At 36.7% G+C, this 57,671-nt stretch carries 45 protein-coding genes and 1 tRNA gene (1 of these 46 cut by a window edge); 30 read left to right on the top strand and 16 right to left on the bottom strand.

The features are described 5' to 3' along the window. Positions 1–85 precede the first annotated feature (85 nt). Positions 86–832 (bottom strand): hypothetical protein, encoded by a 747-nt coding sequence (locus BELBA_RS02395; RefSeq protein ID WP_014771158.1) that lies wholly within the window; start codon positions 830–832, stop codon positions 86–88. Between the two features lie 373 nt (positions 833–1,205). Further along, positions 1,206–1,278, bottom strand: a tRNA-Met gene (locus tag BELBA_RS02390). 469 nt (positions 1,279–1,747) lie between these two features. On the opposite strand from BELBA_RS02390, the gene BELBA_RS02385 reads away from it, so the two are divergent. The 3 genes from BELBA_RS02385 (at position 1,748) to BELBA_RS02375 (ending at position 5,657) form a co-directional block, all read left to right on the top strand. Continuing rightward, the gene (locus BELBA_RS02385; RefSeq protein ID WP_014771157.1) at positions 1,748–2,479 is read left to right on the top strand and encodes a LytR/AlgR family response regulator transcription factor; all 732 of its coding nucleotides are present in this window, start codon (positions 1,748–1,750) and stop codon (positions 2,477–2,479) included. A 226-nt stretch (positions 2,480–2,705) separates the two neighbouring features. Beyond that, positions 2,706–3,128, top strand: a complete 423-nt coding sequence (locus tag BELBA_RS02380) for an energy transducer TonB (protein ID WP_014771156.1) — start codon at positions 2,706–2,708, stop codon at positions 3,126–3,128. Positions 3,129–3,443: 315 nt separating this feature from the next. Beyond that, on the top strand, positions 3,444–5,657 hold the full coding sequence (locus BELBA_RS02375) for a histidine kinase dimerization/phosphoacceptor domain -containing protein (RefSeq protein ID WP_041779193.1): 2,214 nt from the start codon (positions 3,444–3,446) through the stop codon (positions 5,655–5,657). 85 nt (positions 5,658–5,742) lie between these two features. Here the strand turns inward: BELBA_RS02375 and BELBA_RS02370 are convergent, their stop codons facing one another. From BELBA_RS02370 to BELBA_RS02355, 4 genes are all read right to left on the bottom strand, one after another. Then, entirely contained in the window at positions 5,743–6,201 is a 459-nt protein-coding gene (locus BELBA_RS02370) for a hypothetical protein (RefSeq protein WP_014771154.1), read from the bottom strand. After that, on the bottom strand, positions 6,198–7,127 hold the full coding sequence (locus BELBA_RS02365) for a calcium/sodium antiporter (protein WP_014771153.1): 930 nt from the start codon (positions 7,125–7,127) through the stop codon (positions 6,198–6,200). The genes BELBA_RS02370 and BELBA_RS02365 overlap by 4 nt, the downstream gene beginning before the upstream one ends. A 7-nt stretch (positions 7,128–7,134) precedes the next feature. Further along, on the bottom strand, positions 7,135–7,785 hold the full coding sequence (upp, locus tag BELBA_RS02360) for a uracil phosphoribosyltransferase (RefSeq protein ID WP_041779192.1): 651 nt from the start codon (positions 7,783–7,785) through the stop codon (positions 7,135–7,137). A 69-nt stretch (positions 7,786–7,854) separates the two neighbouring features. Next, on the bottom strand, positions 7,855–9,150 hold the full coding sequence (locus tag BELBA_RS02355) for an OmpA family protein (protein ID WP_041779481.1): 1,296 nt from the start codon (positions 9,148–9,150) through the stop codon (positions 7,855–7,857). A gap of 172 nt (positions 9,151–9,322) precedes the next feature. Here BELBA_RS02355 and BELBA_RS02350 point away from each other — a divergent pair, with 172 nt between their 5' ends. The 9 genes from BELBA_RS02350 (at position 9,323) to BELBA_RS02310 (ending at position 17,734) form a co-directional block, all read left to right on the top strand. Beyond that, complete coding sequence (locus BELBA_RS02350) at positions 9,323–10,231, top strand: M20/M25/M40 family metallo-hydrolase (RefSeq protein ID WP_014771150.1); 909 nt, start codon at positions 9,323–9,325, stop codon at positions 10,229–10,231. Positions 10,232–10,479: 248 nt separating this feature from the next. Continuing rightward, a complete protein-coding gene (gene hpt / locus BELBA_RS02345) occupies positions 10,480–11,007 on the top strand; it encodes a hypoxanthine phosphoribosyltransferase (protein WP_014771149.1) in 528 nt (175 codons plus the stop codon). A gap of 58 nt (positions 11,008–11,065) precedes the next feature. After that, a complete protein-coding gene (locus BELBA_RS02340) occupies positions 11,066–11,638 on the top strand; it encodes an adenylate kinase (RefSeq protein WP_014771148.1) in 573 nt (190 codons plus the stop codon). An 86-nt stretch (positions 11,639–11,724) separates the two neighbouring features. Further along, the gene (gene obgE, locus BELBA_RS02335; protein WP_014771147.1) at positions 11,725–12,717 is read left to right on the top strand and encodes a GTPase ObgE; all 993 of its coding nucleotides are present in this window, start codon (positions 11,725–11,727) and stop codon (positions 12,715–12,717) included. Between the two features lie 123 nt (positions 12,718–12,840). Continuing rightward, a complete protein-coding gene (locus BELBA_RS02330) occupies positions 12,841–13,401 on the top strand; it encodes a nucleotide exchange factor GrpE (protein WP_014771146.1) in 561 nt (186 codons plus the stop codon). A 5-nt stretch (positions 13,402–13,406) separates the two neighbouring features. Then, positions 13,407–14,522, top strand: a complete 1,116-nt coding sequence (gene dnaJ / locus BELBA_RS02325) for a molecular chaperone DnaJ (protein ID WP_014771145.1) — start codon at positions 13,407–13,409, stop codon at positions 14,520–14,522. 207 nt (positions 14,523–14,729) lie between these two features. Beyond that, positions 14,730–15,488 carry a DUF4097 family beta strand repeat-containing protein gene (locus tag BELBA_RS02320; RefSeq protein WP_245531120.1) on the top strand — a complete coding sequence of 253 codons (759 nt, stop codon included), beginning with the start codon at positions 14,730–14,732 and terminating at the stop codon, positions 15,486–15,488. Positions 15,489–15,531: 43 nt separating this feature from the next. Then, positions 15,532–16,434 carry an ABC transporter ATP-binding protein gene (locus tag BELBA_RS02315; protein ID WP_014771143.1) on the top strand — a complete coding sequence of 301 codons (903 nt, stop codon included), beginning with the start codon at positions 15,532–15,534 and terminating at the stop codon, positions 16,432–16,434. Next, complete coding sequence (locus tag BELBA_RS02310) at positions 16,427–17,734, top strand: ABC transporter permease (RefSeq protein ID WP_014771142.1); 1,308 nt, start codon at positions 16,427–16,429, stop codon at positions 17,732–17,734. The genes BELBA_RS02315 and BELBA_RS02310 overlap by 8 nt, the downstream gene beginning before the upstream one ends. Before the next feature lie 59 nt (positions 17,735–17,793). On the opposite strand, the gene BELBA_RS02305 is transcribed toward BELBA_RS02310, so the two are convergent. Next, positions 17,794–18,264: a Dps family protein gene (locus tag BELBA_RS02305; protein ID WP_014771141.1), complete on the bottom strand. Its 471-nt coding sequence runs from the start codon at positions 18,262–18,264 to the stop codon at positions 17,794–17,796. Positions 18,265–18,409: 145 nt separating this feature from the next. Between BELBA_RS02305 and BELBA_RS02300 the strand changes: the two genes are divergently transcribed. Further along, a complete protein-coding gene (locus BELBA_RS02300; RefSeq protein ID WP_014771140.1) occupies positions 18,410–19,642 on the top strand; it encodes a sensor histidine kinase in 1,233 nt (410 codons plus the stop codon). A gap of 274 nt (positions 19,643–19,916) precedes the next feature. Here the strand turns inward: BELBA_RS02300 and BELBA_RS02295 are convergent, their stop codons facing one another. Continuing rightward, a complete protein-coding gene (locus BELBA_RS02295; protein WP_014771139.1) occupies positions 19,917–22,550 on the bottom strand; it encodes a DUF5686 and carboxypeptidase regulatory-like domain-containing protein in 2,634 nt (877 codons plus the stop codon). A gap of 505 nt (positions 22,551–23,055) precedes the next feature. On the opposite strand from BELBA_RS02295, the gene BELBA_RS02290 reads away from it, so the two are divergent. From BELBA_RS02290 to dnaN, 17 genes are all read left to right on the top strand, one after another. Continuing rightward, positions 23,056–26,055 carry a SusC/RagA family TonB-linked outer membrane protein gene (locus BELBA_RS02290; RefSeq protein WP_014771138.1) on the top strand — a complete coding sequence of 1,000 codons (3,000 nt, stop codon included), beginning with the start codon at positions 23,056–23,058 and terminating at the stop codon, positions 26,053–26,055. An 18-nt stretch (positions 26,056–26,073) separates the two neighbouring features. Continuing rightward, positions 26,074–27,573 (top strand): RagB/SusD family nutrient uptake outer membrane protein, encoded by a 1,500-nt coding sequence (locus BELBA_RS02285; RefSeq protein WP_014771137.1) that lies wholly within the window; start codon positions 26,074–26,076, stop codon positions 27,571–27,573. A gap of 117 nt (positions 27,574–27,690) precedes the next feature. Next, positions 27,691–28,302, top strand: coding sequence for an FG-GAP repeat domain-containing protein (locus BELBA_RS02280; RefSeq protein WP_014771136.1), 612 nt, complete (start codon positions 27,691–27,693; stop codon positions 28,300–28,302). 23 nt (positions 28,303–28,325) lie between these two features. Next, on the top strand, positions 28,326–28,895 hold the full coding sequence (locus tag BELBA_RS02275; protein WP_014771135.1) for a hypothetical protein: 570 nt from the start codon (positions 28,326–28,328) through the stop codon (positions 28,893–28,895). Next, positions 28,892–32,209 carry a VCBS repeat-containing protein gene (locus tag BELBA_RS02270; RefSeq protein ID WP_014771134.1) on the top strand — a complete coding sequence of 1,106 codons (3,318 nt, stop codon included), beginning with the start codon at positions 28,892–28,894 and terminating at the stop codon, positions 32,207–32,209. The genes BELBA_RS02275 and BELBA_RS02270 overlap by 4 nt, the downstream gene beginning before the upstream one ends. Before the next feature lie 70 nt (positions 32,210–32,279). Next, positions 32,280–35,549, top strand: a complete 3,270-nt coding sequence (locus BELBA_RS02265) for a VCBS repeat-containing protein (protein ID WP_014771133.1) — start codon at positions 32,280–32,282, stop codon at positions 35,547–35,549. 77 nt (positions 35,550–35,626) lie between these two features. Then, positions 35,627–36,970, top strand: coding sequence for a vanadium-dependent haloperoxidase (locus BELBA_RS02260; RefSeq protein ID WP_014771132.1), 1,344 nt, complete (start codon positions 35,627–35,629; stop codon positions 36,968–36,970). A gap of 227 nt (positions 36,971–37,197) precedes the next feature. Then, the gene (gene rsmG, locus BELBA_RS02255; protein ID WP_014771131.1) at positions 37,198–37,830 is read left to right on the top strand and encodes a 16S rRNA (guanine(527)-N(7))-methyltransferase RsmG; all 633 of its coding nucleotides are present in this window, start codon (positions 37,198–37,200) and stop codon (positions 37,828–37,830) included. Between the two features lie 125 nt (positions 37,831–37,955). Next, positions 37,956–38,780, top strand: a complete 825-nt coding sequence (locus BELBA_RS02250) for a purine-nucleoside phosphorylase (protein ID WP_014771130.1) — start codon at positions 37,956–37,958, stop codon at positions 38,778–38,780. A 168-nt stretch (positions 38,781–38,948) separates the two neighbouring features. Continuing rightward, positions 38,949–39,143, top strand: coding sequence for a hypothetical protein (locus tag BELBA_RS02245; protein ID WP_014771129.1), 195 nt, complete (start codon positions 38,949–38,951; stop codon positions 39,141–39,143). Positions 39,144–39,225: 82 nt separating this feature from the next. After that, on the top strand, positions 39,226–40,383 hold the full coding sequence (locus BELBA_RS02240) for a DUF4221 family protein (RefSeq protein ID WP_014771128.1): 1,158 nt from the start codon (positions 39,226–39,228) through the stop codon (positions 40,381–40,383). Beyond that, complete coding sequence (locus tag BELBA_RS02235; protein ID WP_014771127.1) at positions 40,349–40,777, top strand: hypothetical protein; 429 nt, start codon at positions 40,349–40,351, stop codon at positions 40,775–40,777. Before BELBA_RS02240 ends, BELBA_RS02235 begins: the two co-directional genes overlap by 35 nt. Then, on the top strand, positions 40,774–41,757 hold the full coding sequence (locus BELBA_RS02230; RefSeq protein ID WP_014771126.1) for a hypothetical protein: 984 nt from the start codon (positions 40,774–40,776) through the stop codon (positions 41,755–41,757). Before BELBA_RS02235 ends, BELBA_RS02230 begins: the two co-directional genes overlap by 4 nt. Positions 41,758–41,863: 106 nt before the next feature. After that, a complete protein-coding gene (gene gldA, locus BELBA_RS02225) occupies positions 41,864–42,775 on the top strand; it encodes a gliding motility-associated ABC transporter ATP-binding subunit GldA (RefSeq protein WP_014771125.1) in 912 nt (303 codons plus the stop codon). A gap of 4 nt (positions 42,776–42,779) precedes the next feature. Then, a complete protein-coding gene (gene gldF / locus BELBA_RS02220) occupies positions 42,780–43,502 on the top strand; it encodes a gliding motility-associated ABC transporter permease subunit GldF (RefSeq protein WP_014771124.1) in 723 nt (240 codons plus the stop codon). Then, entirely contained in the window at positions 43,499–45,193 is a 1,695-nt protein-coding gene (gene gldG, locus BELBA_RS02215; protein ID WP_014771123.1) for a gliding motility-associated ABC transporter substrate-binding protein GldG, read from the top strand. The genes gldF and gldG overlap by 4 nt, the downstream gene beginning before the upstream one ends. A gap of 590 nt (positions 45,194–45,783) precedes the next feature. Beyond that, positions 45,784–46,908, top strand: coding sequence for a DNA polymerase III subunit beta (gene dnaN, locus BELBA_RS02210; RefSeq protein ID WP_014771122.1), 1,125 nt, complete (start codon positions 45,784–45,786; stop codon positions 46,906–46,908). A 107-nt stretch (positions 46,909–47,015) separates the two neighbouring features. Here the strand turns inward: dnaN and BELBA_RS02205 are convergent, their stop codons facing one another. The 8 genes from BELBA_RS02205 to BELBA_RS02170 all read right to left on the bottom strand — a co-directional run. Further along, positions 47,016–48,212: an ATP-binding protein gene (locus BELBA_RS02205; RefSeq protein WP_014771121.1), complete on the bottom strand. Its 1,197-nt coding sequence runs from the start codon at positions 48,210–48,212 to the stop codon at positions 47,016–47,018. A 372-nt stretch (positions 48,213–48,584) separates the two neighbouring features. Next, positions 48,585–50,465 (bottom strand): alpha-amylase family protein, encoded by a 1,881-nt coding sequence (locus BELBA_RS02200; RefSeq protein ID WP_014771120.1) that lies wholly within the window; start codon positions 50,463–50,465, stop codon positions 48,585–48,587. Positions 50,466–50,645: 180 nt separating this feature from the next. Next, positions 50,646–51,932, bottom strand: coding sequence for a M20/M25/M40 family metallo-hydrolase (locus BELBA_RS02195; RefSeq protein ID WP_014771119.1), 1,287 nt, complete (start codon positions 51,930–51,932; stop codon positions 50,646–50,648). Between the two features lie 15 nt (positions 51,933–51,947). Next, complete coding sequence (locus tag BELBA_RS02190) at positions 51,948–52,868, bottom strand: IS1595 family transposase (protein WP_014771118.1); 921 nt, start codon at positions 52,866–52,868, stop codon at positions 51,948–51,950. A gap of 111 nt (positions 52,869–52,979) precedes the next feature. Then, positions 52,980–53,627, bottom strand: a complete 648-nt coding sequence (locus BELBA_RS02185; RefSeq protein ID WP_014771117.1) for a hypothetical protein — start codon at positions 53,625–53,627, stop codon at positions 52,980–52,982. Between the two features lie 131 nt (positions 53,628–53,758). Next, the gene (murA, locus tag BELBA_RS02180; RefSeq protein ID WP_014771116.1) at positions 53,759–55,066 is read right to left on the bottom strand and encodes a UDP-N-acetylglucosamine 1-carboxyvinyltransferase; all 1,308 of its coding nucleotides are present in this window, start codon (positions 55,064–55,066) and stop codon (positions 53,759–53,761) included. Further along, on the bottom strand, positions 55,067–55,738 hold the full coding sequence (locus tag BELBA_RS02175; protein ID WP_041779480.1) for a DUF4290 domain-containing protein: 672 nt from the start codon (positions 55,736–55,738) through the stop codon (positions 55,067–55,069). It abuts the gene before it with no gap. 95 nt (positions 55,739–55,833) lie between these two features. Continuing rightward, a protein-coding gene (locus BELBA_RS02170) for an ATP-dependent helicase (RefSeq protein ID WP_041779190.1) crosses the window boundary here: on the bottom strand, positions 55,834–57,671 show its 3' portion. The gene runs 418 nt beyond the window's last position; 1,838 of the gene's 2,256 nt are visible here — the last part of the coding sequence; its start codon lies beyond the right edge, outside the window; the stop codon is at positions 55,834–55,836.

Genomic DNA, 57,671 nt, shown 5'->3' with positions numbered 1-57,671 from the left:
TAACTACCTCCCAAATCCCTTAAGTCTAAATTCGTTCAATTCGCTAAATTCGTGGTCTTCCTTTTTTCCTTTAACCTTGTGTCATTCATCTTTTCAATACCTCTAAAACCCCCACAGCTCTTTTCCCCGCTAACTCATTCATCTTTCCATTAACCTCCTGCAAAAAGACAATCCCCATCACAAGAAACAATACCTCTTCTTCTTGCAACGCACTGCCCAAATCCATTTCTTTAATCCCATTTAAATCAAGAGAATCATCTAAATCAAGAATATTCTCCTGATATTCCTGATAACCTACTTTTTCATTGACTTCATGAAGCCTACACCATAGTAGATCCACCCTGTAATGTGTAGCCCCGCCAGGAATAGCCTTTTTCTTAACACCTCCAATTCTACTAAAGTTAATTCGAACCACCTGACCTTGATGGTCAACAGTAGGCATATTTGCGATAAGACTTTTCAAAGAAGTAGCTTCAAAATCGAATCCTTTCATTAAATCTAAATCTCCAAATCGCAACCTTCTACAGCCATATACACTGACAGGGTCGGATTGAACTACCTTATGCATTTTTGAAGTCAACCTTCCATGTAAACCATCATGTCTGCCTGGATTCAGAAGACCTACACATGACCGGGATAGTTTTGCTGCGAATTTCGAGGCATGACCAAATTCAGAACTTACCCTTCTAGAGTTCTCAAATTCTGGGCCTTCCTTTAATCTTTTCTTTTTGGGGCTTCCTTTTGACCTGGAATAAAACTTTCCATTTCTCTTGTAAAAGATAACATTTCCCATTGTTCCTTCTAGCGTTAATGATCCTGTTTGCTTAGCCATAATTTCTTAGTGTTTGATCGGACTCTAAGATAATGATAATTAGTGACTTATCCTATTCAAACACGTATTAACTCCGTATCATATCCATATCAATACCATATCAGACACGTATCAAACATAAAGCAGACTATAGCCAAACTAGACATAAAGTCTGTTTAAAGCTATTTTAAAGGTATTTTTGATAGAATTTTAAGTAAATAATTAAGCTTAATTGTACTAGATTAACAATATTTTAATGGTTTGATTTTCAACAAAAAAAGGTTTTAATAAATGGAAAAATAAGGAGCCTTTAAAGGTCTAAAATGGTTTCAAACATTTCTCTTTTCAAAAAAGTGTAAACAAAAAAACCAAGCATTTCTGCTTGGCTTCATAGTAGCGGGAACAGGACTCGAACCTGTGACCTTCGGGTTATGAGCCCGACGAGCTACCAACTGCTCCATCCCGCGATATATCTTATAGACTTAATAAATCAATCTTTTTTATGACCTCGAACTTGTATCTGCTACTGCGGATATTAGACCGAAGAACTACCAACAGCTTTAACCTGTGATATGTTTTTTGACTTATTTATCGCTTTTTCTTGTTTCAATCAGCCTTCTGCTTATATTGTGGTACAAAAGTAGAAGTATTTTTGATGCTATGCAAGTATTGGAGGATAATATTCAATATTTTTTTAAACAAATAGCGCTCAGGTTCATTTAATATCTAATGTCTTCAAAGCTTAAATTTTAATTTAGCAAACGAATTCTTTGGGTTTAAAAAATTAAAATGTTAGGTTAGAGGATTCCTTTTTCATAAAGGATGTGGGATTAATTTAATAAAAAAAACCAAGGATTTTCTTTGGTTTTTTTTGTATTACCTATTTAACTTACATGCATTCTTTTATTTTTCTAACTATAAACTATTGAAAAGACTTTGAATAAATTGAAAATTCTTATCGTTGAAGATGAACTTGTTATTGCTGAAGATCTGAAAGATATTTTAGAAGATCTTGGATATGAGGTTTGTGGTATTGCAATCAGCGCGAGAGAAGCATTGGCTATGATAGACGAGTTTGCACCCGACTTGGCACTTTTAGACATTCAAATAAAAGGAGGTAAGGATGGAATAGAACTAGCAGCAGAAATCAATGAAAACTTCCACCTTCCATTCATAATCGTATCATCTTATTCGGATAGACAGACTCTCAACAGAGCAAAAGAAGTCCATCCTTTAGGATATTTAGTAAAACCATATAATGAAAAGGACATCTTAGCCGCTATTGAAATGGCAATGGCAAACTATGCCAAAGAGCAATCAAAGAAAAATGAAGATAAATCAGAAGAGTTTGTGCTCAAAGACAGCCTTTTTATAAGAACAAACGGGATGTTAGTCAAACTTAAACTCTCCGATATTATTTATTTTGAGGCAGATGCTAACTATACCCAAGTTTATACCAAAGACAAGAAATTTGTAATTCGCTCTATCTTAAAGGAATTGGAAGCTAAATTAGATCCAAATAGGTTTGCTAGAGTACACAAATCGTATTTGATCAACCTTGAAGAAATTCAAGGAATCCAAGCTGAAGCTGTTCATATAGCAGGAAAGGAAATCCCAATTAGTAGAAACCAATACAGTTGGCTACTACATCAAATCAAATTGCTCTAAATAACCCAAATCCTTTAATCTACTTAATCTTCCATTTTTCCAAGTCAACATACCAATTCCCATTTACCCAATCAACTAATCTTTAGCCTTAGGTCTCTTTCTTAGTTTTACATTTTTTTACACTTCTTCCTCATTTACTGCAGCTTGCTCCCTTTTATTCATTAGGATATAGACATTCTTCATAGATTCAACTATAAATTTTTACAAAACCAAAACCAAAGCAATCATGAAAAAGACACTTTCAATCTTCGCATTTACGTTTTTGATTATTCTTACAGTAGCAGCTCAAGAAACTAGGCTGATAGCGAATAATTCAAATAATGAAAAAAAAGAAGTTCTACTTAGAGAAATGGAACTCCCTGAGTTCATAGGAGGTCAAGAAGCAATGGCAACTTTTATTCAACAACAAATCATCTATCCTGATTTGGCATTCAGACAAGGAGTTGAAGGAGTTGTCTTGGTTAATTTTAGAATATCAGAAAAAGGTGAAATTTTAAAACCCTATATCGCCCAAAGTGTCCATCCTGATTTGGATAATGAAGCCTTGAGACTGATCAAAGAAATGCCAAAATGGTCCCCTGCTCTGCAGAATGGGGTGCCAAAAGAAGTGGCTTATCAGCTTCCAATTCGATTTGAGCTAAATAATTAATGACTGTCATTTGGATCAATTCGGCTTGCTGAAAAAGTCTCAGATATGCCTGATTCAAAGAGACCACTTGAAGATATATGTTTAATCAATTACTAACTGCCTTTTATTTTGAAAGGCAGTTTTTTATGGATCTAGATATGCTAAAAAAAGGAATAGGAATTAGCAATAATGAAAAATGAACATGTTAAACCCTAATAAGATTGTTAGAATTTACAGAAATATCTTTAAGATATTTCTGTAAATTTACTTTTAATAACTATTTTAATATCAGTTAATTGCATAAAATTTAATTTGAGAACTCTTACTTTTGAATCAATGAAAAATAAATTTACCTTTTCACTTTTCATCTTCTTATTAAGCCCACTTATTTCATTTCCCCAAAAATCTCAATGGCTTACAGATTCATTAGGTTATTATCAAAAGAAGTATCAAGAATCATTCAAGTTGCAAGACATTGAAAAGATAAAAGACATTACATTCATTATAGAGAGCAAGGGAATAGATAGCCTTGACCCCGAATTCTTTAAGTTTTTTAATCAAGCAATTGAAAACCCAGAAACAAAACAGTTTCCTGGTGTTTTAGCGACACTTTATAAAGGAATTGGAACATTAGAGTTTTATAGAGGTGAAATCAATGTAGCTAAAGAGGCCTTTAGAAATGCAAAAACCTATTATCTAAAAGACAGCGCTTTTCGTAGCGCTGCTGGCATGGCTATGAATTTGGGAGTAATGCAAGAGCGTTCAGGACAATATGATTCTGCGATCATGAATTACTATGAAACTATCCCGATTTTTGAATCACTGGCTGATGCCAAGTCACTTAGTAATGTTTACGAAAACATAGGATTAGTTTACTATCAGCAGTCGCAATTTGATACGACCATATTTTATTACAATAAAACTGATTCTTTACTAAGAAGTTATCTAGATTCCATGGATTTACGTTGGGTGGGTTTTTACATGAATAAAAATTCGGTGCTCAGCAAAATAAATAGACAAGATGAAGGCTTAGAATTGCTTTTAAAGGCATTTCGAATTGCAGAAAGTAATAAAAACGACTATTATATCAGTAGATTGAGTTCAAACATGTCAGATATTTATGAACTGAAAGGAGAGACTGATAAGCAATATCAAGCTTTATTGAGAAGTAAAAACTTCTTTCAAGATAGAGCTAATCAATATGAAATTGCGATGCTTGATTATAAATTCGGTAAGTATCATTATCATAATACAAGTATGGACTCAGCTGAATACTTTTCTCAAAAAGCGCTTCAATATTTTAAATCAAAGGACTTAGGGGAGGAGACAGGAATGGTTCTAAATCAAATGGGGAACATCGCTTTTACTCAAGAAGATTACAAAAAGGCAGTCGATTATTACGAACAAACCGCAAAGTATATCAAAAATGAAAATACGGAATCTTATGCAGGTTTTCTATTCAATATTGGATATGCATTAAACAAAGAAAAAGCCTACTCAAAAGCTTTAGAGTATATCAATAAATCACTAGAAATAAGAAAAAATCTAAAGAATCTCACAGACTTAAGGGATGCTTATCAAGGACTTGCTGAAACTTACCAAGGTATGGGGGATTTTAAGCGAGCCTACGACAATCTCGCCCTTTTTCATAATTACAGCGACTCCGTTTTCAATGAAGTGAAAAATCAACAGTTAGCAGAATTAGAGACTAAATACGAGACAGAGAAGAAAGATCAAGCAATAGCTGTCCTCGAAAATGAAAGGGAACTACAAGAATTAAGAGGGCAAAAACAGCAAGCCCAAATTTACCTGAGTATTGCAGGGCTAATAATATTCTTAGCAATGGCAGGATTGTTTTTCGTCCAAGCTAAAACAAGGAAGAATCTCAATAAAACGCTTTCAGCTAAAAATAAAGAAATAGCCAAACAAAATGATGAAAGAGAACTTTTGTTGAAAGAGATTCACCATCGAGTGAAAAATAATCTTCAAATCATTTCTAGTCTTCTAAGCATGCAGACTCGAGGTCTAGCAGATGACAAAGTCAAAGATGCCATGAAGGAAAGTCAAAGTAGAGTAAAAACAATGGCTTTAATTCATGAAAAACTCTATCAATATGAAAATTTATCTAAAATCAACATGCAGGAATACATGCTGCAACTAAGTGATTTTCTCACCCAAACATATAGATCGGAAAAACAAATTGAAGTACATATTGAGGCAGAAGAAATCAATTTAGATATGGATATGGCTGTACCTGTAGGTTTGATTACAAATGAATTACTATCCAACTCTCTAAAATATGCCTTCGAACATCTTGAAGTTGGTGATATTTATATCAAGTTCAGCCAGACCGAACCAGGTGCTTATAGGCTTTTGGTGGAAGATTCTGGAAAAGGTCTTGATGAAAACCTTGATATAGATAAAACCAGATCTCTTGGACTGAAACTTGTACGTACCTTGACGAGACAGATTAATGGGAAATTGAAAATCACCTCCAACCCAGGAGCTTCTTTTGAAATCCATTTCCAAGAGGAAGTATTAGCAGCCTAATTCGTTCTTAGCTTTAGAGTGAAACAAGTCTTGTAAAATTTTCCCAATAGAAAACACTTTTCTAGGCACTTCTAGAGGTTCAAAATCATCCAATAAGCTTATCTACAATAGGAATAGATAAAATTTGATTAATAGATGCTCCCAAAATGATAGCCCAAAAAACCCCACTTAAAAACATATAAGTAAAGACTACTTTTTTTTCCACTCGAAAAGCACTCATAATAATCGTTCCTCCAATAGGAGTCAAGAGCATAGGGGTAATGGCAGCGATGCCAATCGGACCAAATTTTTGCCATACTTTGACAATTCTCCTATTCTTTTTGGAAAACTTATTACGCTTCTTACTTACTTTAAACGACCAATTAGTCTTGATCCAATCTCCTAAATAGCTGATCAAGAATACAGATGTCATCATCCCCGCAACAGATACTATCGTAATTTCAAAAATAGAATAACCTGCAGCAGAACCTAAAATAGGGCCTGCTACAAATTTAAAAAGACAGGTGACATAGATAGCTAGAAATTTAAGCAAATAGTCAATCATAAAATGGAATAAAGGTAAATAGCATACAATAAAACCAATAAACCACCTTCCCAACGGGAAACATTTAACCTTAATCTTAAAATAGGGAACAAAATTACTGTAATAGCCAGCATCCAAATAAAATCTTGGCTTAAAAACTGTTCAGTTACTGCGATAGGTTGAACTAGTGCTGTAATTCCAATAATCCCCAACACATTCATAATATTACTTCCTAATATGTTTCCAATCGCTATATCTGTTTTCTTATTGATCGCAGCAATGACTGATGTTGTCAACTCAGGAAGACTCGTGCCTATTGCAATGACGGTAACTCCTATAATCCGCTCACTTACACCAAATACCCTTGAAATTTCCACCGCGCTATCTACAAACATATCAGAACCAAAATATAGTCCAGCAACCCCCAACACAATTAAACCTGCAGCTTTCCAGGTAGATTCCTTTTTTAATGATTCGGCCTCTTCTTCTGTAAGTTCAGGCTCTGTGCCTTTTAGTTTTTTGAAAATATACAAGTTTACCAATACCAATAAAATCACAAATATCAAGCCCTCTACCCTAGAAATGACATTGTTGTAGGAGAGGATAAAAAATAAGGATGAAGATATTAAAGTAAATAAATAATCTAACTTCAATACATTGATATGCAAAACTATTGGGAATAAGATAGCACTTATCCCCAGAACTAAAGAGATGTTAGCAATATTCGAACCCACTACATTCCCTACAGCTATGTCACTTGTGCCTTTCAAAGCGGCATTGACACTTACTAAGAGTTCTGGCGCAGATGTACCAAAAGCTACTACTGTCAAACCAATTAGTCCTGCACTTAATCCCAACTTAGCTGCGATTGATGATGCACCATCGACAAGTAATTTCCCCCCAAGAAGAAGTATTCCTAGACCTATAATTAATATTAAATAAACCATTTTTGAATTAAAGTTTTTCTCCGAATGCTAAATCACCTGCGTCTCCGAGACCTGGGATAATGTAAGATTTTGAGTTAAGTTTTTCATCTAAAGCACAAGTCCATATCTTGAAAGGTATTGACATTGATTCTTTGATATAATTTATACCTTCTGGTGCGGCAATTATGGAAGCTAGATGGATCATTTTTGGTGTTCCATTTTGTAATAATGCCTCAACACTTTTAATGAAAGATTTCCCGGTTGCCAACATCGGATCTATTAGGATAAGTTCTTTTCCATCCAATGCAGGAGTTGCGAGATAATCAAGATCAATATTTACTTCATGAAGACTTGAAGTTTCTTTCGCTCTATAAGCACCGATAAACCCTGAAGAAGCATGGTCAAAAAAATTGGAGAAACCTTGATAAAAAGGCAATGCAGCTCTCAATATACTGATTAAAATTGGGTGATTCTGTATTGTATTGACCTTTGTATTTTGTAAGGGAGTTCGGATTTCTGATTCTTCAAACTCTAAGGTTTTCGAAATCTCGTAGGCCATAATCTCACCAAGTCGTTCTAAATTTTTTCTAAATCTTAGCCGGTCTTGATGGATTGATACGTCTCTGATTTCTGATAGAAAGTTGTTTGCTATACTATTATTTTCACTTAAGATAAACATGACATAAGTAATTAGGTACAAAAAAAACCCGATCCGCAAAGATCGGGTTTTCATTTGATATATTATATCTTATTTAACTTCGAAGCTTGTTCTTCTAGCTAATTGTCTAGCGTCAGCAGATTGCTTATCTACACTAGTATCTTCACCATATCCTTTGTAAGATAATCTAGAAGCTTCAATACCAGCTGCTACCAATAAGTCATGAACATTTTTAGCTCTTCTTTCTGATAACTTAACATTGTAATCTTCAGGACCTAACTCATCAGCATATCCTTTGATTTCTACGTTAACTCCAGGATTTCTCTTCAAGAAGTTTGCAACATAATTTACAGAAGATGCAGAGTAACCAAGTGGTTTAGCACTGTCAAATGCAAAGTAAACGTTCACATAACCTTCATTAATTGCTTTCTTGAAGTAATCTACTTCTTTAACTTCTTCAACTGGACAACCATCGTTAGATGCTGGACCTGGAGCGAATGGACACTTGTCCAAATGATCAGGAATACCATCACCGTCAGAATCTAAAGTTCTACCATGAGAATCAACTCTAGCACCTGCTGGAGTATTTGGCTCTTTGTCAAGATAATCAGGTACACCGTCACCATCAGAATCCTTAAGCATATCTTTGATCTCACCGATCTGAGAAGCCAATTCTTCTTTAGTGGCATACTTGTCAGCAGCTACATACCAATCAGCATGTGTGTCTTTGCTGCCTAAGTAAAAGCTTAATCCTAGTGTACCAGTCCACCATACAGCATTGGCACCGTAGTAACCATTGTTTGTGGAGGAATTTGGCATTGTTCCAGGGTTGATATTGTTAGCCCCATCAAATGTTGTAGTTTGTCTACCATTGATGATAGTACTGATATCAGCATTTAATGCAACTCTTTCAGAAAGTTTCACTTGTCCAGTAAAACCAGCAATGAAATTGTAAACATTATCATTGAAGTCAGCATTGGCATTTTCTTGTGGATTCACTTGACCAATACCTGCTCCGAAGTGACCTAATAGGTTCACTCTTCTAGAGAATGTTTCCCAATTCATGATTCTGCCTAAGTTGGCAACACCCTGAAGATTCAATCTCCAGTAATTGGTAGAGAAAGATGGGCTATTTCCATTTGACTCACTAAATGAACCGAAACCATAATCTAGTTTCGTACCGAACTTGTCATTGAACATATATCGAACACCTAGGTCCGCATGTCCAATATTCAATGATGGAGACAAATAACCAGCTGACAATGGTGCCATTGGTTTGTTGAATCCTCCATTTACTTCAAGTGACCACTTGTTGTAGTCGTTCTGGGCGTTAGCTCCTAAAGCTAAGGCACCAGCCATTAATGTAGATAGTAGTAATTTTTTCATGGTAAAAAATTTTTTTTCAAAATTTTGAGTGTTTAATTGATTTGAATGCAAATTTATAAACTTTTAACTTAACACAAATGTATATTTTATTTTTAAATCTTTAAACTTTATTCCAATTCTTTTAGAATTTAGGCTATACATTCGCATAAATTCTGTCATAAATAATGCCAAAATGAAACTTTTAAAAGATTTATTAGAAATACAAAGTGTCTCAGGTAACGAATCTTCTATGCAGAAGTTTCTTTTAAACCTCATCTTACAACGCATGAATACCTGGAAGGTTTTGCCAAAAGTATATCATGGAGAAAATTTTCATGATTGTATATTACTCAAATTTGGTAATCCCCGTACTGCCGTGTTTGCGCATATTGATACAATAGGTTTTATGACTAGGTATGAAAACCAACTGATTTGTGTTGGTGGGCCTGAACTTGAAGACAATATATTATTATGTGGGGAGGATTCTCTTGGCCCTATACTTTGTAAATTAAAAAATATAGATGGTGAATTATTTCATGATTTTCCTAGAGCTATTGACCGAGGTACTTATTTGTCATTCGCCCAGAATGTTAGGATTGACGACAAATTTATTCAAGCTGCGTACCTTGATAATCGACTTGGAGTATATAATGCCTTAAAATTATGTGAAGACTTAGTAGATGGTTGGGTTGTATTTTCAACTTATGAAGAACATGGTGGAGGGAGTATGCCATATTTGCTAAAATTTATAATGGAAGATGCACCTGTCAAACAAGCGCTAGTTTCAGATATCACTTGGGTCACTGAAGGAGTAGGGCATGGGAAGGGAGTTGCAATCTCCATAAGGGATAAATATATTCCCAGAAGAAGTTTTGTAAACAAAATTATTGCCTTGGCAGAGCAAAGTGGTGTTACTTTCCAACTTGAGGTTGAGGATGCAGGTGGGAGTGATGGAAGAGAAATTCAATTTTCGCCTTATCCAATAGATTGGATTTTTATTGGTGCTCCTGAAGATCATGTGCATACACCGAATGAAAAAGTAGCGCTTTTTGATTTGGAATGTATGATCGAAATGTACAGATACTTATTGCCACACTTATAATATATACTTATCTGTTTTAATATTAGTAGTCACTTACAAAAAACTACAACCTTATATTTAGGCTACTATGGACGGATAGTTGTCGTCTTTTGACAATTATTCACAAAATCGTAAATGAAATTTTTAAATTCTAATATCATTCTTGTTAATCCTAATAATGTATTAGCAAAAATTATGAATGGATAGAAATCATTTTTTTTCTATATTTGTAACGCCCTTGATGATAAGGGCATTTTTATTTAGCTAAAATGATAAAAATAAAGGATAAAGAGTTTGTCCCTTTTATAAGTGCTGAAGAAATCGATATTCGATTGAAAGCTCTTGGTGCACAAATTTCTAAGGACTTTAAAAATGACAATCCCATTATTATAGGTGTATTGAATGGTGCATTTATGTTTTTATCTGATTTGGCTAAATATTTAGATATTCCCACTGAAATTTCTTTTATGAAAGTGGCCTCTTATGTTGGTACTGATTCCAAAGGGGAGGTGACTGATTTGATTGGGCTTGAATCAGACCTTCTGAATAGAAGAGTGATTGTTGTGGAAGATATCATTGACACAGGATTGAGTATGACTCATCTGCTCAAAACAATAAATACAAAAAACCCAAAAAGTGTATCTGTCGCGACATTGTTATACAAACCAGATGCATTAAGATACAATGTAGAGGTGGACTATATTGGTTTCGAAATAGAAAATAAATTTGTTGTTGGTTATGGCCTAGATTATGATGGTCAGGGAAGAAATATACCCTCAATTTACCAATTGAAATAAACGTCAATTAATTGATCAATTGACATCTTTAAATAAAATTAATTCCAAAAGATCTGTTATGCTTAATATAGTATTGTTTGGCCCTCCAGGAGCGGGTAAAGGAACCCAAAGCGAAAAGCTTATTGAAAAATACAACTTGACACACCTTTCTACGGGAGATTTATTTAGAAAGCATCTTGGAGAAGGTACTGATCTGGGAAAGCTAGCTCGTAAATATATGGACGAGGGTAGATTAGTGCCGGATGAAGTTGTAATCGGAATGGTAGAAGATAAAATCAAAGAAACTAAGAGTGGAAATGGCTTTATTTTCGATGGTTTTCCTAGGACAGTAGCTCAAGCAAGTGCTTTGGATAAGGTTTTGGAAGATCTAAGTCTGAAAATTTCAGGGATGATAGCACTAGATGTTCCAGAGGACATTCTGAAAGAAAGGATACGTGAAAGAGGAAAGACGTCAGGTAGAGTTGACGATCAAGACGAATCCAAAATAGAAACTCGTATTAAAGTGTATTTAGATGAGACCCTACCGGTCGCTGGGTATTATAAAGGCCAAGGTAAACTAACCAAGATCCATGGTGTAGGAACCATTGATGAAATATTTGATAACATAGCGAAAGTTGTTGATCAATATTAGTAATCAAATATTTATTACCTTTGCGGCATCAAATATTTTGGCTAAGCATATTTGCTTAGCCTTTTTTATTCCAAACAAGAAATAGAGTGGCAGATTCTAATTTTATAGATTATGTAAAATTCTGTTCCAGATCAGGAGCGGGAGGCGCAGGTTCGGTACATTTCCGTAGAGAAAAGCATGTGCCTAAAGGTGGGCCTGATGGAGGTGATGGAGGTCGTGGAGGTCACATTATATTAAGAGGAAGTTCTCAATTGTGGACATTACTTCACTTGAAGTATAAAAAGCATGTCATCGCAGAAGCTGGAAAAAATGGTGAGGGAGGGAGAAGAACAGGTAAAGATGGACAAGATATAATTTTAGAGGTTCCCCTGGGCACAGTAGCCAAAGATGCTGAAACCTTTGAACTTAGACATGAAATCACTGAAGACGGTCAAGAAGTAATCTTGACTCCTGGAGGTAGAGGTGGATTAGGTAACGATCATTTCAAAACAGCTACGAACCAAGCTCCACATTATGCCCAGCCTGGTGAAGAAGGTGTAGAAGAATGGATTATTTTGGAATTGAAATTACTGGCAGATATAGGCTTAGTAGGATTTCCAAATGCTGGAAAATCAACGCTACTTTCAAGCATATCAGCAGCAAGACCAGAAATTGGCGATTATCCGTTTACCACTTTAGTTCCTAATTTAGGAGTTATTCCTTATCGAGATGATAAATCCTTTGTGATGGCTGACATTCCGGGGATTATAGAAGGTGCTGCGGAAGGAAGGGGACTTGGGATTAGATTCTTGAGACATATCGAGAGAAACTCCATCTTGTTATTTATGATTCCTGCTGATGCAGAAAACATCAGCGAGCAGTATAGAATATTACTTGGGGAACTCGAAAAATATAACCCTGAGTTGCTTGATAAAAAGCGACTCTTGGCAATCACCAAAGCAGATATGCTTGATGATGAATTGATGAAAGAAATGGAAGCTGATGTCCCCAAAGATCTACCCTACATTTTTATATCTTCTGTAAGTAATTATAATTTAGATAAATTGAAAGACATGCTGTGGCAGGCAATCAACAACTAACCTATGTCAGATTGTCAGTTTTGTACCTATGGCAAACAAATTGATATTCTTCAAAAGTCTCAAGAAGATGACTGATAAGAAAAATAGGAGCGTCATAAAACAGTAAACGTGACAAATAAAGATATGAGCAAAGAAAATATAACTTCAGAAGCGGAAGAGTTGAACAAAGAGGAAGTTACTGCAAAAGAAGAAAATACAGATAACACAACTGAAGAAGTTGTCAATGAAGTATCTGAAGAAGAAAAGTTGAAAGCAGAAGTTCAGGAATTAAAGGATAAATACCTTAGACTTTATTCTGAGTTTGAAAATTATAGAAGAAGAACTTCTAAAGAGCGTTTAGATCTAATCAAAACAGCATCTCAAGATTTGATGACTGAAATTATTCCTGTTGTAGATGATTTTGAAAGAGCTTTCAAAGCAAGTGAAAATGAGGAAGATGCAACAAAAGTGAGAGATGGAAACCAACTTGTTTTCCAAAAATTCCAAAGAATTCTCGAAAACAAAGGGTTAAAACCGATGGAAGGATTGGTTGGGGAATCTTTCGATGCAGAAACTCAGGAAGCGATCACTCAAATTCCCGCTCCAAATGAGGAGTTGAAGGGCAAGGTAATAGATGTAGTAGAAAAAGGATATACCTTAGGTGACAAAGTTGTCAGATATGCCAAGGTTGTCATTGGAGCGTAATTGATATGGCGAAAAGAGACTATTATGAAATATTGGGAGTAGCAAAAAATGCATCCCCAGAAGAAATAAAGAAAGCATATAGAAAACTTGCTATCCAATACCATCCGGATAAAAATCCAGACAATCCTGAAGCTGAAGACAAGTTCAAAGAAGCAGCTGAGGCATATGAAGTATTGAGCAATCAAGAAAAGCGTCAGCGATATGATCAATATGGTCATCAAGGAGTAAGTGGAAACGGCGGATTTGGTGGTGGTGGTATGAATATGGATGACATATTCTCCCAATTTGGTGACATCTTCGGTGGCGGAGGTGGTGGCGGTTTCGAATCATTCTTTGGTGGTGGAGGAAGAGGTCGTCGAACCAAAAAAGGGACTAACTTAAGGGTGAAACTCAAATTGAACCTCAAGGAAGTTGCAAATGGCGTCGAAAAGAAAATCAAAGTAAAACGCCATGTCTTGGCAGATGGGGTGACCTTTACTTCTTGTAGCACTTGTCAAGGTACAGGACAAGTCAAAAAAGTAGTCAATACCATGCTCGGTCAAATGGTTTCTGCTAGCACTTGCCCTACTTGTGGTGGAAATGGACAAATTGTAGACAAAAAACCAGCTGAAGCAGATGCAAGGGGATTGATTCTCAAAGAAGAAGTTATTGCGATAAATATTCCAGGAGGTGTTGCAGACGGAATGCAACTCAGTATGTCTGGAAAAGGAAATGAAACCGCAGGTGGAGTTCCAGGAGATTTACTGATCGTCATAGAGGAGTTAGAAGATGATACCTTACAAAGAGATGGTAACAATGTGGTGTTCGATCTTTATGTAAGTTTCATAGATGCTGCACTTGGAGCGCAAGTAGAAGTGCCGACTATTGACGGAAAAGTAAAAATTAAACTTGATGCTGGCACTCAAAGTGGCAAGATGCTTAGACTGAAAGGAAAAGGCATTAAAGATATCAACGGCTACGGTAAAGGCGATCAGCTGATCCATGTAAATGTCTGGACTCCGAAGCAACTCAGTAAAGAAGAGAAACAAATACTTGAAGGACTAAAGGATTCGGATAATTTTAAACCTGATCCTGGGAATTCTGAAAAAAGTTTCTTTGATAAGATGAAAGAATTTTTCTAAAATAGAGGCTGGAAATATTTCCAGCCTTTTTTATTGCCCAATTATAACCTTTTCGGAATATCGCCGTAATTTATCCGTATGTTGAGAGGAGTGTGCTTAATCATATGTTTCGTTTTCAATAGCGAGATAGCCCTAAAAGCCCAAATAGACAAGGAATTCAAGATTGAAGAAAGAAAAGGATTCAATTTAGTACATGTTGATTTTAACGTGTATAAGGGGATTACTGAGCTCTATCGAGAACACGGTGACTCGCCTCTTCACATCACTTCCCACCTCTCAAAAGTAAATATTCTTCCAACTTTCTCACACAATATTAGAAATGGGGTTCTTTCTGCCAATCTTTTACATCGAAATGTGGAGTCAGAAACGTTAGGGAAAAGTCTTTCTTATAAATTGTTCTCAAGTGACTCTGAGGATTATGATCATAAATGGAATATAGGCTTGAGTTCAAACCACCTCTATGATTTAAATCTCTATTTCGGCATAGGCAAAGCCAACTTGGATTTTTCAAACCTCCCTATTTCTAATTGTAATATCAAATCTGCAAGTGCTGACATAAAATTGAATTACACAAAAAAAGCCCCCAATTCTGTAACCATGGACACCTTGATGGTTTCCATTAATATGGGGAATTTAGAAGTCTCAAATATCAATTATGCAAATGCTGAAAATATGATATTTGAAATCAACTATGGAACATTAGATTTATCATTTTCAGATAAATTGCTCCATGACGCAAAAGTATCAGCAGTAGTAGGCGCTGGTAAAGTAAATATTACCTTGCCCGATCAATCGCAGCCTTATAAATTGAAAATAAAATCAACTGCCATGTGTAGGACCTATCTTCCAAAATACCTGAAAGATATTGGTGACAAAACTTATGTCAGTAAAAGTTATAAAGCTGATGCACCAGATTTATTGGACCTTACCATAGATGTCTCGGTAGGGTCAGTGACAGTGAAGTAGATTTTTTAGCTTCGATTGACTACTTTCATCAAAAGTAAAAGCCTTGAACATACTAGAAATTACCAATCTCAAAAAAGTGTATGGAAACCATACGGCACTTCAGGATATCAATCTGACTATACCTCAAGGAACAATTTTTGGTCTTTTGGGACCGAACGGTGCTGGGAAGACATCACTTATTCGGATCATTAATCAAATTATTGATTGTGATAGTGGAGAAGTATTTTTCAAAGGTGAAAAGTTGCACCCAAAACATATAGCTAATATCGGTTATTTGCCAGAAGAAAGGGGGCTTTATAAAAAAATGGAAGTTTGGAATCAATTGATCTATTTTGCTAGACTCAAAGATATGCCTCTTGCAGAAGCAAAAACTAAAGTTGAATTCTGGTTGAAAAAGCTTGATATCCTTGCTTGGAAAAGGAAGAAAATCGAAGACCTTTCAAAGGGCATGGCGCAAAAAATCCAATTTATCGCAACAGTGATTCACGAGCCTGATTTATTGATTTTGGATGAACCATTTTCTGGCTTTGATCCCGTCAATGCTGAGTTGATCAAAAATGAAATTCTTGAATTAAATAAAAAAGGGATTACTGTAATACTTTCTACGCACAGAATGGAATCAGTAGAATTACTCTGTGATGACCTTGCAATGATTCATCAATCTAAGCTTGTCCTAAGTGGATCACTTCAAGAAGTTAAGAAAAAATTTAGGAAGAAAATATTCAAAGTGGTTTTGAAGCCTTTTGAGCCAAATACTCTTAAGGAGAATTGGAAAATGGTATCTAATGAAGGAGCATTTCAGCTCCATGTTCCTCTGCTCAATCAAAGTCCGAATGAACTGCTTTTAGAAATGATTTCACTAGGTGAAATTCAAGAATTTTCAGAAACCATTCCTACGATGGAAGAAATATTTATTCAACAAATCAAATTTCATTCTTATGAGTAAAGTTCTTCTTGTCGTACAACGAGAATATTTAGCTCGAGTAAAGAAAAAATCTTTTCTTCTAGCTACTATTCTTACTCCATTAATTTTCCCAACTATTATGGGTGTTTTTTTATGGATTGCTGTTGGGGAAGAAAAAGGAGAAGCTCTAAGAATAATTGAGGTTGTAGATGAAAATAACTTGTTTTTTTTAGAAAGTAGAGATCAGTATGCATTTTCCTTTTCAAATTCCTCTCCCGAAGAAGCCAAAATGCAAGTGCAATCTGGAGATCGATATGGATTTTTATATATCCCAAAAATTAATTTAGAAAAGCCCACTGGGATTGTTTATTATGGATCAAGTAATCCAAGTATGAGCTTTGTATCCTCTTTGGAGTCTGGGCTGAAAAGAAGGGTGGAAGAGCTTCGGATGCAAGAAGCAGGAATAGATCCAAAAGTTTTGGAAGCCTATCGTACTGTAGTCAATATTCAAGCAATCACTCTGGATAATTCAGGTGAAGAAAAATTAACCGATGCCACAGTAAATTATGGGATTGGCTTCTTCACAGGAATATTGATCTATATTTTCATTTTTGTATATGGAAATCAAATCATGCAAGGTGTAATAGAAGAAAAATCAAGTAGAATCATAGAGATTTTGGTGTCTTCTATCAAGCCGTTTGATTTAATGTTAGGGAAGATTATAGGAATTGGTGCAGTTGGTTTGACACAATTCTTAATCTGGATTGTTTTGATCTCAGGAATCTCAAGTGTGGTATTGGGTTATTTTGGTTTGCAAATGCCACAGCAGACGGCCATGGAAATGGCAAATCCTGAAATGATGGAATTAGTAAATGGGAATGATGATCTCTCAAGTATTTTGGCAGTCATTATGCAAATCAATTTCTCTAAAATCGCCTTGACTTTTGTTTTCTACTTTATAGGTGGGTACTTACTCTATGGGTCTTTCTTTGCTGCAATAGGTGCGGCTGTTGACTCCCCATCAGATGCACAGCAATTTGTCCTTCCCATCACAATTCCTTTATTGATTGCTTACTTTGGACTATTTGCATTCGTATTGGTGGATCCTGCTAGTAATATATCTTTTTGGCTTTCTATAGTTCCATTCACTTCTCCAATTGCCATGATGGGTAGAGCAAGTTATGGTGTTCCATTTTTTGATTTGGCTTTATCGATGTCCTTATTGATTCTTGGTTTCTTGATGACTACCTGGGTTGCTGCTAAAATTTATAAAATAGGCATCTTAATGCACGGGAGTAAAGTGACTTATAAGACACTTTGGAAATGGATAAGATTAGGTTAGTCATAAAAATAAAAAGCCCGACTTTCGTCAGGCTCTTTTGATTTTATCGATTGATAATTTTACTTGAGGTATGCTGAAAGCATCCAAACAGTTTTTTCTTTGGCAGTAATATATCCGCTCATCAAATCCACTGTGCCCTCATCGTTTTGTTCAGAGGCTGTCTCTAGTGCTTCTCTTTCAAGCTTCAGAAGTATGTTCAAATTGTCTCGAACAGTTTCTACCATTGCTTTTGAATCAGAAATTTCTTTAGCCTCTTTGATCTCAGAATGCTTGATATATTCTTCAAATGAAGACAAAGGTCTTTCTCCTAATGTTAAGATTCTTTCTGCAGTCTCGTCTATTCCAAGATTTGCGGAATTGTAGAGTTCCTCGAATTTAGCATGAAGCTCAAAAAAATTCGGACCAGATACATTCCAATGGAAGTTTCTTAAGTTTTGATAATACACTTCATAATTTGCCAAAAGACTATTTAATTTTTTGACTAAAACTTTACTGTCTTTTATTTCTAATCCTATATCGTTTGTGCTCATTTTATTATATTTTTGGTTTCTACTACTTATTCATCAAATATAACGCCATACTTAGTGGAATTTAATTTTGTCAGTATTGATAATATCTATCTCCCAAAAAGAGTTGTCTATATGGTTAAGCCCAATACAAATTGCTGATTAAAATATGAGGAATACCCTTCAGGAAATTGCCACTTTAGACTTTTATAAGAATAAAAATAAAATCAAGTGGTTGATTTTTATTTGTTCTGTAGTGATCAGTTTTGGATCCATTTATTATACCAACAACCTTGTTGAAGAACTCAAAGAACGTGAGAAAAGACAAATCGAACTTTTGGCACGCGCACTGGAATATGCATCAGTTTATACTGACAATTTGACCTTTATCAATCAGGAGATCATACAGCAAAACAACTCCATCCCTTTAATTATCATGGATGAGTTTGGAAATCCAGGTGAGTATAAAAATATTAACTTTGGAAAGAAAACCTCAGAAGAGGAAAAATTAGACATACTCAAGTCAGAATTGCTTCAAATGAAGGATGAATATGAGCCTATTCAAATGGAAAACGGCTCCTTTATTTTTTATAGAAATTCTGAGTTATTGACCTCACTTCGTTTTTATCCATATGTTCAGTTAGCCGTAATCATTGTTTTTGGGGTATTAGCTTATGCAGTATTCAATCAATCAAAAATCGCAGAACAAAACCAAGTTTGGGCTGGTCTGACCAAAGAAACAGCACATCAACTCGGGACGCCTATTGCATCATTGATGGCTTGGATTGACTATTTGAAAAACTCGCCGGTCTGGGAAGAGAACAAAGAAGTGATTCAGGAAATGGACAAAGATGTTGTCAAATTGAGAATGGTCACAGAGCGATTTAGCTCTATTGGAAGTAAACCTGTTATTCAATCCGAGAATGTCTTCGCAGTAGTCGATGATGCTATTGCTTATCTGAGACCAAGGATTTCAAGTAAAGTTGACATGACAGTCAATGGTTACGCAAAAGACGTAGAAGCAATGATCAATAAGCCATTATTCGAATGGGTAATTGAGAATATTTGTAAAAATGCAGTTGATGCGATGCGAGGTCAAGGAAAAATAGAAATCAATATCATCAAAGAAAGTGAACAGTATGTGCTTGTAGATATAAGCGATACTGGAAAAGGAATCGAAAAAAGGATGTTCAAACGTGTCTTTAACCCAGGATTTTCCACTAGAAAAAGAGGATGGGGGCTTGGGTTGACGCTAGCCAAAAGGATCATCGAAGGGTATCATCAAGGGAAAGTTTTTGTAAAACAATCCGAAGTAGGTAAAGGAACGACATTTAGAATTGTTCTCAAAGGAGTCAAAGAACAAATGGATGAAAATACAAAAGATGATTTTTTCAGTTTCTAGAAAAATAAAAAGGCTTCAAAGAAGCCCAGATAAAAGATAAAACAGCCAAAGACTGTCAAATCTTTCCATTTATTAAACCTTACAGCCTCCAATATAATGCGCTAACTTAAGATATCAAAATTTACGCAATTAAGATTGGCTCTAAGGAAAATTTACTGCAATCAATGTCTATCAATCAATTATTTTTTAATTCTTCAACCAAACTGATTAACTCGCTCCTAATCCACTAATTGACCCAATCACTGATAACTTAATAACCTAATCAACCAATATCTCAATTGATATTAATAAAACTAGCTACACCAAGCCTAACACCACCTCTTGAATAGTTTCCATTTTCGAAACCAGCTCCGATTTCAACTCTAAATATTCTAAACAAGTTATCCAATGAATATCCCACCTCCCAATAATGCGGAGAGTTGGCAGTCTTGAGGTAATTCAAGAAAACATTTTCTCTTACACCGGAAAAGCGTAGCATCGGTAGTTGAGTCAAAAGGAATTTTCTGAATTGATAATGGACAATTCCACTTACATAATTTGATTGAGCACTGTATTGATAGTAATCCATAAAGCGATAGTTTGACGCTACGCCCATATTTGCAAAAATGGTTCTATTGCCACCAAAGTGCTTGTAATCTTGAAAATAAACTCTATTGTTATTGAGGAAAGTACCTGCTCTCAAATTGAAATCAAGCTTACCACTTACTCCGAAATTAAAGAAATGCTCCAATCCAAATTCCGCCAGATCGAAATCTGCTTGATTCATTGTGCTTCCTGCTTTGATGCCTTTGGTATAAGCAAATTTTAGCAAAGGAGCGGAGGAGTAGATAGGGTTTTTTCGACCATTTCGAATGCTGTATTTGACCCCAGGTCTCCATTCCACACTGCTATTCCAAATCAATGCACGATGATTGTCGAATGCATAAGGTGATTCCTCTACATTTTCAGGGATATTACTTGTGTATTCCCTTCCAGGCCTGTTGTATATACTCCAATTGTTCGTGTTTTCTAGTGTACGTCTATTTGCATAAGTAAAGTTAGTTCTGTAGGTAAAAGCATCATTCACTCTATGAGCAAGATAGACCGTGACAAAATCCTGCTCAAAAAGCTTCATATAGTTTTGTCTAAACCAAATTGAGTACAAAGCATTGACCTGTTCGTTGATTGGGTTATCTGTATTATATTGGAAAATGTATGAGCCTCCTTTAAGTCCAAAAGTATACCCTGGTCTTCCTTTGGTTACGGATCTACGCAAATCCACTACTCCATACAGTCGCTCGCTGGAAAACCCATAGCGCACCTCTGGTTCAATGTTCCAAGAACGATTAAAATAACTGACACTGTCTGCCATTTTTGTACTTTTTTCTATTCTATAAAAAGCACCTATTCCCATTTTATAGCCTTCTACAGTATTAAATGAAATCTTGGTAAGGTTAGAATTAAATCCAGCTGACTTTCCATTTCCAAAGAAATATTTACCTCCTGTCAAGATTTCCTGAACTCTGAATTTTCTTTTTGCCTTTTGAATCGTGCTGTCATTGTCACTTTTTTTAGCAGCTTCGACAACAGCTACACTATCATCTCTTTGATACCCTTTCAATTCGGCATCGGTGAGTTTTACTGGTCGAATGCTGTCCCAATAACTCAAATCTCTCTTTTTAGCCAAGCTGTCTATTTTGTAGGTTCTTTCCGAAATGACTTCAGAATTTTCTCTTTCCTTCTCTGCTTCTTTTTCATATTCATTGATCAGTTTTCGGAAGTCTTTTCGTTTCATATTATCTGCTTGGGCAATTTGATCTAAAGCAGAAAGGTTTTTATTGAAAGTGCTGCTTCCCTCAGGTACTTCATCGATTTTTTCATCAATAATTTCTGTCTCCACAATCAAATCCGGATTCAGCTGAACTTTATAATCTCTCGTAGAAGCGAGGTATTTGTATTCCCCAGCAAAACCAAAAAATTTGCCACCAAAAGTATAAGTGTGAGTAGTCGGCATCCAGACATTTTCTGCTACTTCTGCATAAAGCTGTCTTGCATTGATATCAAATCCGAGTAATGAGGTTTTTAAATCTAAACTATGGATTGCCCATAAGTCTTCAATGATAAAAATAACGCCTTCAAATACACGCTCGCCTCGAGATCGTGGGGTAACTTTAATTTTATTGACTGTAACTCCATTTTCTATAAAGGAACCTTCAAACCTAAACCTATAATAGGCAAAAGCAGAAGGAGCCAAAGGAGATATCGCATCATTAATTTTCTCATTATAAAAACTCGTAGCCAAATAAGGAGCTGGTGAGGTTTGGTTATTGTCACCGTTTGTTCGAATACTAATTACGCGTTCTTCGATTTTATCGGGTTGTGAAAAAGTGATTTCAGAAACTGATTCTGTGGTATATGCTTCGTTGAGTTTCATGCCCTCTTTTTCCAATTGCTTTTTGATAAAAAATGGAGCATTGGTGAGTTGACCTGTACCTTTGAGATAGACCATCATGCTATATTCCTCTACTTGCAACCTATGGTACTTAGCTTTCGATATCGCTTTTCTCATAATTGTCAAAGCAGGATCTTCAGCCTTGCTATTGATAGTGACTTCTTGTAAAGCATAAGTTTGTTGCTTTAGCTCAAAATCTAGTTCAATCCATTCTTCTTTGACCTCAACAGTTCTCAATACAGCTTCATAACCTAAATACTGAACGATCACATCGTAAAACCCTGGTTTGAGCTTGTATTCGTAGGCCCCATTTTGATTGGTTGGCACTCCATCAGCAAGATTTCTAATATACACCGATGCATAAGCAAGAGGTTCGCCAAGATCGGAAAGTACTTTTCCTCTTATTCCTTGAGCCTTGAGTTCTGCTGCTCCAAAAAGGATAAAAAAGAAAAGCAATATTTTAAAAGTAGAAGTCATTATCATCAGTTTTTATGGATTGAAAAGTAAACTAAATACTTTAAACGACCTGAAATTCCGAGAAGTTTTGACAAATATTAACTAATGCCCCCTATTTTTCTCAAAACCGTTTTATTTCTCTTTTAACGTCTTTTATAATCGTTGATTTCCTAGTTAGAATATTACCAATATTTTATTTGGTGAATTAACACATCTAATTGTTTTGTGTCAATGAATTCACACTTTCATAAGTGAATCCATAAAAAAGGTATTGTTTTTTCACATTTCTAATAAAATCGAAAAATTTTAACTATTCGAAAAGTTCAATCGTTTTCGGTTGACGATATGGTAAGAATTCTTATTAAATATTACTGATTACAAAAAAATACCATAATTCTGTTAACACTCCTTATTTCAAAAGGCTCTATCTGTATATGTTAAAAATTGCAAAATTAAAATTAAACATCCAACTTGGAGGAGAAATTAACTATTAAACCAAACCGTTTTTTTCAAAACAACAAACCCTATGAGAAATTATTTACAAAAAATGAAGGTGTTTCTGATGGTTACTATGCTGCTTTTTGCTGCGGTAATCACAGCAAATGCACAGAGCAGGGAGGTTTCAGGTACAGTCCTGGATAAAACCATGGGTGAACCCCTTCCTGGAGTAACAGTTTTGGTCAAAGGTACGACCAGAGGAACAAACACAGACCTAGATGGAAAATTCACAATTCCACTTCAGTCGGGAGATCAAGTATTGGTTTTTTCTTTTGTAGGTTTTACTACGCAAGAAATCACTGTCGGTAATCAAAGTATCATCAATGTAGAGCTTGAAGAAGATATCACTTCCCTTCAAGAAGCTGTCGTGATTGGTTATGGTATTCAAGATAAAAAGGAAATTACCAGTTCGGTAGCGAGCGTTGGTGTGGAAGGCTTCAACAAAGGTAACTTCCCTAATCCACAAACTTTGCTTACAGGTAAAGTAGCTGGTTTGAATATTTCTGCTCCAGGAGGTTCACCTAATTCGCAGCCTACAGTAAGATTAAGAGGTATTTCATCATTTGGTGCAAATTCTTCCCCACTTGTGGTTTTGGACGGAGTAATTGGTGCATCAATCGATGCAGTCGATCCAAATGATATCGAAACAATAGATGTTTTGAAAGATGCATCTGCTGCCGCTATATATGGTACAAGAGGTGCTGCTGGTGTGATTTTGATCACAACAAAACAGGGAAGCACGAAAAAAGGTTTTTCAAATGTAACAATCAATACTTTTGGTACAGCGGAACAAGCTACAGGCTTAATCCCAGTTTTGTCTCCTGATGAATTTAGAGCGAGAAGACCTGCGACTGCAGATTTCGGTCAAAACACCAATTGGAGAGATCAAATTTTGAGAACTGCCCTGAACGGAACTACAAACGCGTCACTTTCAGGAGGTTTTGAAAACACTTCTTACTTTGCTTCAGTTAATTATAGAAGTAATCAAGGAGTTGTGAAGAATTCGGGAAGAGAGACATTGAATACAAGATTGAATTTATCGCATGGTGCGCTAAATAACAGATTAAGAATGAATGTAAACCTGACATTTACAGACACAGAAGCAAATGACGTACCTGGGGAAGCCATGCTTTATGCTACTATTCTTAACCCAACAATGCCTGTTTTTGACAATTCTCCTAATGGCTTGTTGAATGGAGGATTTTTTCAGCCAACTGGTTTTGATAACAATAACCCATTGGCGCTGATCAACACGAGAACAAATCAAACCAAAGTAAGAAATGCTTTATACTCGTACAGAGCTGAGTTTGATATTACAGATGAATTGATTGTTTCGGCACAGTTCTCTCAGGATGTTTTGAATACTTTGAATGGTCAATATAGTTCAAGATTAGATGGAGCTCCAAATGGAGGTGGAGCAAATAATGGTATCGCTCAACAAAATACTTTTGATAGAACAAATACAATTGTCTCTGGAAATTTAAGATATGAAAAAGAGATATTTGATGGTTTGAACATGTCACTTTTGGGTGGTGTTGAAACCCAGCTGTTTGACGAGAGAGCCTTTGGTGCTCAAACAAGACAGTTCTTATTTGATCAAGGGTGGAACAATTTAGGTGCAGGCGGTATCAGATTTGGTGCAAACACAAACCTTTACAGTAATGCAACAAAATCAACCTTGAACTCAGTTTTTGGAAGAGCGAATTTCAATTTTAGAAACATTTATTTCTTCTCTGCAACATTGAGATCTGAAACATATTCAGGTTTTGGTTCTCAAAATCAAACTGGTTATTTCCCAGCATTCTCTGCTGGTGCTGATTTGACTCAAATATTTGATATGGGTCCATTCAATCAGTTCAAGTTGAGAAGTTCATTTGGTATCGTAGGTCAGTTGCCTCCATCTCCAACATTGGCAGTGGGTATTTATCAAAATGGAAATAGAATCCAACTAGATCCAACCAACTTAAATACTGCTTGGGTAGCACCAGTTCAAGTTACCAATGCCAATCAATTCTTGCAGTGGGAAACTACAAGAGAATTAACCTTCGGTTTGGATTATGCGTTATTTGACGGGAAAATTTCCGGTAGTATGGATTACTACAGAAGAAATATCCAAGATTTGTTATTTGATGTTGGGGTAAATATTGGTCAGCCAAACCCTTTCAATCCAAGAGCAGATCAACCAGGACAGTTTTTTCCTTACACAGCGGGGTCTATTTGGGCTAACATTGCTGGCTTGAACAGTGCTGGTTTCGAATTTTTGATGACAGCAAACGAGATTAACCTAGGTTCTGGAGTGACATGGACTCCAACGGCTATTTTCACAATCTACCAAAGAGCCAGAATTCAAGACATTGGAGCTGGAGGTTTGACCTTGCCTGAGATTAGAAGAGGTGTTCCTGGTGCTCCTGGAGTTAATAATTCTCAAGTAATCAGAAATCTCGAAGGTGAAAGAGTAGGTGACATCTACGGGCCTAGATTAGAAGGGATATTGGATGATGGAACTACAGTTTTATCAACAAATAGCCCTGACGAATTCGAAGTTTTAGGAAATGCCTTACCTACTGGTGACTTTGGCTTTACTAACCAATTCAATTATAAAAACTGGGATTTGAACTTCTTATTAAGAGGTTCTTGGGGACATCAAATGTTGAATTCATTCAGATTATTCTATGAAGGTGATGGTAATGCGACTTGGAACTCAGTAATTACGAAAAATACGCCAACAAATCCAGTGATTTCAAATGCACCTAGTCAAATCTCTGATTTCTACATTGAAAGAGGTGATTTTGTAAGATTAGACAACTTACAACTAGGCTACAATGTGCCAACTAGATCTGGTGCGATTTCTAATTTGAGACTGTATGCAGGTGTTCAAAATCTATTCACCATTACAAACTTTACTGGTGTAGATCCTGAAGTTAGATGGGCCGATGGAGGTGACCAATTGGCACCTGGTATTGAAAGAAGAGATACGTATTTCATTCCTAGAGTTTGGACTACAGGATTAACAATAACCTTTAAATAACATAAACTAATTTATACTATGTTACGATCAATAAAAACGATATGTGTAGGAGGACTCGCAGCGCTGACCATGGTGTCTTGTGAGCTAGAGCAGGAAGTATTGACAGGGATCACTCAAGAGAGATTGGCAAGTGAAGCTCCACCTGAACTTGCTGAGGTATTGAAGCAATCGGCTTACAGTCAATTGATGGGAAATGGAAGCTGGGGTGGACACGGTGGTTTCTACAGTTATCAAGAAATCACCTCTGACGAAATGGCAATTCCTGTAAAAGGAGGTGACTGGAACGATGGCGGTGTTTGGGTAAGAGCGCATAGACACACTTGGAATGTGGATGATGGAGAATTAAATGGAGTATGGGATACTCCTTTTAGAGTAATTGCAGAGACGAATTCATTGATTCAACAATTTCCTGATATTCAAGAATTGGCTGGAGAAATGAAAGTTTTGAGAGCTTTCAGTTATTTGGTCCTACTAGATAATTTTGGAGGAGGAATTCCCCTAGTTATCGAAACGACCACTGATCCAAACCCTCCGAGTTCATCGAGACAAGAGCTCTTTGATTTCATCGAATCAAGTATACTTGAAAATGCTGAGATTTTGACTAAAGATAACAGAAGAACAAACTTGAACTTCTGGACTGCTCACATGATTCTTGCGAAGCTTTATTTGAATGCTGAAGTATATATCGGACAATCTCGATTAGCTGATGCCAATGCCATGCTTGATATTATAATCAATGATGGTCCATATAGTTTAGCTCCAAATTATTTCTCAAACTTTGCGACCTCAAATCAGAACTCGGTAGAGAATATGTTTACACTTCCTTATGATGCAAACAATGCTCCTGGATTTAATATTCACCTAATGACTTTACATTACGAATCTCGAAAGACATTTGATTTAGTAGATCAGCCATGGAATGGATATGCAGCTTTGGAAGAATTTTATAATAGCTATGAGGATGACGACTTAAGAAAAGATAACTTCCTAGTAGGACCTCAGTTTGCTCTAGACGGTGTTACGCCTTTATCTGATGAAGCTGGTTTTGATGGAGATCCAGATGGTGTGGAAGTGAATTTCACTCCAGAGATCAACGAGCTAGAGCCAGTTGCATTCAGACAAGCAGGTGCTAGAGTAAATAAATTTGAAATAGCCATCGGTGCGCAGTCTGAGCTTAATAATGATTTTCCAGTATTCAGATATGCTGATGTTTTATTGATGAAGGCTGAAGTATTATTAAGACAAGGAGATGCAGCTACTGCCTTAACTTATGTAAATCAAGTAAGACAGAGAGCAGGAGTGGAACCTTACACTACCTTGACTTTAGACAATCTTCTTGAAGAAAGAGGTAGAGAATTATTCGCAGAAGGTTGGAGAAGATCCGATTTGATCAGATTCAATCGTTTTGGGTCTCCTTGGTGGGAAAAACCTAGTTCTACCGCGACTAGACACATTTTCCCTGTTCCTTTGAATAAAATTCTGTCAAATACAAATTTGACTCAAAACCCAGGATATTAATAATTAACCCTATATATTATCACCAAAAAGAAGTGTGCACATGCACACTTCTTTTTAATTATACCGCTGAATCAATTTAGTTTTCAGAAAAGGATTAGTTTTACTTTCAGTAAATCCATGACAGTCACCTCCAAACCTTCCTTCGTTTATATTCTTATTGCTTTGCTGCTGTTGAGTTCCTGTACAGTAGAGGAAAAGGAAGTGCTACTTTTTGAGTTGATGGATAAAGAAGATACTGGAATAGACTTCACCAATCAACTTACCTATACAGAGCAATTTAATCCATATACTTTCAGAAATTTTTATAATGGTGGAGGGGTAGCTCTTGGAGATATCAATAATGATGAATTAACAGATATTTTTTTCGCAGGGAATCAAGTGGGGAATAAGCTCTATTTGAACAAAGGGAATTTTGAATTTGAAGATATTACAGAAATTGCAGGTTTAGCGGTTGAAAACATTTGGTCCACCGGTGTCAGTATGGCCGATGTCAATGGAGATGGCTTGCTGGATATTTATATTTGTAAATCAGGGCCACTTGGTGGCGAACAAAGGCATAACGAGCTTTTTATAAACAATGGTGACCTGACTTTCACAGAAATGTCTCAGGAATATGGATTATTTATCGAAGGAGAAATCAGAGATATTAAAAAAATCCGAACTCAAGAAGGATATAAATTGGCAGTAATTAGAAATAATGATAGCTTGATTTTGCTTGATAAAAATTAAATAAATTTAGAAAATAGAAAAGTATGAAATTGAAATTGGTTCTCTTCATTTTAGGTTTTGGTTTGCTTTTTTCCTGTGATAGAAAAACAGAATATGAAAAAGTAAAACAAAGGGAATTGGAATCTGGGAAAGTCTATGATGATCTATTTCTAGGTTTAAAATTTGGTATGCCTAGAAAAGACTTTTTTGTGGCCTGTTGGGAGATGAATAAAGATGGAATTCTGACGAATGGTGCACATGCACTAAAAGTCCAGTATAAACTGGAGATGCCTTCAGGGAAAATGGCAAATATGTATTTTTATCCTAAATTTGAAGAGGGACGAATTTTTTATATGCCAGTGGAATTCCAATACAGAGACTGGTTTCCAACAAATCCTGAATTTAGCTCTGAGAATTTAGTAGATGATGTTGTGGGTTATTTTGAGCAATTATATGGAAATGGATTTTTCAGAGTAGAAGATTCAAAAGGGACTTTTGCTATGGTTAAAATCGATGGAAATAGACTGATTCGCATTTATATCAAAAATTTGAGTGGCGTAAGAGTAGATATCTTGGACTTGAGAATAAAGGATATTAAAGATATTGCTTCATGAAATTAGTTGGAAAAACAGTTTCTTTCTTTTTACTAGCTGCTGTTTGCATTTCATCTTGCAAAAAATATGAGCAGAAGAGCGATGCGCTATTTGAATCTATTCCATCTTCTAGTTCGGGGGTGACTTTCAGCAATGACCTTACGTTTGATGAAGATTTCAACATATTCACTTATAGAAATTTCTATAATGGTGGAGGAGTCGCTTTGGGAGATGTCAATAATGACGGACTTTTGGATATCTATTTTACTTCCAACCAAGGAGAAAATAAGCTTTATCTCAATGAAGGAGACTTTAAATTCAAAGATGTAACGGATGAAACAGGTGTTACAGGAACGAGAGCGTGGAGCACAGGTGTGGCCATGGCTGATATCAATGGTGATGGTTTGCTGGATATTTATGTGTGTAATTCAGGTGATTTGGCTGGTGATAACAAGCAGAATGAGCTTTTCATCAACAATGGAGACGGGACATTTACCGAAATGGCGGAAGCTTATGGTTTAGCAGATCAGGGTTTTTCTACCCACGCTGTCTTTTTTGATTATGACAACGATGGGGACCTTGACATGTATTTGCTCAACAATAGCTATACTGCTATCGGGAGCTTCAACAAAATGCAGAATGAAAGGCCAAGAAGGGATCCTGTCGGAGGCGATAAATTATTCAGAAATGATGGAGACAAGTTCACTGATGTCAGTGAAGAGGCCGGGATTTATGGAAGTTTGATTGGATTTGGATTGGGAATTACGATTGGTGATGTAAATCAAGATGGCTGGATGGACATTTTTATTTCCAACGATTTTTTTGAGAAGGATTATCTCTATATCAACAATCAAGATGGGACTTTCACAGAAAGTTTGGAGACATATATCAGGTCAACCAGTGCAAATTCCATGGGTGCAGATATTGCAGATGTCAACAACAATGGTTTTTTGGATATTTTCGTGACTGATATGCTACCCGAGCCTATGGATCGCTTGAAGCAAGTCATCACTTTTGAAAGCTGGGATAAGTTCCAATTCAATATTCAGCATGGTTACCACTATCAGTACAATAGAAACATGCTCCACGTCAATAATGGTGATGATACTTTCAGTGATATGGGAAGATTATCGAATTTGGAAGCTACAGATTGGAGTTGGGCAGCTTTATTTTTTGACATGGACAATGATGGTCTCAAGGATGTCTTCGTAGCAAACGGAATCTATCAGGATATTACAGACCTCGATTATCTGAATTTTATCGACAATGAAGAAACCAAGAGAAAAATCATCACCCAAGAAGGTGTGGATTATAAAGCTTTGGTTGACCCGATTCCTATAAATCCTGTTTCCAATTATGCTTTCAAAAACAATGGGGATTTGGTTTTTACAAATGTCATTCATGAATGGGGCATGGGAGAGGCTATTCACTCCAATGGATCGGCTTATGGGGATTTGAACAATGATGGCGCCTTGGATCTTGTCATCAATAATGTTAATAAAGAAGCATTAATCTATAAAAATAGAAGTAGAGAGTTTTTCCCTGAAAATAACTTCTTACAGATTGGATTGAAAGGAAAATCAGGAAATACAGCAGCCATAGGTGCACAAATCAGACTCAAATCAGGTGATCAGATTTTCTATCAAGAAAATATGCCAAACAGAGGATTCCAATCTTCTGTGGACCCTAAATTGACTTTTGGCTTGGGATCAGTTTCAAAACTTGATGAAGTTCAAGTGAGATGGCCTGATGGAAAAATATCAGTGCTCAAAGAAATCATAGCAAATCAGCTCCTTTCTTTGTCTTGGGAAAATGCAGTAGAGCGTTCTGAGGAAAGAGATTTTTTTGAAATACCAAAACCCAACATATTCGAAAAAGGGAAAAACATCCTAGATTTCACCCATGTTGAAAATCAATTTGTGGATTTTGATCAGGATAGATTGACATACCATAAACTTTCCACAGAAGGTCCGAAAGCCACTTTTGGAGATGTCAATGGAGATGGTTTGGAGGATGTGTACTTAGGTGGTGCTAAGGGTTCTGCAGGACAATTATTTCTCCAATCATCAAATGGAACCTTCACCAAATCCAATCAGCAAGCATTTGAATTGGACAAGGTAGCAGAGGATACAGATGCTATATTTTTTGATGCTAATGGAAATGGATTCTTGGATCTTTTTGTCACTTCAGGAAGTAATGAAGCGGCTTTCGGTACTGCAGAATTAGCGGATAGATTATACTTGAATAACGGAAAGGGCAAGTTCACAAAAGCTGAAAATAATGGTTTAGGATCTTTGCGTCACAGTACTTCCGTCGTCAAAGTAATGGACATCAATGGCGACGGAGCGATGGATTTGTTTGTTGGTGGAAGATTGATCCCTTTTGTTTATGGAGTAAATGCGAGCAGTTTTATCCTCGTCAATGATGGCCAAGGGAATTTCAAAGATGCGACAGGAGAATTTGCACCTCAACTAAAGGAAATTGGCTTAGTGACAGATGCCGCGTTGGTGGATTATGATGGTGATGGAAAAGAAGATTTGATTTTAGTAGGAGAGTGGATGGCTCCGACATTTTTCAAAAATACGGGTAAGCAATTAGAGAAAATTGAAATGCCTGAAATGCAAGCATATAAAGGTTGGTATCGAACTATTCAAGCTGGAGACTTTAACAATGACGGCAAACCTGATTTTGTGTTGGGAAATCAAGGGCTGAATAGTAGATTCAAACCAACTGACCAAACCGCTGTGAGAATGTTTGTCAATGATTTTGATCAAAATGGAAGCGTAGAGCAAATCTTCACGAAGCAGTCAGGCGATAAACATATTCCTTACACTTTGAAACATGAACTTGAGAAGCAAATCCCAATCATCAAGAAAAAATATTTGAAATACAGTGCTTACAACAAAGAAGCTTTAGAGGGTATTTTTCCTGCTGAGGTATTGGGGAATTCGGTCATTCAAGAATTCAATTTTGCTTCATCTGCAATCATGATGAACAAGGGAGCAGGACAATTTGAAATTCAAGCTTTACCGAGAAAAGCACAAAGATCTTGGATGTTTGCAGCATTGGTGACCGATGTGAATGGTGATGGAATTGAAGACATCATCATGGCAGGAAATCTTGCAGGAGCCAAACCTGAAGTAGGTCAATATGATGCAAGTTACGGGGAAGTCTTGATTGGTAAAGGAGATGGGACATTCGATTACCTCGAAAATAGAAATCATGGATTGAAACTTGAAGGAGATATCCGAGACCTCCATGAAGTAAAGATCAAAGGTCAAAGAATGCTGATGGTCGTGAAGAATAATAAACCCCTTGAATGGTGGGCATATTAGTAATCAGTTATTAAGTTATTGGTTAATTAGGGATAGGTAATTGAGTAATGATTTGAGATTTTAACATTGAATGAATAAATATATAATTGGTCTTGTTTTCTTTGTATTGCTTTCTTGTTCTAAAAAGGAAGAGGAGGAGAAGCTATTCTCTTTGTTACCTTCATCCCAAACAGGCATAGATTTCAGGAATGATTTGGTTTCCACCGAGGAGATGAACATTCTCGAGTACTTGTATTTTTATAATGGAGGAGGTGTGGCCGTAGGTGATATCAACAATGATGGTTTGGTGGACATTTATTTCACTTCCAATCAGGGAGAAAACAAGCTTTATCTCAACAAAGGGGAATTTCAGTTTGAAGACATTACTCAAAGTGCAAGCGTAACAGGAGATGGCGGCTGGTCCACAGGAGTGACTATGGCGGATGTGAATGGTGATGGCTTGCTAGATATCTATGTTTGTCAAGTTGGAGATTATAAAGGGCTTTCAGGGAGAAATAAACTCTATATCAATAATGGAGACTTGACTTTCACCGAAAGTGCTGCTGCTTATGGGATTGATTTTATGGGTTTTTCCACCCATGCATTATTTTTTGACTATGACCAAGATGGAGATTTAGACCTGTATTTGCTCAATCATTCCATCAAAAAACCAGAGGTTTTCACTCACGCAGATACCAAATTCAATAATCAAGATGAAAAAGGTGGAGACAAACTCTTCAAAAGTCTAATTGCTCAAGGAGAGCTGAAAATGGAGGAAGTAACCTCAGAGGCGGGGATTCTGTCAAGCAGTCTTGGGTTTGGTCTGGGAGTTGGGATAGGTGATGTCAATGGAGATGGATGGATTGATATTTATGTGTCCAATGATTTTACGGAAGATGATTATCTCTACGTCAATCAAGCAGACGGGACTTTCAAAGAATCTCTGAAAGAATACATCAGCAGTACAAGTCGCTACAGCATGGGCAATGACATCAATGACATCAATAATGATGGCTTGCCTGACATTTTTACTACAGACATGCTTCCCGAAGATCCTACAATTTGGATGAAATCTATTGGTGAGGACAAACAGGAAGTTTATGATATTAAAAAGAAATTCGGCTATGGGGATCAATATGTAAGAAATCACCTTCAACTTAATCAAGGCAATCAGCGCTTTGCTGAGATCGGTCTTTTGACAAATACATTTGCCACGGACTGGAGTTGGTCTCCCTTGATTTTTGATATGGACAATGACGGTTACAAGGATATTCATATCACAAATGGCATTGTCAAGCGGCCAAATGATCTAGACTTTGTTCAATACAGTCAGTCACCCAATCCAAATCTGACAGAGGAGGAAGTTTCTAATCGCTTGATCGAATTACTCCCAACCATGAAACTTTCGAATTATACTTTCCGAAATGGAGGGGATTTGGATTTTGAAAGTATATCAACAAAATGGGGCCTAGATCAGGTTTCTTATTCTTCTGGATCAGCGTATGCAGATTTGAATAATGATGGAGCATTAGATTTGATAATCAATAATATCAATGATCAGGCTTTTATTTATCAGAATAAGTCGAAAGAAATTTTGGGTAATAATTTCATCCAAATTGATCTCAAAAGTGATCAGAATAATTCATTTGGGATTGGTGCCGAGGTGACGATTTATGCTGAGGGTGACAAGTTTCATCAGATGTTGAGTACGTCAAGAGGTTTTCAATCAGGATCTTCAACAACCCTGACTTTTGGTTTAGGGAAAAAAGAAAAAGTAGACTCTGTTCTTGTCAGATGGAATGCATTAGATTTAGAGATTTTCTATGAAAACACAATCAATAAGAGGTATCTATTGAAGAAAGGAGAGGGTAAAGCGTATGTTCCTAGAATATTAGAAAAAGAAAATGTTTTTACTGTAGTTGACTTAGGCATCGATTGGACGCACAAGGAGAATCTTGAATTTGACGACATGCGTCGAGAATATTTGATTCCTAGAAAATATTCTACCGAAGGTCCAGCTTTGGCTGTTGGCGATGTGAACAATGACGGTTTGGAAGATTTCTATCTTGGTGGGGCAAAAGGTCAAGCATCAGTACTTTACCTACAACAAACAAATGGTACTTTTGCACCTCAGGAAAATCCTGTTTTCGAAATGTTGAGTCCCGGAGAAGATGTAGTTGCGGAATTCGTAGACTTGAATGCAGATGGGTTCCTTGACTTGTATGTAGGTAGTGGAGGAAATGAACATCCAAAGGGACATCTTTACAATTTCGACCGCCTTTATCTAAATGATGGTAAGGGAAACTTGAAATTTTCTCCAAACTCTCTATCTCCATTAGGAGAGAATACCTCTTCCATCGCGATCCATGATGTCAATAGAGATGGTACTTTAGATATCTTTGTGACTGCTGCTGTTGAGACGGGGAATTATGGCGCCAAACCTTACAGTTACCTTCTGATCAATGATGGAAAGGGAAATTTCAAAGATGAGACGAGGAAGTATTTTGGGGATTCATTTCATCCTGGAATGCTTCAAAAAGGTGCTTGGATTGATCTCGATGGAGATCAACAAAAAGAGTTGGTTTTGATAGGAGAGTGGACTGCAGTCCAAGTATATAAGCAAAATCAAAAAGGTACTTTTGAGCAGATCATCATAGATGAAAAAGCGGGGCTTTTCAATGCTGTAAGTTCTTTTGAAAATAAAGGAGAAGAAATAATCCTTTTGGGGAATCTTGGTGAAAATAGCAAGTTGAAAGCGAGTGTTGAGAAACCATTATGGCTTTATCACCATGATTTTGATAGCAATGAACAGGAAGATCCGCTGATTTTTCATTATATGGGAGAGCTATTGGTGCCGTTTGCATCGAGAGATGATCTGATCAAGCAGATTCCAAGTGTGAAGAAAAAGCATGCGAGTTATGTCGAATATGCCCAAATCAAAAAGCCAGAAGACCTATTTGACACAAATATCCTCAAAGAAGCCTCAAAGTACAAAGTGGAAAATTTACAATCTGGGTTATTGATCGAGAATAAGTCGGGAAAATATGAGTTCAATCCATTCCCAAAAGAAGGTCAATTTGCACCCATTAAGGATTTCTACACCTGGAAAAAAGATGGAGAAAGACACATCCTTTCTGTTGGAGGATTTTATGGGTTTAGAAATGATTTGGGAAGAGTTGATGCGATGCCGATGGCTCATTTTATTTATAAAGATGGACAAGTTTATTTTCAGGAATTGAGATTGGATTACAATCAGATAAAAGGAGAATATCGAACTATAAGACCTTTAACTATTCAAGGTAGATTACATCTTATAGCAGTCAGAAATAATGCTAAACCAGTTATTTTGAAGGTGAATTGAGATTAGCTGAGTATTGTAAATTTTGCCACTCTAACAAGTATTATGTAATTTTAAAATTAATATTGAAGCATTTGAAAATGAGATTATTGAAAAATATATATGGTGTTTTTGTTTTAGCGGTTATGCTATTTTCCTGCCAACCAAAAGACTACTCCAATGCGATAAGTGATGGTTCTTACCAGTTTGCTGCGCAGAATAAATTGACTGAGATCATCATCAACGATATTTTTTCTCCGCCTGTCGCTAGCAGAATTTACGCTTATCCAGCCATTGCGGCTTATGAAGTGGCTGTTTTGGATCGTTCGGGAGAATACCAAACGCTAATGGGACAATTGAATGATTTTGAAAAGACGAATTTTGAAATAGAAGAGAATGTTTATCTTCCACTTGCTTCACTAGCTGCTTACTATAAAGTGGGAACAGCATTGATTTTTTCTGAAGAATTGATGCAAGAGCACAGGGAAAAAACTTTCAAAGAACTGAAATCCAAAGGTATTCCAAATGATGTTTTTGAAGCCTCAGTTGCTTTAGGGGAACGTGTAGCAGATCATGTCATTGCTTACTCCAAAAAGGATAATTATCACCAAAGTAGGTCTTTTCCAAAATACTCAATCAGCAATGATCCGAATGCTTGGCAGCCCACACCTCCGATGTATATGGAGGGGATCGAACCACATTGGAACAAGATTAGACCTTTTGTCTTGGAAGCTCCTGACCAATTTAAGTCAGAGCCTCCAACTGCATTTGATTCGGAAAAAGGAAGTGATTTTTATAGAGAGGCAGAGGAGGTTTTTAATGTGGTCAAGAACCTAACAAAAGAACAAAGTGACATCGCGTACTTTTGGGATTGCAATCCTTACAAAGTAAATGTAAAAGGTCATGTGATGTTTGCGGAGAAGAAAATAACTCCAGGAGGGCATTGGATGGGAATTGCAGCGATTTCTTCCAAGACAGCAAATCAAGATTGGAAAGGAGCTGCAGAAACTTTAGCCAAAACATCAATTGCTGTTTTCGATGGATTTATTGCTTGTTGGGATGAAAAGTACCGAAGTGTGCTAATCCGACCTGAAACGTATATCAACAAATACATCGATGAAGATTGGTTGCCTGTGTTGCAGACGCCACCATTTCCTGAATACACCAGCGGGCATAGCGTCATCAGCTATGCTGCCTCGGAGACATTGACGAGTTTATTTGGAGATAATTTCCACTTTGTGGACTCTACAGAAGTTGCTTACGGGCTACCTGTACGAGAATTTAAGTCTTTCAGATTGGCAGCAGATGAAGCCGCAATCAGCAGAATGTATGGAGGGATTCATTATATGCCTGCTATAGTCAATGGAGCTTCCAAAGGAAAAAAAGTAGGAGAGTTTCTCATCAATAAAATTGATACAAAAGCAGAGAAATTGGCAGCTAATTAATCTTTTGGAATACGAAATGTATCAGGTCTTTTTTTCTTTTTCTACTTAAATAATGTAATCATTTGATTTCCAGCTTCTGTTGACTGTCGTCGGAGGTCTGTTGACAATCTCCGTATAACTTAAAGAATGAAAGATACTTACTTGGATTGCGGATAATACAATAGAAAAATAAAATATTTAAATAGATTCAGCCTATTTTTGTTCTTTGATAAAAACTGAATGCGATAATGGATATCATTTTAAAGTATTTTCCTGACCTTACGGCAAAGCAGATTGAGCAATTTTCTCAACTTCAGGATTTGTATGCTAATTGGAATGAAAAAATCAATGTGATCAGCAGAAAGGATGTGGATCATTTTTATGAAAGGCACGTACTTCATGCGATGTCCATAGCCAAAGTGATGCAATTTGAGCCGGGAACAAAGGTATTGGATATCGGCACAGGTGGAGGTTTCCCGGGTATTCCCCTCGCAATATTGTTTCCTGATACTCATTTTCATCTGGTAGATTCCATTGGAAAGAAAATCTCCGTTGTCAAAGATGTGGTGAAGAAACTGAAGCTTTCCAATGTGGAAGCGCAGCAAGTCAGAGCGGAGAGTTTGGTTAGAAAATATGATTTTATAGTCAGTAGGGCAGTAACACGATTTGCTAATTTTCTTCCATGGGTAAAAGGAAAATTCAAAAAAGAAGATTTCAACGAATTCCCAAATGGCATTTTCCTGCTAAAAGGCGGTGATATTGATGAGGAAATGGAAGAAAGAAATGTAAGCTACGTAACCTATCACCTGGATGACTATTTCACCGAAGAATTTTTCGAAACAAAGAAAATAGTCTTCGTCCCTTGGGAAGGGAAAAGGTAGAGAAAAGGATGAATTTAGAGGGATGAAGGATGAAATGGAATTAATATGACAATCTCATAATCTCGTAATCTCTTAATCTTCCAACCCTAATAACCCAATCAACCAATTACAAATTGCTATTCCCAATGACCTACCTCGAAAAAGCAAATGCAGCAGCTGCATACATTCAATCCCAAATTAGCCAACAAGCGGACACTTTGGTGATATTGGGTTCTGGTTTGGGTGGATTTGTGGAGGTTTTGGAAGAAGCTGTTTCTATTCCGTATGTTCAGATTCCATATTTTCCTGTTTCTACAGTAGCTGGTCATTCAGGTGAGTTGGTGCTGGGTAAGGTTGGAGACAAATGGATCTGGGTAATGAATGGCAGATTTCATTATTATGAAGGCTATGAATTGGGTGAGACCGTATTTCCTTTAAGAGTTTTGAGTTTGTTGGGAGTAAAAAATTTGGTCGTATCCAATGCTGCGGGTGGCTTGAATCCTGATTTCAAAGTAGGTGATTTGATGCTGATCACTGACCATATCGACAAGTTTCCATCTAATTCACTCAGAGGTAAAGATGCTACAGATTTTGGAGTAAGGTTTCCCGATATGAGTGAACCTTATGATCTAGCTTGGAGAAACCTAGCTAAGGAAAAGGCAAAATCTTTAGATATCAACTTACAAGAAGGCACTTATACAGGCGTAACAGGCCCAAGCTTGGAAACTAAAGCAGAAATCCGATACTACAGAAATTTGGGCGGTGATGCGGTAGGGATGAGTACTGTCCCAGAAGTGATCGCTGCTAATCAGATGGGTATGAGAGTTCTGGGTATCTCCGTCATCACCAACGAATGCAATCCAACTGACAACAAGCTATTTGCACATGAAGATGTGGTAGAAGTAGCCACAAGATCTGGGAAAGCAATGCAGGAGTTAGTGAAATTAGTTTTGGAAACTAAAATTTTTTAAACTGATTATCAATAAGTTGTGTTATTCTTTGAATTTTTTTCAACTAAATATTATTGGGGGGGGTAAAATTTACTAATTTACGAAAGAATTAAATAGAGCGCTCAATTTTTAGTTCAACCCAGCCAATGGTTGGTTTGGGTAATTGTTAAAACAATAAATTATTTGATTATGAAAAAGATTAAAGTTTTCACAGTTGTATTGTTAGGTGTTTTAGGTAGCCTAGGAGCGGTAAGTACTAGTTATGCCGGATGTGAGGGATTTATTATTGGTCCCAGTGGCGAACTCATCACATATTCCAAGTCATTAGGTGATGGTTCATGTATGGGGTGTGATTTGGATTGTGTAATCACAACTCAACCTTAAATCGAAATTAGCCAGCTAGCATTAGATTGCTGAAATAGCTGGCTATTTTTTCATTTTCTAGATTTTAAATTTAAAGAATAATATGAAAAATATTTGGGTTTTATTTTTATGTGTAACCTTTCTGTCTTGCGATAGAAGCGTGTCTAAAGTGTATAATTATCAAGAATATCTTTCAAAAAGTGATTTTTCAATCACTCTAGACCAAGAATCAGATTATAATTTTTATTTTTTTGAAGAAATAGAATTAGATGGAAGTAATTATTTATTAAGATTAAATAATGCGAATAAATGTATCTATCAATATAGTTTAGAAGACGGGCAAACGGTTAAAAAAATTTGTTATCCAAGTGAAGCACCTACTGAGTTGGATTTTATACAAGGGTTTACATTCGTAAATTTGGATAGTATTTATTTATACCGCCGTGGAAGTTTAAGTGGTATTACTTTGATCAACGATAGGTCAGAATTTTTGAATAGTTTTAATGCTATTTTTGATTCTAACAAAACAAATGATAAAATAAATAATCATATTTCAATACCGAAATCGCCAACATACTTTCATAATAAAAAGCTCAATTTTATAAAATACCCTGTATTTGATACTAGAAATCCAGATAATTTAAATAGCGATTTTCTATTTTCAATAGGAGTTGACATAGATGAAAAGACGATCGATTATAATGAAAAGTCAACATTCCCTGAAAATTACCAAAAAAAAATATGGCCAGTATATAATTTAGGTTTATCGAGAATTTTTGACAATATCAATGAAAGAGAGATATATTCTTGGGATATGTTAGATACTATTGAAATTAGAAATAGGAATGGAGAACTTTTAGATAAAAAATTTGCTGGAAGTAAATATTCAGAACCAAACGTAAGTCTGTCTAATAAACTAGAGAATAAAGAGGAAATTAATTCGTTCGTCAATTCGTCAATTTACTATTCTATAAAACATGATCCCTATTCAAATCTCTATTATAGATTTTTTAGAATTCCATTAGGCAGAGAATTAGGAGATATACCTCATTATGCGTTCCCTTCTGATGGAAATGACTTTTCTATAATTGTAATGGATAAAAATTTCAAAATTTTAAATGAAGTTGTATTTCCAGGAAAGAAATATAAACTCGAACAAGCGTTCGTTTCAAAAAATGGAATTTACTTACCGAAAACTAATTCTTTTGATACAAATCTAAATGAAGATGAAGTACTTTATGATATTTACAAATTATTTTAAGCTTTTGCTTTTATTTTTATTTATTACTTCATGCTCTAATAATGAAGGTCTTCTTAACAATAGAGTTAAGAACTTGATAAATACCCTTGATTTAGATTCAAGTAAACCTATATTAATTTTAGGTTTTGATAAGTGTCCAGTTTGTAAATCAAATGCTCAGTCTGGAAGTTCTATTTTGGAAAATTTAGATATTTCTGTAGTAGTTGTTTCAAGGTCAAAAAAGGATATTCTTTCATTGGGGGAAATTAAGAATTTATATGTGGATAAGGATTATCATTCCGTGAGCCAAAATCTTTATCATTCTCTCCCAACACTCTATTATCAAAAAAAAGACACTAATTACGATTCACTTACAATCAATGATTTTGAATATTTAAAAGTTTTTGAAAAATGAAATATCTAACTATAGCATCCATCCTATTTTTTCTGACATTTACAGATTTATTCTCTCAAGAATTGATTCAAAAATTAGATGTTTCTGTTAATGAATTAGAAGGTTTTAAGTTTGATCAATTATGTTCAGATGGAGAAAATGTATTCACATTGGGAAATTCTACTGATGGATATTTTCTTTTTGAATTTAGTCGCAATTCGGTTAAAAGAAAAATTGAAATTCCTTTAGGAATACCTCATTCATATAAAATTTTTGAAAAATCAATTCATGTTTACACTACCATGCCTTCAAAGATTTTTATCTTTAATCGAAAAGATAATAAGCTTGAAAAAGAATTTCTTGTTAAAAGCCCTTTGAATATGGTATTAGAACATGTTTTTGATTCAGATGAATCTGGTAATTATTGGTTTTATACTACTGCACCATTTTCAATTCCGGGCAAAGCAAATGAACTAAAATCCACTAGTGTTATTTTTCAAGGCAATATTGAAAATGCTCAAAATAAAGAAATATCAAGATTTAAGTTTAGTGACGATATTGACTATCTATCTGTAAAAAAAATTGGACAAAAGATTTATTTATTAAACCGAAACGACTCTTTATTGAAATCACTGGATTATGGATTTCTTCAAAAAGAACAGTTGATACCAATTAATAAGATTAAAAGATCTTATATTCAGCCTGAAAAATTAAGTATTGATGAAATAAAAAAAATGACTTCTCAAGAAAGATCCGAGTCAATGGGTTATAAATATTCCGACTTTGTCGTGATAGAGGATGAAATTATTACCTTAAGCAGTAGAATTGTTGCTTCAAATGAATACCATATTATAGGTGGAAGAATAAACTCGAAAAAGGATATATACAATTCAATCAGTTTAAATGGGTTGAATTTTGATTCAGAAGGAAAATATTTTGGTCATAGGGTCATAGCTAATCACATACATTTTTTTAAAGGAATGGTAAAGGATTTGAAATAAGTTTTGATGTCTAGTATGATACAATAAAAATCCCCATTCACTGGGGATTTTTTTGCTACTTCCCTACATCTGCTTAACTTCGTCTGATAATTTTCAATAAGCGTCCATGTCCCTGATCGTTCAGAACCTTACCAAAATCTATGCGCAGCAAAAGGCCCTTGACCAAGTTTCCTTTGAAGCTGAAAAAGGGCAGGTTTTGGGTTTCTTAGGTCCTAATGGCGCTGGGAAATCCACCACCATGAAAATTGCCACAGGGTTTTTATTGCCAGATGAAGGGGATGTGCTGATCAATGGGATTTCTGTAATGAAGTCACCCCAAGCTGTGTCCAAGCTTATCGGCTATTTGCCGGAGCATAATCCGCTATATTTGGATATGTATGTGAGGGAGTTTTTGGGATTTATAGCAGGACTTTATGGAATAAAGGGGCAGCAAGCAAAAAAGCGAATCGATGAATTGATTCCGCTTTGTGGTTTGGAAGTGGAAGCACACAAAAAGATCCATCAACTTTCTAAAGGATATAGACAGCGTGTCGGATTGGCCAAAGCACTGATCCATGATCCTGAAGTAATCATCTTGGATGAGCCGACCACAGGTCTAGACCCTAATCAATTGGTGGAAATACGTGCTTTGATTAAGAAAATTAGCAAGGAAAAAACCCTGATTCTCAGCACACACATCATGCAGGAAGTGGAAGCCATCTGCGAGAAAGTAGTGATTATCAACAGAGGAAAAATTGTAGCTTCTGACCTTTTATCCAATCTAAAGTCTGAAGCGGGTAAAGTAGCACTGACTTTAGAAACAGAAGAGCCTTTAGAATTGGATTGGTTTGAGGGGATTGGAAAAGTTGAATTTGTGTCTAACAAGCAATTTGCTGTTTCCATTCTCGTTGATGAAGTAGCTGTTGCAAGAAAGGCTTTACTTCAGCTCGTGCAAGAAAAAGAACTGAATTTGATTAGCATTCAGCAAAAAGAAAAGAATTTGGAATCTATTTTTCAACAAATCACCCAAAGCAAATAATTTGATGCGCGCATTGTATTGGAAGGAAATCAACGCTTTTTTTGGGAACCTTTCAGGATTCCTAATTTTAGCTGTTTTCCTGATTTCCATTGGTTTGATGGTCTGGGTTTTTCCTGATTCGTCAGTGTTGGCTTATGGTTTCGCGGATTTGGAGCCACTATTTGTTTATACACCTTATGTTTTCACTTTTCTGATTCCTGCGATCACGATGAAGATGATTGCAGAAGAAAGAAAATCAGGGACTTGGGAAATTTTGAGAACTTCACCACTAGGAGATTTGGCAATTATACTAGCAAAGTTTCTAGCCGCATTTACACTGGTTTTTATCGCCGTGTTACCCACTTTAGTCTATTATTACAGCATTGTGCAGCTAGGTGAACCTGTTGGGAATATAGATCATGCTGGATTCTTTGGTTCTTGGATTGGACTGCTGTTCATTGGTGCAGTATTTTCAGCCATGGGGGTTTTTGCCAGCGCATTGACAAGCCATCAGATCATTGCGTTTATCTGGGGAGTATTCATGATTTTCTTGCTTTACTTTGGGCTGACGGCTTTGGTGCAGCTGCAAGTGATGTCTTCTTTTGCACTTTTGCTGGAGGAGTTGAGTTTGAGTTACCACTATGAAAACATGAGTAGAGGAGTGATCGAAGCGCAAAATGTAGCTTACTTTCTCTCCATCATGATATTGATGTTAGGTTTGACTGTTATTTTGATCCGAAGAAAATGAAAAATAAGAGCAGCAAGCAAATCCTTAAAATTCTCGGCGTCATCCTCTTGACCATTGTTGGGATCAATGTACTTTTCAGTTTGATTAATCTTAGAATTGACTTGACAGAAGAGAAAAGATATTCTTTGCATCCTGCGACCATTGATGTTTTAGAAAATTTAGAAGAACCACTTGAAGTAGAGATTTTGCTCAATGGCGATCTGCCCGGAGGGATGCGAAGATTGCAAAGATCCGCAGAGCAAATGGTCAGGACATTCAATTCCTACAGTTCACAAAAGATAAGTTTTTCCTATTTGGATCCCCTTACACTTCCAGCAGCAGAGCAAGAAGATTTTGTTGTAGGGTTGACGGAATATGGAATACAACCCACCAATCTGTTTGTCACAGAAGATGGGGGACAAAAGTCAAAAATGATTTTTCCTGGCGTGCTTATCAAAGATGTAGAGTATGAAACAGGAGCTTTGATCTTAAGAGGAGAAAAAGGCATGTCACCTGATGAGATTTTGAATAACTCTGTCGAAAACCTTGAATATGAGTTGATCAATGCGATCCGTAAACTTGTCAGTAAACAGCAATATGCTGTTGGCATGTTGATGGGCAATGGTGAGTTGGAAGGTGATGATGGGTTTGGAATTGTGGAGGCCTTGGTGGAAGATTTTGAGGTGTTCAAAATTCCACTGGATCAAGCCAAAAAAGTGGATGATTTAGATCCTTTCGATGTTTTGATTATCTCCGGACCAAAAGAAGCCTATGATGAAAGGGAGATTTACCTTGTTGATCAGTACTTAATGAAGGGCGGAAATTTGATCATTCTTCCCAATTCACTCGCATATAATCTGGATGAAGCCGGTGGTGAGGGGACTGTTGCAATGCCATTTGAAAATGGTTTGGATCAGCTTCTTTTTCGCTATGGAGTCAGAGTGAATAAGGATTTTGTCCAGGATATGAATTTTGGATATCATCCTGTGATGGCTGGAAATTTTGGTGATCAGCAGCAGTTGGTACCTTTACCTTGGCCATTTTATATTGCAGCAGGAAGGATGGCCAAGCATCCCGTGACCAAAGGACTGGATCAAGTGATTTTCAGGTTTACGGCAAGTTTGGATACTGTAAAAGCAGATGGGGTTAAGAAAACACCTCTTATTTTTGGTTCCGATTTTAGCAGAAAGTTGACCGCGCCAGTAAGAGTAGCTTTTCAGGATATGGAAAATGGTCCTGAATTAGAAAGTTTCGGTTTGAAGAATCTCCCTTTGCTGTATTTATTGGAAGGCGAATTTACTTCAGTATTCAAAAATCGATTTTTACCGGTTGGGATTTCGAAAGAAAGCTTTTTAGAATCAGGAAAAGAAGGAAGAGTTTTAGTTGCCGGAACAGGAGGGCTTTTTGAAAGTTCTATCGATCCTCGTAGTGGGGAACCTTTACCCTTGGGTATTGATCCTTTTTCCGATTCGCAATACGCCAATCGCTTATTGCTTCAAAACATGATTTCTTACTTGGTCGAGCCAGATGGCATCATTGCGACAAGAACGAAACAATACCAAATCAGGCCATTAAATAAGGTAAAGGTCAGTCAAGAAAAAACCAAATGGCAGCTGATTAATGTGATTTTGCCAGTTGTTATAATAGGTTTACTTTCATTGGTTTGGATGTTCTCTCGCAAAGGTAGAAGAGGTGCAAAGGATTATAGTTGAAATGTTTATTTTGATTGTCAGATTATAAAATCGAAGTATTGAAAAGTTCGACGGCTTGACAGAGATTAGATACATCGGTTTTTATGCGATTCACCGACCACGAAGTGGTCAAACCTTTCAATAGAAGCCTCGGGTGAAACCCATGGGAATAAATGACAAGTCACTACCAATTTCCGACCTTAAAAGGGTCGAATTCTCATTAACAAAAAGTTTAACCGTTTCAAAGGTATTGATCTCCCCTTCGTGTTACGTCCTGAAATTAGTTGACACTTTTTTTATTGATTTCTCTTTATTTTCTTCAGGTATTCAATTGCCCCTTCAGGGCAAAAGTGAATCATACATTTACTATTGCATTGGGTTGAAACCCAATGTTAGTGTCAGTTGCCCTTTCAGGGCATATTCTCATTTTTTTGTCAAGTGTTAAGTCTCACAACGTAGTGTCATGTCTCATATCTCATGTCTTGAGTCTCATGTCTAATATCTAAAAAAACACTTTTTTTCAATGAAAATTCAAGTCATTAGCTGTCTTTATGATTTTATTTCTAAATTTACCCTGTTATAATATTTCGACATAAAATAAGCTATTCGATATGAAATTTATTGTTTCTTCTTCTGCGCTCTTAAAGCAGCTTTCAGCGATTAACGGGGTAGTAACTACCAATCCTGTAGTTCCTATCTTGGAGAATTTTCTTTTTGAAATCAAAGAAGGAAAACTAACCGTAACTGCCTCTGACCTGCAAACTTCCATGATGACCGAAATTGACGTGGAGGCAAAAGAAGATGGGAATATTGCCGTTCCTGCAAAGATTTTGATTGAAACGCTTAAGAATTTGCCTGAGCAGCCAGTTACATTTAGTATTGACCACGAGACTTATAGCATTGAGATAAGTTCTGATAATGGTCGATACAAGCTTGCAGGTGAAAATGCCACAGACTTTCCTAAAATAGCAACTGTTAGTAATGCAACGACCGTGGATATGTCCACAGAAGTTTTGAGCAGTGCGATCAGTAATACAATTTTTGCAACAAGCAATGATGAACTGAGACCTGCGATGACGGGTGTTTATATCAACTTGAGCAGCACTAATGCTACTTTTGTAGCGACTGATGGGCATAGATTGATCAGGTATAGAAGAGTGGATATTGCTTCTCCAGATGCTGCAAGTATCATTATTCCTAGAAAAGCCCTAAACCTTTTGAAGTCAACTTTGCCTGCTGAGAATGTTCCAGTAGCCGTTGAGTTTAATAGTTCAAATGCATACTTCAACTTTGGAAGTATCAAGATGATCTGTAGATTAATCGATGAGCGATTCCCTGATTATGAAAATGTGATTCCTGTGGATAATCCAAACCACATGACGATTGATAGAATCGAGTTCTTGAGTTCTTTAAGAAGGATTGCAATCTATGCAAATAAAACTACCCATCAGGTGAGGTTAAAACTTGCAGGTAGTGAGTTACAGATTTCTGCTGAGGATTTAGATTTCTCTAACGAAGCAAACGAAAGATTGTCTTGCGAGCACGATGGCGAGGATATCGAGATCGGATTCAATGCGAAGTTCTTGGTAGAAATGTTAAATAATATTTCTTCAAAGCAAGTTACACTTCAATTCTCAGCACCAAACAGAGCAGGTTTGATCGTTCCTTCTGACAAATCAGACAACGAAGACATCTTGATGTTGGTGATGCCAGTGATGTTGAACAATTATGTGTAAAAGTTATTAATTGATATTTTGCTTTCGCATAATTGATATTTGTAAATATTTTGAAACCACATGTTGGTTTACACCGGAAGCTCCAGCTGGAAAGTTGGAGCTTTTTTTTAATATAAAAAACCGAAAAGATAAAGAGGGATTTTGTTTCCCATTCCATGGAGCATTTCATCTGCTGCAATGTAGGAATTTGGGATATTGGCTATCTGATCGAAAGTTTTATTTTTCCCTCCTACTTCAAATTCAAACTGATTATTAACTAAAAAATCCCCATTCTTGGCTGTAGTGAGTATGGAGCCACTATTTTCTAGTTGATTATAGAAAAATGTCTCTCTAATATTGCCAGAATTTTGATTTTCTAAAGCGAGAGCGTAAATAAGATTAGTATTCGATAGGTAAATCTTGTCTGGTTTATTCATCATGCTTATCCCTTTAGAAGAGCTTCTCAAACTTTTGATCAGTTTAGAAACTTCCAGCATGTGTAGCATTTCGAGCAGTCTTGGCCTTGTTGTGTCTGTTTTTTCAGCAAGCTTGGTTATGTTTGGACTGAATGGTACAGAGGTGGAAATTAGATAGAGAAGTTTTTTTAATTTTGCCTGAGTGCTTGTCGAAATGTCTTTACCTTCTGGTAGATCATAATCAATGATAACATTGATGAGTTGGTTGATTTTTGAAATATAGTCTCTTTCATCTTCTAAAAAGAAAGGGTATGCTCCAATCTTTTTGTAGTTTTCAAAATGTAGCATCACATCTGGAACTGAAGCAAGAATGGGGTCGATTAGTTTTTGATGATCTTTTAAAATTTGAGTAAGGTCGTATTTTTCCAACTCAATCTTCAATTTGAGACTCAAATATTCCCTAAAAGATAGTTCAGGTAATTCATAATAAACAAGTCTTCTACTCAAATCCGCTTGTGATTTTTGTAAAGCCAAAATTGAAGATCCAGATATGATTAGCTTGAGATCAGGATAGAAATCATAGATGTTTTTGACTGCGCTTTGCCAATCTTCATATTTGTGTACTTCATCCAAAAGTAGATTTCTACCTCCTAATTGATAGAATCTCTCTGCTAAATCTACCAAGCTGTTTTGTTTGAAAAACAAATCATCTAGACTCAAATACAGAGATTGATCTAGTGGTAGGTTTTCTTTGAGATATTGAAGCATCAAAGTTGATTTCCCTGTTCCTCTAGCACCCAAAATACAGATAGCTCTGCCGTTCCAATTGATTTTATTGTAGTGGCTCCTTTTAAAGTCCGTTTTGAAAGACTGTAATAAGTTTCTATATCTATTGATTAATCCTTCCATTGTATTTTCAAAGATACATAATATATTTCAAGTTGTATCTTTTAAGGTACGAAAAATACAAAAATTGTATTTCTAAAAGTACAATTGATTTATACCAATTGTATTAAAAGAATTCGGTATTGGAAATTTTGGTTAAAGCCAACTCAAATTATGATCCTTTCTAAGGATGGGCTAAAGCCACATCATCAATTGAATAACACATACTTTTTAAATTGCCTCCTGCTTTAGCTGAAGGCAATTAGGTCAATGATTTTATCTAGGCTTTAGCCAAATAATTCCGCATTTATGTTTTTAGAATAAATAGAAAAAAGCCCCCCTTAAAGGGTTTTTAAACCTCAACTCAATTAACCAATAACTTATTCAACTTTCAACTCACTTGATCTCCAAAATCCAGCTTTCCAAAGGCTTTAAATCAACTCGAATTTTTGCTTGGCCAGTAGATACATGAAGTTTGGTTTTTGCCTTGCCATAGAGTTTTTCTTCAAGCTCGTACTCACCATCTTCCAATCCCCAAGCCTTGATGATGCTGGCGGGGATTTGTAATTCAAAACCAAAGCTATCTGATTTATCAAAATTGGTCACAATGATCAATTGTTGATCGTGTGACCATCTTACATAAGAATAAACTCTATCATTATACCATTCTGTATTTGTTCTGTTAAAGGAATGAATCTCAGCATAGTTTCCAGCCATTGCAGGACTTTTGATGCTAAAGTTGAGTAAGCGTTTGTAAAAGTCTCTGAGATCTTTTTCAGCTGGACTAAGTTGTCCTCCATCAAATTCCCCTTCATTCATCCATCTTTGGTGATGGGGAACACCAATATAATCGAAAATAGAAGTTCTGCTTGCAGTTCCAAAACCAGCATTTTCAGCTCCAGGTTCGCCAACTTCCTGTCCAAAGTAGATCATCATGGGAGCTTGATCTATTGTTGCAGAAAGTACCGCTGCAGGCTTGGCGAATTCTGCCTTTCCAACAAACTCAGGGCTTGCGATGCGCTGTTCGTCATGGTTTTCCAAGAAATGCAACATGTGCCCGCTGATGTCAGATAAACCTTGTTGAATGGATATCAAATTATCCGTAGATCCACGACCTTGCATGATATTTTTGAGTGTGTCATAGAGTTCAACTTTATCATAGAGATAATCCATCTTCCCTAGTTGAATGTAGTTTCTATATTCTCTAGGATTGTAGATTTCTGCAAGGAGGAAAGCGTCAGGATTTTCCATTTTGATGGCGGAATTCATATAGCTCCAAAATTCAACTGGAACCATTTCCGCCATGTCAAACCTGAAACCATCTACACCTTTCTTAGTCCAGTAAAGTGCTATATCCCTAAATTTCTTCCAAGAATCTGGCACATCCTTATCTTGCCAAAATTCATAATGTGCTTGATGTGTTTCCTCTCTGAATTGTACAGGAAGTTCTGGGAAATCTTTTGTGCCATCAGGCTTGATACCATAGTTGATTTTTACAGTTTCGTACCAATCGTGAAGGTAAGGCTGAGCTTCTCGAGAGCCATTTCCTGTCCATTTTGCAGGGTTTTCTTCGAATTCCCCATCTGATAAAGGATGATTTTCTCCTCCCAAAGGTTTATAATCATTCAAAGGTTCAGGGACTTGAAATGCTTTGCCTGGGATGTAATAAAAATTATTATCTCGCTTGTATTCCACAGTGAGATCATCATCTGCTCCGAAATCTCTCACTCCCTCAGGATTGTTTTTTCCTTCATAATGACGGGCGACGTGGTTGGGTACGATATCAATTAAGACTTTCATTCCTTGCTGATGTGTTCTTGCTATCAGCGCCTCAAACTCCTCCAATCTTTTGGTAGGATCATTAGCCAAGTCGGGGTTGACATTGTAATAATCTTTGACAGCATAGGGCGAACCTGCACGACCTTTAACTACATCGGGGTCATCGTTTGAAATCCCGATTTCAGAATAGTCTCTGATGACAGCATGATGTGGGACACCTGTGTACCAAATATGGGTTACACCCAAATCTTTGATTTCCTGAAGCGCCTTGTCAGTGAAGTCAGAAAATTTACCGACACCATTCTCCTCCAAGGTTCCCCAAGGTTTGTTGGTGGTATTGGTATTTCCAAAAAGTCGAGTAAAAACCTGATATACGACTACTTTATGCATTTCTTCCATTTGTTGTTCGGATTCTGTAGATTTTGACTGATAATTGCAAGCAAAAATACAAGATGCCAAAGTTAGGGCTAATGAAAACTTGGTTAATGAATTTTTCATAGCTTTAAAGATAAAAAATGTTAGGTGGCTTTCTGAGAAAATTTGAGAAATCCTTTTAAACAAAAATCCTTTATGCTATTTTCGACATACAGGATTTTGAATTTCGAGTTGTTCAAGATTATCAACCAAAAAAAATATTTAGCTCCTAAATGAATTTATGTTTGGTTTTTTATTCAATACTTATTTCAACAACCGATAAACAAACAATGTACTTCTTTTGATCAAATCAGGATATTGCTTCATATTGATGGTTTCTGCTGGAGAATGGGCACCTGATCCTGATGCACCAATTCCATCAATGCAATCCAAATATTCAGCGACATAAGAAATATCTCCAGCTCCTCTTGAGCCAGGATCACCTGCATTTACTTCTCCATATCCCATATCCAAACTCACTTGATTCAAGATATCTACCAAAGCTAGATTCCCTTCTGTCGGTGGCATGGAAGGTATTCCATCTTCAAATTCGATTGCTGCAGTTGTCCTGTTCAAACTTTGACTGACGATATTTCGCATTTTTTCTCTTGCGGCTTCTTTCTGTGGTTCACCTAGGAATCTCAAATCTCCCGTTACAAAAGTTTCTCTGGAGACAATATTGGTTTTACCCAAAGCTTCTCCTTTTCCAGTTTCTGCATTGTAGCTGACATCCGAGCCGCCGATAAATTGACCAGGATTGAAGGTTAAATATTGTTCATCTGAGAGTTGAACTCTGAATTCGTTCAAAATTCTTGCAGCTTCGTAAATTGCTCCGTAGCCTGCATTCTCTTTGAAAACACCTGAAGAATGAACTTGCCTACCCGTGGTTTTCAAAGTCCACCCAGAAGCTCCTCTTCGAGCGACTGTGGCGATATTGAATCCTTGGGCAGTTTCATAGCCTAGGGCGATATCATGCTGCTTTGCCCGCTCTACAAAATCCAGCCTACTCACCCAACTTGGTTTTCCTGAATTCTCTTCATCTCCTGTGAAATAAACTGTAATCGTTCGGTCTTCTAATAATCCCAAATCATAAAGTGCTTTTAAAGTAGCGAAAATCATGGCGTTGCCACCTTTCATATCATTGGCTCCTTGTCCTTTGGCAGTGTATTCATCTACCATTTCAAAAGGATAAAAAGGCATGTCTTTTTCAAAAACCGTATCCAAATGACCAATGAAAAAAAGTTTTTTACCTTTTGATCCTTTTCGAGTTGCTACAAAATGCCCAGCTCTTCTAAGTGAATCAGGCAAGGTGATCCATTCTGTTTGGAAACCGATCTTTGCAAATTCCCTTTCATAAACTTTGGCTACAGCTCTGACTCCTTCAAGATTGAAAGTTCCAGAGTTGATATTGACAGTTTCTTCTAAAAGTTTTACAGTTTCATGGTAGTTTCTGTCAATTGCTTCAATTAGCTTCCGTTCGGTGTCATCCAGTTGTTGCGCAGAAATTTGATATGAAATAATGAAAATGAAGAGGGTGATCAGCTTTTTCATAATTATTCAATATGATTATCCGCTACTTTGCCAGTAGGGTTGGATAGAAGCAATAATAAGTCGGTCAAAGAGTCTTTCTCCAAAGTATCTTCGGTTTAGTTTGTAGCAAAACTCGTCGATGTAGTTCTGAAGCCTTCTTTCTGATATCATTTTATACTTTCTAAGATCACTTTTGAGGTTACTGATTGCTGTATGAGCCCATTTAAGGTTGAATCTACCCTCTTTTGTTGAAGATAATTCGGTGACATGGACATCCACGAAGTCCTCAAATTTAGCGTAAGTGGTACTATCATCGGTTTGAAGAACAGCATCTTTATTGATGAAGTCTTTAATAAGTTTCTCAGCCGTTTTAGCCTTTAAGTCCTCAATCTTCTTCATCTTGAAGTAGCGGCAGCTTTTGGTTAACTTCTTTGTCTTAGGATCCTCAAGAATGGTTGATTCAGCCATCACAGCCACTGTGGACTTCTGCTGAGTTCCTCGGCCCCGATTGAGATTCTTCTTTTTCTGGGCTGAGGTTGACTTGGTGATGTAAGCTTCATCATATTCTACCATGTCTTCGAGCTTATATTGATCATCCCGCTTACCCATTATGACACGAATCTTATGGCATAAATCAAAGACGGTTTGGTAGCGAGTAAACCCCATTTGTCGCTGGAGTTCAAGAGCGGTAAACCCCTGCTTAGTGGCACTAAAGAAGGTCATGGCCATCAACCACTTACGAAGTGACAGATTGCTATTTTCCATCACAGTTCCACTTTTCAAACTGGTACGGAATCCACAACTTTTGCATTGAAACATACTTTTACTGTGGAGCCAATAGTGCTCTTTTTCCTCGCACTTTTTGCAAACCACGCCTTCCTGCTCTCGTTTAGCTTTGAAAAAGCTAATACAGGATTCTTCATCTGGAAAGCGCTCTTCAAACTTCAAAATATTCATGGTCAGAACCTTTGTTTTGACCAAGTAACCTCTCTTTAGCTTGATTACCAATCGATTGTCACCAACTGTCAGTATATAATTTGGCTACTGGCAGAATTACGTATATTCATATTATTCAATTTCAATTCCTGTAAACCAAATAAACTTCACTCCATCTGCATTGAAATGCTCGGTAGCGAATGTAACTCCATCAATGGTTTTTTCGGCTTCCCAAGTAAATGCTCTGCCTTCTGCGCCATTTCCTTTTCGGAAAACCCATTCTTGGATCATAAATGCTTCATTCAAATACAAATCATAAGCATCTCCCGGTGTGTAGCCATCTTCATTGTTGTAGATAATGGTGAGTTTGGTGCTATTTTCTCCTGAAATTGGAGCCGCGACATTAGCAGTTTCTTCATAAGTATATCCGGTGTCCCAGATCAACTGAAAGGGATACATCAACCAATATTTATCATTGATAAAGCCAGCATCAGCTTTTGGTAATTCTTCTTTAGGAAGGTCAAGGCTGTAGGTATAGCTCGTGTCTGCATCGGCATAGTACACAGTTCTATCCTTGATATTCCATTTCCAATCTCTTGTACGAACCACATCGCCAGCTTGAACATTCCAAGTGTATGCAATGGAATTTATCTTGTCAAAATTATCATAACCATAAGCCTGAGCTACTTTTTGTGGAGTAGTGAGCTCTTCCTGTGGTGTGGAACAAGCAATAAGCAATCCTAGTACGAAAATGCTTAATATTTGAATTGATTTTTTCATTTGATTGGAGGTTGTATTTGTTTGATCTACAATTTAATTGATTCTTGAGTTAAAAAAAGAACCACCAACAAATAAATGCTGATGGTTCCAAAATATCTTGATTTTCAAAATCAGATTATATCATAATGATCTTAATCAATCCTCACAATATCTGCTCCTAGTGCATTCAAACGCTGATCGATGTATTGATAACCTCGGTCGATCTGCTCGATATTATCGATGACAGACGTACCTTCAGCAGAAAGCGCAGCGATCAAAAGTGCAACACCCGCTCTGATATCCGGTGAAGTCATTCGAATTCCTCTCAGTGGGTATTTTCTATCCAAACCGATAACAGTAGCTCTATGTGGATCACAAAGAATAATTTGTGCGCCCATGTCTATGAGTTTATCGACGAAGAATAAGCGGCTTTCAAACATTTTTTGATGAACGAGAACAGTTCCTTTTGCTTGGGTGGCAGTTACTAAGACGATACTCAACAAATCCGGCGTAAATCCAGGCCAAATTGCATCTGCTATCGTCAAGATAGAACCATCAATAAAAGTATCAATGATGTAATGCTTTTGAGCAGGAATATAAATATCATCTCCTCGGAATTCTAAGTTGATGCCCATTCGTCGGAATGTATCTGGAATAATTCCCAATCTGTGTATTTGAGCATCTTTAATGGTGATTTCAGACTGGGTCATAGCTGCTAAACCGATGAATGAACCAATCTCAATCATATCAGGAAGTAGCGTGTGCTCCGTTCCTTTCAAGGATTTTACCCCTTCGATATTCAATAAATTCGAACCAATACCAGTGATTTTAGCACCCATTCTATTCAGCATTTCGCAAAGCTGTTGTAAGTAAGGCTCACAAGCTGCATTGTAAATTGTCGTTTTGCCTTCTGCCAAAACTGCCGCCATCACAATATTTGCAGTTCCTGTTACCGATGCCTCGTCAAGGAGCATGTAAGCACCTTTGAGATTCTTGCCATCGATGTGGTAAATCTCTCTTTTGTTGTCATAGTGGAATTCTGCACCCAGTTTCTGAAAACCAGTAAAGTGCGTATCCATTCTTCTTCTTCCGATTTTATCACCTCCTGGCTTAGATAATCTCCCTGTTCCAAATCTTGCTAAAAGTGGCCCCAAGATCATTACAGAACCTCTGAGAGCTGAAGCTTTTTGTAAAAAATCTTCCGTATCTAAATACTTCAAATCTACCTGATCGGCCTTAAAAGTATAAGATTCAGGTCCAGTTTTATCTACTTTGACACCCATGTCAGAAAGCAAATCTATCAGCTTATTGACATCGCGGATGTTTGGAATTTTGTTGATGGTGATTTTTTCTGGTGTAAGTAACACTGCGCAAAGAATCTGAAGCGCTTCATTTTTTGCTCCTTGAGGAGTGATTTCCCCTTTGAGCTTTAATCCACCTTTTACTCTGAATGAAGACATTTATCGACGTTTTTTGGAGTGACCTCCGTTATTGTTATTTCTTCTTCTGTTATTTCCGCTAAAATTTCTTCTGTTGTTTCCAGTGTTTTCAGCTTCGATTGGGATTTTGAAATCTCTTCTTGTATTGGTTTCAAAAAGACCCATTTCTTTTACTTTTTCTAGGTCGATATGCAACTTCCCTTTTGAAAGTGTTTTGATATCATCAAGGATTATCTGATCATCGAAATTGTCTCTGTTCCAAGTGGAATGGAAACTTCTCATCAGCTGACCAATGTAAATGATCGCAGCTTCTTGTTCCTCATCATCCTCGATTTCTACCGCTTTTTCGATCAGCTTTTCAATATTTCTGCCGTAATGCTTGAACTTCACTTCTCCAATTGGATAACCAATGGGAAGTGGTTTTTTGCCAAGCAATTCTTTTTCCGGCATCGGATAGGGACCGTCAATTTCTAAAGTGAAATCTGACATGATATACAAATCATCCCAAATCTTCTGATCACTTTCTAATTTCAGGTTTGGATTGAGCTGCTTGATGATTTCTACCAGTGTGTAGGCACTTTGAGTGCGCCTCTCACGATCTTCTAAGCTAGCAATATGCGTGACCAATCTTTGGATATTCTTTCCGTATTCTTTCAAAATAACTGTGTGTTTGTTTCTTTCATTTAGTTTCATTGCCAAACCATTTGCTCCACCTCCTTGAAGGTACAAAAAATCATTTAAAATCAGTTTGGTTTATTTTGCTGTAATAATTTGGAAGCCTATGCTTCTCAGTCTATTATTCTGAGCTTTGCAAAGCTAAGTAATAAAGTCTTTTCTCCAAAATTCTCGAATTGTATCGTGGCTTTTTTATTGATTCCTTCTATTTCAATCTTCAAAACCTTGCCAAAACCGAATTTTGGATGTTCTACTAACATGCTTTCTGCAAGATTGTTGGTATTCGAAGGCTTAAAATCCGGACTTGGAGTGTGAACTTTGGCCGTGGTCTGTGGACGCATGGATGGATTTTTTTTGATTCCAATGAATCCATTTCTTCCCTCACTTCCTTCATTTCTCAACGCTCCTGAAGGTGCTGCTGTCATCCGTTTGTTTACTCTGATACAAGCAGGATCGACTTCTTCGAGAAATCTACTAGGCTCGCAATTCAGCAATCTTCCATAGCGGTAGCGTGTGAGTGCATAAGTGAGGTATAGCTTGTCCATGGCACGAGTCGAAGCGACGTAGAATAACCGTCTTTCTTCTTCTAAATCCTCTCTGCTTTGCATCATCATCTGCGATGGAAAAAGATCTTCTTCCATACCCACTACAAATACCTGCTTGAACTCCAAGCCTTTTGAAGAGTGGATAGTCATTAAGGTCACCGAATCAGTAGTGTCTTTGTCTCGATCATTGTCTGTCAAAAGCGCAATTTCCTGTAAAAATGCTCCTAGAGATTTGTCCTCATTTTCAGGATTGTCCACATATTCTTTGATGGCATTCAGTAATTCTTGGACGTTTTCATAACGGTTTAGCCCTTCGATGGTCTTGTCTTCATACAAATCTCTCAACAAACCCGATTGCTTAGAGATAGATGTTGCTGCTTCAAAAGCATCTTTGCGTTCTACTTCTATACTGAAACTCTTTATCATGGTCGTGAAGTCTTCCACTGCATTGGAAGCTCTTCCTGATAAGAAACTAGTCGCATTGGTCATGACTTCCCATAGTGGGATATCATGTTCGTAGGCAGCTACGAGCATTTTCTCTACCGTTGTATCTCCAATTCCTCTTTTTGGATAGTTGATTATTCTTTTGAAAGCTTCTTCGTCGTCTCTATTGACTACAAAGCGCATATACGCCATCAGGTCCTTGATTTCTTTTCTTTGGTAAAATGAAAGTCCACCGACAATTTTGTAGTTAATATTCATTTTGCGCAAAGCCTCCTCCATCGATCTCGATTGAGAGTTGGTTCGATAGAGAATGGCGAAATCGCTGTTATTGAGTTTTTTGTTGTTCTTTTCTTCAAAAATCGTCGTTGCTACCACACGTCCTTCTTCATTATCAGAACTCGCTTTGATCAGTTCGATCATGTCGCCTTCGTCGTTTTGAGTCCAGACATTTTTTTGAAGTTGAGCTTTATTTTTGGCAATGATGCTGTTGGCAGCTTGGACGATGTTTTTGGTAGAGCGATAGTTCTGCTCTAGTTTGACTATAAAAAGATCAGGATAGTCCTTTTCAAAATTCAAGATGTTTTGAATATCCGCGCCCCTGAAGGCATAAATACTTTGTGCATCATCGCCCACCACACAGATATTTTGATGGACAGCAGCAAGTTTTTTGGTGATGAGGTATTGGGAGAGGTTTGTATCCTGAAACTCATCCACCATCACATATTTGAAGCGCTGTTGGTATTTATTGAGTACGTCGAGGTGATCTCTAAAAAGGATGTTGGTATTGAACAGCAGATCATCAAAATCCATGGCAGAGGATTTGAAAAGGCGCTTTTGGTAGGTTTTGTAGATCTCTCCCATACGAGGCTTCATGGCAGATTCATCATCGGCTTTGATGTATGGGTCATTGAGATAGGCCTCCCAAGAGATCAGTCTGTTTTTTGCTCCGGAAATCCGAGAAA

The sequence above is a fragment of the Belliella baltica DSM 15883 genome (genome assembly GCF_000265405.1).
Taxonomy (GTDB): Bacteria; Bacteroidota; Bacteroidia; order Cytophagales; family Cyclobacteriaceae; genus Belliella; species Belliella baltica.
Note: the sequence above shows the minus strand (reverse complement) of the source record. Positions and strands in the feature narration are given on the sequence as shown.

Bases quoted from the DNA above. Each gene is read 5' to 3' on its own strand.
- BELBA_RS02395 (WP_014771158.1), bottom strand. From the start codon at position 832: ATGGCTAAGCAAACAGGATCATTAACGCTAGAAGGAACAATGGGAAAT.
- BELBA_RS02380 (WP_014771156.1), top strand. From the start codon at position 2,706: ATGAAAAAGACACTTTCAATCTTCGCATTTACGTTTTTGATTATTCTT.
- BELBA_RS02375 (WP_041779193.1), top strand. From the start codon at position 3,444: ATGAAAAATAAATTTACCTTTTCACTTTTCATCTTCTTATTAAGCCCA.
- BELBA_RS02370 (WP_014771154.1), bottom strand. From the start codon at position 6,201: ATGATTGACTATTTGCTTAAATTTCTAGCTATCTATGTCACCTGTCTT.
- BELBA_RS02365 (WP_014771153.1), bottom strand. From the start codon at position 7,127: ATGGTTTATTTAATATTAATTATAGGTCTAGGAATACTTCTTCTTGGG.
- upp (WP_041779192.1), bottom strand. From the start codon at position 7,785: ATGTTTATCTTAAGTGAAAATAATAGTATAGCAAACAACTTTCTATCA.
- BELBA_RS02355 (WP_041779481.1), bottom strand. From the start codon at position 9,150: ATGAAAAAATTACTACTATCTACATTAATGGCTGGTGCCTTAGCTTTA.
- BELBA_RS02350 (WP_014771150.1), top strand. From the start codon at position 9,323: ATGAAACTTTTAAAAGATTTATTAGAAATACAAAGTGTCTCAGGTAAC.
- hpt (WP_014771149.1), top strand. From the start codon at position 10,480: ATGATAAAAATAAAGGATAAAGAGTTTGTCCCTTTTATAAGTGCTGAA.
- BELBA_RS02340 (WP_014771148.1), top strand. From the start codon at position 11,066: ATGCTTAATATAGTATTGTTTGGCCCTCCAGGAGCGGGTAAAGGAACC.
- BELBA_RS02330 (WP_014771146.1), top strand. From the start codon at position 12,841: ATGAGCAAAGAAAATATAACTTCAGAAGCGGAAGAGTTGAACAAAGAG.
- dnaJ (WP_014771145.1), top strand. From the start codon at position 13,407: ATGGCGAAAAGAGACTATTATGAAATATTGGGAGTAGCAAAAAATGCA.
- BELBA_RS02310 (WP_014771142.1), top strand. From the start codon at position 16,427: ATGAGTAAAGTTCTTCTTGTCGTACAACGAGAATATTTAGCTCGAGTA.
- BELBA_RS02305 (WP_014771141.1), bottom strand. From the start codon at position 18,264: ATGAGCACAAACGATATAGGATTAGAAATAAAAGACAGTAAAGTTTTA.
- BELBA_RS02300 (WP_014771140.1), top strand. From the start codon at position 18,410: ATGAGGAATACCCTTCAGGAAATTGCCACTTTAGACTTTTATAAGAAT.
- BELBA_RS02295 (WP_014771139.1), bottom strand. From the start codon at position 22,550: ATGACTTCTACTTTTAAAATATTGCTTTTCTTTTTTATCCTTTTTGGA.
- BELBA_RS02290 (WP_014771138.1), top strand. From the start codon at position 23,056: ATGAGAAATTATTTACAAAAAATGAAGGTGTTTCTGATGGTTACTATG.
- BELBA_RS02285 (WP_014771137.1), top strand. From the start codon at position 26,074: ATGTTACGATCAATAAAAACGATATGTGTAGGAGGACTCGCAGCGCTG.
- BELBA_RS02280 (WP_014771136.1), top strand. From the start codon at position 27,691: ATGACAGTCACCTCCAAACCTTCCTTCGTTTATATTCTTATTGCTTTG.
- BELBA_RS02275 (WP_014771135.1), top strand. From the start codon at position 28,326: ATGAAATTGAAATTGGTTCTCTTCATTTTAGGTTTTGGTTTGCTTTTT.
- BELBA_RS02270 (WP_014771134.1), top strand. From the start codon at position 28,892: ATGAAATTAGTTGGAAAAACAGTTTCTTTCTTTTTACTAGCTGCTGTT.
- BELBA_RS02265 (WP_014771133.1), top strand. From the start codon at position 32,280: ATGAATAAATATATAATTGGTCTTGTTTTCTTTGTATTGCTTTCTTGT.
- BELBA_RS02260 (WP_014771132.1), top strand. From the start codon at position 35,627: ATGAGATTATTGAAAAATATATATGGTGTTTTTGTTTTAGCGGTTATG.
- rsmG (WP_014771131.1), top strand. From the start codon at position 37,198: ATGGATATCATTTTAAAGTATTTTCCTGACCTTACGGCAAAGCAGATT.
- BELBA_RS02250 (WP_014771130.1), top strand. From the start codon at position 37,956: ATGACCTACCTCGAAAAAGCAAATGCAGCAGCTGCATACATTCAATCC.
- BELBA_RS02245 (WP_014771129.1), top strand. From the start codon at position 38,949: ATGAAAAAGATTAAAGTTTTCACAGTTGTATTGTTAGGTGTTTTAGGT.
- BELBA_RS02240 (WP_014771128.1), top strand. From the start codon at position 39,226: ATGAAAAATATTTGGGTTTTATTTTTATGTGTAACCTTTCTGTCTTGC.
- BELBA_RS02235 (WP_014771127.1), top strand. From the start codon at position 40,349: ATGAAGTACTTTATGATATTTACAAATTATTTTAAGCTTTTGCTTTTA.
- BELBA_RS02230 (WP_014771126.1), top strand. From the start codon at position 40,774: ATGAAATATCTAACTATAGCATCCATCCTATTTTTTCTGACATTTACA.
- gldA (WP_014771125.1), top strand. From the start codon at position 41,864: ATGTCCCTGATCGTTCAGAACCTTACCAAAATCTATGCGCAGCAAAAG.
- gldF (WP_014771124.1), top strand. From the start codon at position 42,780: ATGCGCGCATTGTATTGGAAGGAAATCAACGCTTTTTTTGGGAACCTT.
- gldG (WP_014771123.1), top strand. From the start codon at position 43,499: ATGAAAAATAAGAGCAGCAAGCAAATCCTTAAAATTCTCGGCGTCATC.
- dnaN (WP_014771122.1), top strand. From the start codon at position 45,784: ATGAAATTTATTGTTTCTTCTTCTGCGCTCTTAAAGCAGCTTTCAGCG.
- BELBA_RS02205 (WP_014771121.1), bottom strand. From the start codon at position 48,212: ATGGAAGGATTAATCAATAGATATAGAAACTTATTACAGTCTTTCAAA.
- BELBA_RS02200 (WP_014771120.1), bottom strand. From the start codon at position 50,465: ATGAAAAATTCATTAACCAAGTTTTCATTAGCCCTAACTTTGGCATCT.
- BELBA_RS02195 (WP_014771119.1), bottom strand. From the start codon at position 51,932: ATGAAAAAGCTGATCACCCTCTTCATTTTCATTATTTCATATCAAATT.
- BELBA_RS02190 (WP_014771118.1), bottom strand. From the start codon at position 52,868: ATGAATATTTTGAAGTTTGAAGAGCGCTTTCCAGATGAAGAATCCTGT.
- BELBA_RS02185 (WP_014771117.1), bottom strand. From the start codon at position 53,627: ATGAAAAAATCAATTCAAATATTAAGCATTTTCGTACTAGGATTGCTT.
- murA (WP_014771116.1), bottom strand. From the start codon at position 55,066: ATGTCTTCATTCAGAGTAAAAGGTGGATTAAAGCTCAAAGGGGAAATC.
- BELBA_RS02175 (WP_041779480.1), bottom strand. From the start codon at position 55,738: ATGAAACTAAATGAAAGAAACAAACACACAGTTATTTTGAAAGAATAC.